Below are 56709 nucleotides of genomic sequence, written 5' to 3' on the forward strand. Positions count from 1 at the left end.
GTCGTCGAGAACGACGTGAACGCGCTCGTCGAGGCCGAGAGCTGGTTCGGCGCGGGACGCGGCCTCGACCGGTTCGCGGTCCTCACCATCGGCGCGGGCCTCGGCTACGGCCTGGTCAGCGGCGGCAAGCGGGTGGTGACCGCCGAGGACGGGCGAGGGGTCGGCCGCTTCTGGATGGTGAACCCGAACGGCCCGCTCACGCCCGAGGGCGGGCGTGGCAGCGCCATCTCCCTGCTGACCATCCCGAACATCCGCTACCAGGTCCGGGCCGCCACCGGCCGCGACGTCACGTACGACGAGGTCCTCGCGCTGGCCGCCGAGGGCGAACCCATGGCTGCCCGGGTCGTCGACGAGGCGGCGCGCGCCCTGGGCACCCTCGTCGCACAGATCGCCAACTTCGCCATGCCGGAGAAGATCCTCCTCGCCGGGGAGGGAGTGGGTCTGGTCGACGTGGCCGGTCCGGTGGTCGAGCGGGCGATCCTGGACAACCGCCATCCCCAGGCCGACCCGGTCAACCTGGAGACCAAGGTGTCCGACTTCCACGACTGGGCGCGGGGCGGCGCCGTACTGGCCATCCAGACGCTGGTCCTTGGCTCCGGATCCGGGCCCGTCTGACTGAGCCGGATGCGGAAGCCGCACGCCGTGGCCCTTGTCACAGCCGCCGAAAGGCGGTAAGGATCACAGTCTCCACTCACATGGTCTTCACGCACAGCCCCGTATGATTCACGCTATGTCCACCACTCACCGTCGTGCGCCGGGAGCCACGCAAAGGTCAGCCGCCGAGGTCAACGAAGAGATCCGGGCCCTGTGGCTCCGGGCCGGCGGAACACTGAGCGGTGAGCAGCGGCGGGACTACCAGCGACTGGTCCTGGAGTGGGCGACCGCCGCCCCCCGGCCCGACTCGCACGCGGACGCCTCGCAGGCGGCCTGACCGTCAGGTCCGCCCCCGAGCCCCGTCAACACCGCTGCACCGCTCAACTTACTTTCACCGCTCGACCCTTCGCGTTCAGCCCTTCATCGCCCCCTGCAGCAGTCCCGCGATGAAGCTGCGCTGGAAGACGACGAAGAGGATCAGGATCGGCAGCATCACGATGATCGTCCCCGCCGCCAGCGTGGGGATGTCCGTGCTGTTCTGACCGACGAAGAACCCCAGACCCGCGGGCGCCGTGTGCTTGGTGGTGTCCTGGATGAGGACCAGCACCAGCAGGAACTGGTTCCACGACCACATGAAGACGAGCAGCCCGAGCGTCATCAGGGACGGCCGGGCCAGCGGCAGCAGGATCCGTACCAGGATCGTCGCCGACGAGGCGCCGTCCATCCGGGCCGCCTCCACCAGTGACGTGGGCGTCGACAGGAAGTGCGTACGCATCCAGAACACGCTGAACGGCATGAACAGCGCGATCTCCACCAGGATCACGCCCAGGTACGAGTTGGTCAGCCCGAGACCGCGCAGGTCGAAGTAGAGGGGCACCACGATCAGTTCCACCGGGATGGTCAGACCGGCGATGAAGAACGCCGCCATCGCGTTGCCGCCGGGCAGTTTCATGGTGCCCAGCGCGTACCCCGCCAGCGCGGACAGGACCAGACAGGCCGGTACGACACCGACGGCGATGACGAGGCTGTGCCGGATCAGGTCGGAGAAGCCGGCCACCGACCACGCCGTCTCGTAGTTGTCCCAGCTCCACCGCTCCGGCCAGGTCAGACCCACCACGGGCGTGCCGGCCGGCTGGAGCGAGGCGAGGAAGACACTGAGGAACGGGATCACGACGACGATCGCCATGACGGTCAGCAGCGCGTAGCCGGACCAGCGTTCCGAGCGCGCGACGGTGTTCATGTCCGATCCCTCGACAGACGGTTGATGAGGTAGACGATCGCGAGTATCAGGACGCCCAGCACGACGGCCAGGGCCGCGGCGAGCCCCACCTTGCCCTCGGAGAACGCCAGCCGGTACACGAGGAGACCGGGGACCGTCGTCTGCTCGCCCGGACCGCCGTTCGTCGTCACGTACACGATGTCGAAGCTGGCCAGCGCGGCCACCGTCGTGACGGTCATGGCGACCGCGAGTTCACCGCGCAGATGCGGCAGCGTCACGGACACGAACTCGCGGACCGGGCCCGCGCCGTCGATCCTGGCCGCCTCGTACAGGCTGGGGTCCACCTTCTGCACGCCGCTGAGGAAGAGCATCATGCACAGACCGCTCAGCACCCAGGTGCCGACGAGTCCCACGGCGATCAGCGCGGCGTCGAAGTCGCCCAGCCACGCCCGGGCCGCACTGTCCAGCCCCACCCCGCGGAACACCTGGTTGACCACCCCGTCGTCCCCGTACAGCCAGCGCCAGGTCACGCCGACCGCGACGAGCGGCACGACCTGCGGCAGCATGAACAGGAAGCGGTACGCGCCCATGCCGGGCCGCCGGTAACGGGCCAGCAGGCCCGCCGACAGCAGTCCGAGCACGATGGGCACGAAGGAGAAGAACACCACGAGGACCAGGGCGTTGACCACCGACCGGCGCAGGATCGGGTCCTGGAAGATCTCCGCGTAGTTGCCGAGCCCGACCCACTCGCCGAGCGTGACGCCGTCCCACTCGAACAGCGACAGATACGCCGTGTGCAGGGCGGGCAGCACCGCGAAGGCGAAGTAGACGGCGAAGGCGGGCAGGACGTACAGGTACCCGCGCCACCGCCTGCGTGCCTCCCGGTTCCGGACGGGCGGCCTACTCCCCATGATGGTCCTCCCACTCGTCCTGCAGAGAGTCGAGGTAGTCCGCGGGCTCCACGCGGTCCGCGATGAGCTTCTGGACGCCGGAGCGCAGCCGGTCGAGCATCGCGGGCGCGGCGAAGTCGGGGAACGTCGTGATGCCGTCGTCGGCCACGGCCCGCCGGTGCCCCTCCGCGATGTCCGCGAGCACACCCGTCGGTTTCTTCACGGCGTCGGGGTTGGGTGGCATGAAGCCGTTGTCGCTGATGATCTGGCCCGCCTCGGGGGAGGTCAGGAAGTCGAGGAACGCGCCTGCCGCCTCGGGGTGTTCGGTCTTGGCCGACACGGCGTACGACACGCTGAACCCCGAGGCCACCGTGGGGGAGCCGGCCTGTTCGCCGGGCATCGGGAAGAACCCGACGTTGTCCCCCATGACGGTGGCCAGCTGCCCGGCCGCCCAGTTGCCGTTGATCAGGAAGACGCTGTCGCCCTTGGCGAACTGGGCGGTCGAGTCGACCTGCGCGGTGCCGTTCGCGGACTCGTTGTAGTACCCCTTGCGGCCCCACTCGATCATGACTTCACTGGCCTCCACCGCCGCCGGGTTCTCCATCGTGGCGCCCTTCCTGCCGTTCACCCAGTCCCAGTACTCGTCCGTGGGCATCAGCTGGTTGAGCAGGGCGGCCCACAGGTGCAGACCACCGGAGTCGAGCGCGCCGACCCCGAGCGGGGTGAGGTCCGCGTCCTCGGCCGCGGCGAGTCGCTTCTCGAACTCGTCCAGCGTCCTCGGGGGAGCGTCCATCCCGGCCTTCTCGGCGAGTTCCTTGTTGTAGTAGATGCCCGTCATGGACAGGCCCGCCGGGACCCCGAACAGGGCGCGCCCGCCGGTCGCCTCGCTGGTCCGTCCCGCCGTGAGCTGGTCGAGACTGACCGGGGGAATGGCCTCGTCCCAGCCGTACGCCTCCCGGTAGGGCGCCAGGTCGAGGATGTGGCCGTCCGCCGCGAGGTCGGTCATGCCGACCGCGTACTGGGCGATGTCGGGGGCGGTGTCCGAGGTCATGGTCAGCTTGAGGTTCTGGACGTAGTCCGAGAACGTCTTGTACTGCGGCTCGACGCCGATGTCGGGATGGTGCTTCTCGAACGCGGCGATCAGCGCGTCGACCATCAGCGGGGCGTCGGCGAACTGCAGACGCAGCGTGACGTCCCCGTCCGGCACGGCGGTCGAGGACGGCACGCCGGTGGGCCCCGGCACCGTCGTCGCGCTGCCCGGGGTGAGCGCGTCGCACGCGGCGAGCGGGAGCACGAGGGCGACGGCGCAGACCGTCGCGGCGATGCGGCGGCGCACCCGGTGTGTGCTGTCCATCATCGGCCTCCTGGCGTTGCCTCGTCGGTCGGATCGGTACGTCAGTCTCTCGGGCAGCGGTCCTTGTACTGCTCCAGCAGTTCGTCGTTGCGGCGCTGGGCGTCGCCGTCCGTGTTCTGACTGACGATCAACGGCGGTGTCCGCCCGTGGTGTTCGACGAGCAGTTGGGCCGCCCGGCAGGTCAGCGCGTTGACGAGGGCCACCCCCAGCACGGTCGACAGGGCACCCACGGCCAGCTCGCCCAGGGGCACCACCGTGTCGCCGGGGCTGCCGTGGGTGTCGATGACGATGTCGGCGACATCGAGCAGCCGCTGTCCGCCGAGGTGCCGCGACTCGGCGGCCAGGGAGTGCGCCCGGCTGGTGACGGCGACGACGGTCGCCCCCAACTCCCGTGCGCCGACGGCGAATTCCACGGGCACGGCGTTGATCCCGGAGTTGGAGACCACGACCACCACTTCACCCGCCCTGATGTCAGCCGTACGGAGGACGGCCGCCGCGTAGCCGCTGACGCGTTCGGCCGCGCCGGCGTGGCGCGGGGCGACGGGGGAGAGCGCCGGGTCGGCGATGACGTTGACCGGCGCGAGTCCGCCGGCACGCTGCAGCGGTTCGACGGCGACGAGTTGCGAGTGGCCGCTGCCGAAGTAGTGGACGACTCCTCCGGCCGCGATGCTGTCCGCGACGGCCCGGGCCGCACGCTCGATCGCGGGCCGCTCGGCGGTGGCCATCGCGGCGAGCTTCTCCTGGAGAGCGGCGAAATAGACGAGATCGGCGTTCATCGTGTCGAGGCCACCTGGTCATCGTGTCGAGACCGTCCGAGGGGTCGGACGGAGCCGCTGACGTGGCTGTGGACCGTACCAAAGGGGTTCGGGCATGCCCAGCCCCGCGACCGACCCGCCTTCTTTCCGGTCGACTTCCTTGACCGCCCCCGAGTGTCACGGCTAGCTTCGAGAGTTCTGTGGTACGTACCACGATGCACAGGAGTGGTCCGGACGATGACACCTCCCGAGGAAGCGGGCGCGGGCACCACGGCCGCCCGGCAGCTGCTGGGACGCCTGCTGGGAGACCGCGCCGCGGAGTTCAGCGCCGAGGTGGTCCCCGGGGGCGCCGGGCCCGACTGGTACGAGGTCGACGCCGGACCGGGCCCGGTCGCGCTGCGCGGGTCCAGCGGGGTCGCGGTCGCCTCGGCGCTGCGCTGGTATCTGCGGACCGCGTGCGGGACGCAGATCACCTGGGACGCCCCCGACCCCCGGCTGCCGGACCGGTTGCCGCGCACCGGCACGGCACCCCGCACGACCTCCCCCCACCTGCACCGCTACCACTTCAACGTCTGCACCTTCGGCTACACCACCGCGTACTGGGACTGGGCGCGCTGGGAGCGCCACATCGACTGGATGGCCCTGCACGGCGTGACCACCCCGCTGGCGATGACCGGACTGGAAGCGGCCTGGCAACGGGCCCTCCTGAGTGCCGGGCTCGACGACGGGACCGCCCGGGGCTTCCTGGGCGGGCCGGCCTACCTGCCGTGGAACTGGCTCGCCTCGCTCGACGGCTGGTCCGGTCCGCTGCCGCAGAGCTGGATCGACGGACACGTCGACCTCGGACGCCGCATCCTCGACCGGGAACGCGCCCTGGGCATGCGGCCGGTCCTCCAGGGCTTCTCCGGGCACGTCCCGCGGGAACTGATCGCGGACCGGGGCGCCCGGTCGACGATCCTTCCCTGGTGGGACTTCGAGGTCGGCATGCTGGACCCCCGCGACCCGCTCTTCGAGGAGTTCGGCACCAGCCTGCTGACCGAGCAGACCCGGCTGTTCGGCACCGACCACCTCTACGCCGCCGACCCGTTCATCGAGACGACACCCCCGGTGACCGACCCCGACGGCCTCGCCCAGGTCGCGCGGGCGGTGCACGGCGTGATGACCGCGGTCGACGACCGGGCCACCTGGGTGCTCCAGGCCTGGCCCTTCTCCTACCGCGCCCGCTACTGGACACCGGAGCGGACCCGCGCCTTCCTCGACGCCATCCCCGACGACGGAATGCTGATCCTCGACCTGTGGGCCGAGCACCGGCCCGTCTGGCAGCGCACCGACGGCTACCGCAAGAAGCCCTGGGTGTGGTGCATGCTCCACAGCCTCGGCGGACGGCCGGGGCTCTACGGCAAACTGGACGAGATCGCCACCGGCCCCGCCCGCGCGCACGCCGACGCACGCGGCGGCTCGCTGTCCGGCATCGGCGCGAGCATGGAGGCCTTCGGCGGCGACCCGGTCCTGTACGAGCTGCTGGCCGACGTCGCCTGGCAGGGCGCCGTCGACGACGTACAGGCATGGCTGGCTACCTGGACGCGGGCCCGGTACGGCCGTGCCACTCCCGGGCTGCTGCGCGCCTGGGACCTGCTGCACGACAGCGTCTACGCGTCCGAGGGGCCGGGGCCGCCCGGCTCGGTGATCATCGGCCGGCCCACGCTGGAGGGGGATCTGCGGCACGAGCTGCCGGTGCACCTGGCCGACCCCCCGTCGCCCGACGTACCACCGGCCCTGGCCGAGGCCTGGCTCCTCCTGGCCGACGAGGCGACACCGCGGGACAGTGCGGGGCCGCTCGGCCGGGACCTGTGCGACGTCACCGCGCAGGTGCTCACCCATGCGGCGTGCGAGCGGCAGTGGCGGGCGGCGGACGCGGCCCTGGCACGGGACGCCGAAGGCTTCCACCGGGCCGCCCGCGAACTGCTCACCACCATCGAGGACCTGGACACGCTGCTGGCCACCCGCCCCGAACACCGGCTGGACACCTGGCTGGCCGACGCCCGCGGCTGGGCCACCACCCCGGCCGAGGCCGACCTGTACGAGACCGACGCGCGCCGCCTGCTCACCCTCTGGGGCCACACCCACAGCAAGCTGCACGACTACTCGGGCCGCCACTGGGCCGGCCTGGTCGGCACGTTCCACCTGCCCCGCTGGCGCGGCTGGTACGAGCACATCGCGCGGGCGCTGCAGACCGGAACCCCATACCGGGCAGAGGAGTTCGAGGCGTCCCTGCTCGCTCAGGAGGAGCGGTGGGTGGCCGACCGGAGCGGGACGACGACACCGGAAGCGGACACCGCCGGAACGACCCTTGACGTGGTGCGTACTCTGATGCCCCGCTACCGCGTCTCCCGAGAACAACGGAGACAGCGGCGATAGCGGACAGGTGCGAACCGCGGAGTGAATGTGACGGTCGAGGACAGGCGCCCAGACGACGGCCCGGCGACGGACTCCTTCAGGACGGACTCCTTCGAGGCGGACTCCTACAAGCACGAGGCGCTGCGGCGGCGGCTCCAGGCCGACATCGCCCGGATGCGCCCCGACGAGGCGCTGCCCACCGAACGACGGCTCGCCGAGCGGTACGACGTCAGCCGGGCGACCGCCCGGCGCGCGCTCCAGGCCCTCCGCGAGGACGGCCTCATCCGCAGTGTGCGGGGCGTGGGAACGTTCGTCTCCCACCCCCACGTCACCAAGACGTCGGCGCTCACCTCGTTCTCCGAGGACCTGCGCTCGCGCGGCTACCGGCCCAGCGCCGAACTCCTCGCCGCGGAGCTGGTGGAGGCCGACCTGCACCACTCCACGGCCCTGGGCGTCGACCCCGGCACCACCCTCCACCGCATCGAACGACTGCGCCTCGGTGACGGTTTCCCCATCTGCCTGGAGACCGTCCACCTCTCGGCGGAGCGCTTCCCCGACCTGGACGAGTCACTGCTCAAGGGCTCACTCTCGGAAGCCCTGCAGAACACCCAGGGCGTCCGGGTCGTGCGGGCCACCCAGCAGATCCGCGCGGTGAACGTCACCGGACGCCAGGCCCGGCTGCTCGGCGTCAAGGAGGGCTCCGCCGCCCTGCTGGTCCGCCGCACGGCGTTCGACGGGACGGGCCACGTCGTCGAGTACGGCGAATCCCTGTGCCGGGGCGACCTGTACGAGTTCTCGCTGGTGGTGACCAAGTAGCGGCCCGCGCTGTGCCGTGTGACGCGGTGCGCTCTGCCGTCGGCGAATCTGCCGAGGGCCGAGATCCCTTCCGGGCCGCCGTCGGCGGCCCGAGGGTGGAGACACCGCGGCTGACCGGGCCGCGCCACCACCAGGAGGAGCGATGGCACGCAGCAGCACCGGATTCCACCCGGGGCCACGGGCCGAGGAGGGGGACACCCCTCCGTCACGGTTCGACGACCACCTCGCCGCCCAACTCCTCAACCAGCGCATCATCTTCCTCGGCACCCAGGTCGACGAGGTCTCCGCGAACCGGGTCTGCGCGCAGCTGCTCCTGCTCTCCGCCGAGGACCCCCGCACCGACATCGGCCTCTACGTCAACAGTCCGGGCGGCTCCGTCCACGCGGGCCTCGCGATCTACGACACGATGCGGCTCATCCCGAACGACGTGTCGACCCTGGCCATGGGATTCGCCGCGAGCATGGGGCAGTTCCTGCTCACCGTCGGCACCCCCGGCAAGCGCTACTCGCTCCCGAACGCGCGGATCATGATGCACCAGCCCTCGGCGGGCATCGGCGGCACCACCGCCGACATCGCCATCCAGGCCGAGAACCTCCAGTTCACCAAGGAGACCATCGAGCGCATCACCGCCGAACACACCGGCCAGAGCGCGGAGACGATCTCCCGCGACGGTGACCGCGACCGCTGGTTCACGGCCGAACAGGCCAGGGAGTACGGCATGGTCGACCGGGTCGTCGAGTCGCTCGACGACGTCCGCCCGGCCTCCTCGAAGCGACGGATGGGACTCTGACATGAGCTCGTACACGATCCCGAACGTCGTCGAGCGCACCCCGCAGGGCGAGCGCGCGTACGACATCTACAGCAAGCTGCTCTCCGAGCGGATCATCTTCCTCGGCACCGAGATCGACGACGGCGTGGCCAACGTCGTCATCGCGCAGCTGCTCCACCTGGAGTCGGCGGCCCCGGAGCGGGAGATCGCCGTCTACCTCAACTCACCGGGTGGCTCGTTCACTTCGCTGATGGCGATCTACGACACGATGAGCTTCGTCAGCGCGCCCATCTCGACGTTCTGCGTCGGCCAGGCCGCCTCGACAGCGGCGGTGCTCCTGGCGGGTGGAGACCCCGGGCGGCGCTTCATCCTGGAGCACGCGCGGGTGCTGCTCGGGCAGCCCGCGAGCGGCGGTACCCGAGGCACCGTCTCCGACCTGGGCCTCCAGGCCAAGGAGATGATCCGGATCCGCTCCCAGGTCGAGGAGGTCCTGTCCCTGCACACCCACCACCCCGTCGAGACCCTGCGCGCCGACATGGACCGCGACAAGGTCTTCACGCCGCGGGAGGCGGTGGCGTACGGACTCGCCGACGAGGTGCTTGGCCGGCGCCTGGCGGCCGCCGCCTGAGGACCGGGACTCCCGGCTCCCCGGGCGGCGCGACGGGCGTCAGGCGGCGAGACGGACCTCGCCGTAGCGGGAAGTGGCCTCCTTGCGCCCGGGCGCGGTCCGGGACCTGAGGGGCCGGGGCTGCTGCTGGCGCACGAGGCGGTGGTGCGACAGGGCGAGCAGATCGGCGAGGCCGAGCCCGAGCGCGTGCGCGGCGGCCGCGAGGACCTCGGACGAGGCCTCCTTGCGGCCGCGCTCCAGCTCGGAGAGGTACGGCATCGAGATACGGGCCGCTTCGGCGACCTCCTTGAGCGTCCGCTCCTGTGCGAGCCGCTCCCGCCGCAGGACCTCACCCACGACGTCCCGCCACAAGGGCTCCCTGGGCGCCGGTTCGGCCGGCTCCGGAGGCGCCGCCGGCTCGGCCGGGACGGGTCGCAGGGGGATGACGCGGGCTCGGTTCGACGCGTGGCTGCTCACGCCTCCACCCTAGGAAACCCGGCCCGTTTGCGGGACCCCACCGCGTTCTGCCCTCGGCGAATCACCTCCCCGCCCTCAGTGCGGGTGCGGCTCGTCCCGGTGCACCGGACCGTGCGCGGCCTCGCAGTGCGCGTCGTCGCTGGGACCGCCGCCGGTGCGTACGTCCAGGACGTTCTCCGGGGCGTGGTCGACCTGGAGGGTGGTGTGGCTGACCTCGTAGTCGCACTGCAGGATCTTCTCCAGGTCCCGGCGCACGGTGTGGCAGTCCGCGACGGGTTCTACCAGGACGTGCGCGGACAGGGCTGGCGTCCCCGACGTGATGGTCCACACGTGCAGGTCGTGCACCTCGGCGACCGAGGAGTGCCCGGCCAGCCGGTCCCCGATGGCGTCCGGGTCGAGATGCGCGGGCGCGGCCTCCAGGAAGATCCGCCCCGACTCCCGTACGAGCGTGTAGCCCGCCTTGAACATGAGAGCCACCACGACCAGCGTGGCGATGGCGTCGGCGCGGGCGAAGCCGGTCAGCAGGACCACGAGGCCGGCGATCGCGGTACCGATGAACGCGAACAGGTCGTTGAGTATGTGCTGGTAGGCGCCCTCGACGTTGAGCGAGGTGCGGTTGGCCTTCGAGATGCACCAGGCCGCCGCCACGTTCACCGCGATACCCGCGAGCGCCGTGTAGAACATCAGCCCGCCCTCGACCGCGGGCGGATCGAACAGCCGCCGCACCGCCTCGTACGCCAGCCAGGCACCGAGCAGCAGCAGCGTCAGCCCGTTCGCCTGGGCGGAGAGGATCTCGGCCCGCTTCAGGCCGTACGTGAAGCCGCCGCGGGCCGGACGCTCGGCGAGCCGCATCGCGATGAGGGCCAGCACGATGGACACGGCGTCGGTGAGCATGTGCGCGGCGTCGGAGATCAGGGCGAGCGACCGGGCGACGACGCCGATGACGACCTCGACCGCCATGAACGTCGCGATCAGCGTCAGCGCGATCGCGAGCCAGCGGCGGTCCGCGTCCGCGGTGACACCGTGCGAGTGCCCCGCGTGCCCGCCCGGCCCCTGCTCGTGGCCGTGGTGCGCGCTCATGGGAGTCCCCCTCGATGCGGTGTCCGACGGGTGTCCGACACCCGCAGTGAAGCGCACCTCGCGGAGATCGGCAAAGGCTGCACCGGTGACCGTTGTCATCATCGTTAGTGCGCCGCTGACCTGTGGTGATGCGAAGCGGATGGGCGGACGGCCGGGCGGTCGGGGTCAGGCGCCGAAGAGCTGTGTCCAGTACGTGCCCGCCGAGCCGCCGCCCGCGAAACCGACGCCCAGGTGGGTGAAGGCGGGCTTGAGGATGTTGGCGCGGTGGCCGGGACTGTCCATCCAGCCCCGGACGACCTCGGCGGGGGAGCGCTGGCCGCAGGCGATGTTCTCGCCGATGGTGCGGCGGGTGCTGCCCGCGGCGGCTGCCCGGTGCCAGGGCTCGCTGCCGTCGGGAGAGGTGTGGGAGTAGAACGCGCGCGCCACCATGTCCGTGCTGTGCGCCTGCGCCGCCCTGGTGAGCAGGGGGTCCCCGGCCAGCGGCGGCAGACCGGCCGCGGCCCGCTCGGCGTTGGTGAGCGCGACGACCTCGGCGGTGGTCCGCGCCAGCCCGCCGGGGGTCAGGGGGCTGGCCCACAACGCCGTCCAGTAGAGCGTGCCGGACCGGTTGTCGGGTACGCAGGCCACACCGGTCTCGGTGAATGCCGGGTCCTGGACCGTCCGCCGGGTCCGCTCGCCCGAGAGGCAGTACTCCACGAACTCCGCCGCGTCCCGGGGCCCGGAGACGAGATGCTCGCCGGCCGTCAGATACGCGTAACCCCCGGCGGTCACGCGCTGGTGCACGGACAGCCCGTCCGCCCCCTGTGACCCGAGGCGCCCGTGCGCCGCCATGTCCGCGGCGTGCGCCCGCGCCGCGGCGCTCAGCCGCCCGTCGAGGACCACGGCCGGGGAGCCGACGGCGGCACGTGCGGCGTTCACGAGCGCGAGGAAGCCGTCCGTCGGGGACCCGGTCCCGGTGGCTCCGGAAGCGGCGGCCGATCCGCGGGTTCCATGAAGGCGGCGCGTGGAGTGGAGGCCGTGGATGCCTCCGGAACCGGAACCGGAAGCGGGACTGGGGCCGGAAGTGGAACCGGAAGCGGAACCGGAAGCGGAACCGGGACCGGGACCGATACCGGGACCCGTGCTGAGGCCCGCGCCCGTGTCGGTGTCCTCGGCCACCTCCACGCCGAAGTCCCGTGCGATCCCGGCCAGCCCGTCGGCGTACCCCTGGCCCAGAGCGCGCAGCTTCCAGGTGGGCCCGCGGCGGTAGATCTCCGCGAGCAGCAGCACGGTCTCCCGCTGCGGACGCGACGGCGTGAACCGGGCGAGGAGGCGGCCGCCGGGTCCGGTGACCCGCAGGGTCGGGGCGGGCAGCCGTCCCAGCGGGGTGCCCGGCTCGGCGGGACTGACGACCACGGTGACGCGGCTCGCCCCGGCCCGCAGCGCGGCCGGATCGACCGTGAGGGTCTGCCCGCTCAGACGCGCGCCGGGGGCGGCGGGCTGGTTGTAGAACACGAAGTCGCCGTCCCCGCGCACCTTGCCGCTGTCGTCGGTGACGAGCGCCGACACGTCGAACGGGCCGGGCACCCCGAGGGTCAGGGCGCCACCGGGCAGGGGCAGATTGCCGCCGGGTACCAACTCGTCCATCGTGCCGCCTGTCCGGGTGCCGGATCACTGTGCGCGCCCCGTGGGGCGTCGACAGGACAACGCCCCACGGGTGTGCGCGGGTTCCTGACACCTGGTACCGGTCAGTCGAGGGCGACTCCGGGAGCGATGTCCTCGTGCCGCTCCACGGGCGCCTGGCCGCGGGCCGTCGAGGTCTTGGCCGGCTTGCCGCAGAAGGCGGATTCCAGGGTGCGGGCCATGGTGTTGAGCACGGTCCCGTTGTTGGACGTGTTGGCGAGCGCCGTGACACTGCGCGTGCCGTCCTTCGACGTGAACGCGTACGTGTAGTAGCCCTGCACGGTGCCCGTGTGGCCGTACACCGAGACCCCGCACGACAGGTCACGCCGGCGCAGACCGAGTCCGTACCCCTGGGTGCTGTTGACGGGCGTCCACTGCTGCATCTGCTCAAGCTGCGCGGCCGACGTCAGTCTGCCGCGCAGCAGGGCCGAGAAGAAGGTGTCCAGGTCCCGGGTGCTGGAGATGACCGCGCCCGCGCTCTGCGCCCACGACACGGTCTGCTCGGTCGAGTCGACGAGCGTCCCGTCGGCCTCGTCGGGCGGCAGATAGCCCTTGGTGTGCCGGCCGGCGATCGCTGTGGCCGGGTGCACGTAGGAGGTGTCCTTCAGACCGAGCGGCTTGATGATGCGGCTCTTGTACGCGGACCGCACGGACTTCCCGGTGAGCTTCTCGATGAGCATGCCCCCGACGACGAAGTTGGTGTTGGAGTACGAGTAGGCGGCGCCCGGCGCGTTGCCGAGGGGCTGCTTCAAGGACAGGTCCACCAGCTCCTGGTAGCTGAAGACCTTGTCGCGTACGGCCTCGAAGCCCGGGACCGTGTTGGCGAACATGTCGTTGGTGTAGTCGTACAGACCGCTGCGGTGGCTCAGCACATGGCGCACCGTGATCCGGTCGTCGGGCAGCAGGCCCGGGAGATACGAGTTGACCGAGGTGTCCAGTGCGAGCACGCCCTCGTCGACCAGCTGCAGCAGGACCACGGCCGTGAAGCTCTTGGTGACGCTGCCGACGCGGAAGCGGTCGGCGTTGTCGATGGCCCGTCCGGTGATCCGGTCCGCGACGCCCTCGGCGACCTTGTGGACCGTGCCGTTGTCGTCGATCCGCGCCATGGCACCCGGCGCCCCCTGCGTCAGCGCTGTCCGCAGCACCTCGCGCAGCCCCGCCACGTCGGGCGCCGCGAGGGTTTCGGTCGCCCCCTGACTGCCGCTCACGGCACGGTCGCCGGCGCCGGCGGGTGCCGCGGTCGCGTCGGTCGCCGGGACCGCCAGCACGGACAGCAGGACGGCTCCCAGTGCCGCCGTACTCCTCGCCGTACCCCTGCCCATCATTCCTGAGACCATCTGTGTGGTTCTCCCCGTAGTCGTCCGCAATGCGGGAAACGTGCGAGCGGCACCGCGGATCACGGTGCCGTCATCATCTCTACGCGCAGGACCCACCCGCGGGTTGCATCGGCGGGAGTGAATTTCCGCCGGTCAGTGTGACGCTCGCGCCAGCAGTCCGGACAGCAGGACTTCGAGCGACTCGCGCAGGGCCGTGGTGAAGTCGATGCGCAGGACCGCCAGTGCGGGTTCGGACTCGTAGACCGCGAGCACGGACTCGTAGACCGCGAGCACGGCGGGCGACGGATGCGCGTGCGGCCAGGCCGCCGTGGCCACCATGAGCGCCCCGGCGACGAACCGCACGGCGGCCCGCTCGGCCAGTTCGGGTACGTGCAGGCGGACCCGGTGCGACAGGGCGAACGCGTGGCCGATGGAGGAGCGTTTGTGCCCGGCGGCGACCTGCGTCGATACGTTCCGCTCCAGGACCGCGGCGAGGGCGTCCGCCAGGAATGCGGCGACCTGGTCCGCGCGCTCGAAGACGGGGGCGTCGGCGTCGACGGCCTCGGGGAGCGCGGTGCCGAGGTGATCGAGCAGCTCCTGCGAGGCGGTGGCGAGCAGTTCCAGCAGGACGGCCTCGCGGGACTCGAAGTAGCGCAGCACGTTCGACTTCGCGAGCCCCACCCGGCGGCTCAGCTCGTTCGGGCTCACCTGCGCCACCGGCATCTCACCGAGCATCGCGGCCGCGGTGTCGAGGATCGCCGCAGCAGGTCGAGGAGAGCACCGAACCGCTCCTGTACGCGGCCACCAGTTCCGAGGCGACGGCCGGGGGCTATTACGCTCCCGGCGGCAGGTTCGGCCTGGTCGGCCCGGCCGCCACCGCCCGTGTCACCCGCCGCGCCCTCGACGCGGACACGAACCGCAGGCTGTGGACCGTGTCCGAACGTCTGACCGGCGTCGCCCTCCCCGCGGCCGTCGCCTGAACGGCCCCGTCGCACGGGGGCGGCGTCCGGCACAGCGCCGGCCGGGTGCCAGACTGACCTCATGGACGAGCGCGAATTCAGCAGGTCAGGACAGCACGCATCGGTCGTCGGACTCGGCACCTGGCAACTCGGTGCCGACTGGGGCGACGTGGACGACAAGGACGCCCTGGCGGTCCTGGAGGCCGCCGCGGAGTCGGGGGTGACGTTCTTCGACACGGCGGACGTGTACGGCGACGGGCGCAGCGAGGAGGCCATCGCCGCGTTCCTGAGCGGCCGGCCCGATCTGCACGTGCTGGTCGCTACGAAGATGGGCCGCCGGGCAGACCAGATCCCGGAGAACTACGTTCTCGACAACTTCCGTGCCTGGAACGACCGTTCGCGTCGCAACCTCGGTGTCGACCGTATCGACCTGGTGCAGCTGCACTGCCCGCCGACGCCGGTGTATTCGTCGGACGAGGTGTTCGACGCGCTCGACACGCTGGTCGAGGAGGAGCGCATCGCGGCGTACGGCGTGAGCGTGGAGACCTGTGACGAGGCGCTGACGGCGATCGCCCGGCCGGGCGTGGCCAGCGTCCAGATCATCCTCAACCCGTTCCGGATGAAGCCGCTGCAGCGGGTGCTGCCGGCGGCGCGGGAGGCCGGGGTCGGGATCATCGCCCGGGTTCCGCTGGCCTCCGGGCTGCTCTCCGGCAAGTACACGAAGGACACGGTCTTCGCGGCGAACGACCACCGGACGTTCAACCGGCACGGGGAGGCGTTCGACCAGGGCGAGACCTTCTCGGGTGTCGACTACGCCACCGGTGTGGAGGCGGCGGCGGAGTTCTCCGCGCTCGCCCCGGAGGGGGTCACCCCGGCGCAGCTTGCGCTGGCGTGGATCGTCCAGCAGCCGGGCGTGACCTCGGTCATCCCCGGCGCCCGTACGCCCGAACAGGCCCGCGCGAACGCGGCGGCGGGCAAGCTCCCGCCGCTGCCGGCGGAGACGCTGTCGGCGATCTCGGCCCTCTACGACCGCCGCATCAAGCCCCAGGTCGAAGCGCGCTGGTAACGACAGCGCCTGCCCCGCGCCGGCCCGCGCCCCTCCGGGCCGTCGCCCGACGGGCTCGTACCCGACCGCGCCCCCGTCGTGCCCGGCCGCGCAGTTCCCCGCGCCCCTGAGGGGGCGGGGGCCAGTCGGTTTGTACCTGGCTGAGTCCTCGTCGTGGTCGGCCGCGCAGTTCCTCGCGCCCCTGAGGGGGTGGGGGGCCAGTCGGTTCGTACCTGGCTGCGGGCCCGTCGTGGTCGGCCGCGCCGTTCCCCGCCGCCCCTGACGGGGCCCACCGGCCCGCATGCCGACCACGCTCCCGCGCCCCGCGCCTTTGCAAGGGGCGCGGGGAACGGCGCGCTCAGCCACAAGGGACCGCGGCCGGGTACGAGCCCGGCCCCCGCCTTTCAGGAGCCGAGGAACGGCGGTCTCATCCACTGCCTCGCCCGGAACAGAGCAGAGCCGAACACGGCTGGTCCGAACGGCACTTCGGGCGCGGGGGGGGGGGGGGGGCGGGGCCCCCCCCCCCCCCCCCCCCCGGCGGCCCCCCCCCCCCCCCCCGGGGGGGGGGGGCGGGGGCCCACACCCCCCCCCCCCCCCCCCCCCCCACGCCCCGCCTCCCGCACCGAGCCGCGGTGCTCGGGACCGTGCCCGGGCAGCAGGATGTCGCCCGACAGCGCCTCGAACGCGTCGAGCGAGGCCAGCGCCCCGCCCCGGTCGTGATGGAACATGACAGGCAGCAACTGCGGACCCGCCACACGTGAGGTGGGGTGGCCGTTGACCAGACCGTCACCCGATATCACCACGCCCGCCTCCGGCAGATGGAAGGCGCAGTGGCCGGCCGTGTGCCCGGGGGTGTGCACGGGAACGGGACGGCCGGGCAGATCGAGCGCTCCCTCGCCCGGAAACGCCCGCGGCCGGGCGACCGGCACGTGGGCGGTGCCGCCGGACCGCAGCGCGTGCACGGCCCACGGCACCACACCGGGCCGCCAGGCGTTCTTCAGCACCTGTCCGACGGTCACCTGGTGGAGGAAGTCCCGGCGCGCGTGCGGGACTTCGGCCTCGTGGGTGTAGACGGGCGTGCCGTAGGTGCTGCTGAGGTACTCGGCCGACCCGAGGTGGTCGTTGTGGGCGTGCGTGACGAGAACGGCCGTGACGGCCTCGGGTGAACTGCCCACGGCGGAAAGGGACGCCAGCACCTTCTCGCGGTCACCGGGATAGCCGGTGTCCACGAGGGTGACGGCGTCCCCCTCCGTGAGGATCACCCAGTTGGTGTTGCTGCCGTGCACGAGATGGATGCCGTCGGCGACTTGACGGATGTCTGCCTGCATGATCGTCCCGACCCTAGAGGTCCTTGTCTGACGGAGCCAGCCAAGCAGACCCGCGGGTGTCCCGGCGCAGCGGGGCGGACGAGGCGCGCATCGACCTCAGAGCCAGCAGCAGTACGGCGATGTCGTCGAAATAGGCCGGGTCGGGCATCAGGTCGGTCGGCAGCACGACATAGGCGATCGCTCCCCAGAAGACCCAGCGGGGGCCGGTCGGCAACCCGGCGCGGCGCAGGCTCCGCCGTGTGCGGACCAGGCGGACGGTCAGGACCACCGCCCCCGCGAGTGCCGCCGCCAGTACGGCCGCGGCGACGATGACCAGAATCCACATGTTGGTGTCCATGAGCCCTTCCCAGGCGCGTCCGGTGCTGCTGTCCGGATGCCCAGGTTCACCCCGTCATCACAGCCGAGCCGGTTCGACACGCGGCGCGGTGCGTCTCGGGGCCGCCCGCCGCACCCCTACGCTTTGCTGTCGATCGACGACCTTGAGCGACACCCGACTGATGAAGATGGGGGACGTGCGTGAGAATCGCCTGCGTCGGCGGTGGGCCCGCCGGCTTGTACCTCTCGATCCTGATGAAGCGTCAGGACCCCGGCCACGAGATCACCGTCCATGAACGGAACCCGGCCGGATCGACCTACGGCTGGGGGGTGACGTACTGGGCGAGCCTGCTCGACAAACTGGAGACGGGGGACCCGGAGTCGGCGCGGGCCGTACGGGAGAACTCGGTCCGCTGGAGCGACGGTGTCGCGCACATCGGCGACCGTACGACCACACACCACGGCGACGAGGGGTTCGGCATCGGGCGTGGACGACTGCTGGACATCCTCGCCGGACGGGCCCGCTCCCTGGGCGTGCGCGTCGCGTTCGACGACGAGGTGGCCGACGGGGCCGCACTGCCCGACGCCGATCTGGTCGTCGCCTGCGACGGCGTGCGCAGCGGGGTGCGTGAGCGCCACGCCGCCCACTTCGGCACCGAGGTCGCACTCGGCCGGAACCGATACATCTGGCTGGGCACCACGAAAGTTTTCGAGGCGTTCACCTTCGCCTTCGTGGAGACACCGCACGGCTGGATCTGGTGCTACGCCTACGGGTTCGGAGACGACCGCAGCACCTGTGTCGTCGAGTGCTCACCCGAGACCTGGACGGGCCTCGGCCTCGACCGGGCCGACGAGGCCGAGGGGCTCGCCCGCCTCGAAGAGCTCTTCGTCAAGCTGCTGGACGGCCACCGGCTCATCGGACGGGCGACCGCGGGCGGCAGCGCGCAGTGGCTGAACTTCCGCACCCTGACCAACCGCACCTGGTCCCACGGGAACGTCGTCCTGCTCGGCGACGCCGCCCACACCACGCACTACTCCATCGGCGCGGGCACCACCCTCGCCCTGGAGGACGCCATCGCCCTGGCCGACGCACTGAGCACACGGACCGGGTCCGGGACCGGGCGGCCCGAACTCGCTCCGGCCCTCGCCGCGTACGAGAAGGCGCGCAAAGCCGAGCTGCTGTCCGTGCAGAGCGCGGCCCGCCACAGCGCCCAGTGGTACGAGAACCTGCCGCGCTACGTCGACCTGCCTCCGGCGCAGATGTTCGCGCTCCTCGGCCAGCGGCACTCGCCGCTGCTGCCGTACGTACCACCGCAGCTCTACTACCGGCTCGACCGGGCGGCCGGGCGGCTCGAATCCCTGCGCAGGCTCAAGCGCTGGCTGGGCCCGAAGCTGGCACGGACCCTGCACGGCAGCACCACCAAGGGCTGACACCTCGTCAACACGGCGCCCCGTTGGCGGGAATGGCGGTGTTGCCCACGGGCCGGGTGATGCGCGAGCGTGCTGAGTCATGGACCGAGACCGGGGCGACGCCGCCCTCTCCCTCTCCCGCCGCCGGCTCCTCGCGGCCGCGGGCGCCGCCGGTACCGTCACCGCCATCGGCCTCGCACCCGCCGCCGCGCAGCCGCCTGCCGGGCTCTCCCTGTCCTTCACCGAGGCCACCAATGGTTCGGCGACCCTCGCACCCGGCGGGGACCGGCTGATCGCCGAGATCCAGAACGTGCTGTGGTCGCTCCCGCGCACCGGCGGCAGAGCCGTCCCCCTCACCCCGGCGGGCCTCGAACCGAACCGGCCCGTGTACGCGCCGGACGGCGGCCTCGTCGCCTTCTGCGCCTACCGGGGCGGTGGCTTCCACCTCTGGACGATGCGGCCCGACGGATCCGACCTGCGCCGACGCACCGACGGGCCCTTCGACGACCGCGGCCCGGTCTGGTCGCCCGACGGCACCCGTATCGCTTTCGCCTCCGAGCGCGGCGGCGACCCGGTGACCGGCTGCCCGTACCGTATCCACGTGCTGGACCTGCGCACCGGCGACATCCGCCGGGTGACGGGTCTGCCCGCTCAGACGGGTCCCGTGCAGGACGGGGCCTGGGAGGACTTCGACCCCACCTGGTCGCCGGACGGCGAGCGCATCCTGTTCGTGCGCGCGAAGGGCGTCGCCACCGCGAACGGCGTGGGACTCGACGCCCGGACCGTCGCCGCCGTCCCCGCCTCCGGCACAGGACCGGTCGTCGTGGAGCACACCGACACCACGACCGCCCAGCTGATGACTCCCTCACTCTCACCGGACGGCCGCCGTCTGGCGTATCTGCGGACCACCGCGGCCCCGAACGGCTCCTGCGCGCTCGTCGTCGACGGCGAACCCGTCACCGTCACCGGGGACCTCGCACCGGTACCGCCCCGCTGGACGGCGGCGGGCGAACTGCTGCTCACCATCGACGGCGACTTCACCCTCGTACGGCCGCAGAAGCCGACGGAGACGGACACGATCGCCTTCGAGGCAAGGCTGTCCGTGGACCGGCCGCGCTACGCGGTGAAGGAGTACGACCTGGGGGAGGGGCGGACCCGTCCGGTACGGGGGATCCATCTTCCCGCGCTCTCGCCCGACGGACGGCACATCGCCTTTGCCGCCCTCAACTCGCTCTGGCTGGCCGGGAGTTCCGGTGGCTCGGCACCCAAGCGGCTGCGCCGGGCGGCGGCCACCGAGTACGTGCTCGGGCCCTCGTGGTCGCGCGACGGACGCGCGCTGCTGTACGCGGACGACCGTGACGGCCTGCTCGGTGTGTACCGGCTGGATCCGGCCACCGGCCAGGAGAGCGCCCTCGCGACCGGCGGACGGGTCCACCCCGCGCTCTCGCCCGACGGGACCCGCCTCGCCTGCCTGGACCTGACCGGACGGCTCGTCGTCCGAGACCTCAGCAGTGCCACGGAGAAGGTACTCGCGACCCCGCTCGGCGCGGGCGGGCTGCCCGGACGGCCCAGCTGGTCGCCCGACGGCCGGTTTCTCGCGTTCTGCGACCGCAACCGCCTCAACCTCCGCTTCCGGGAGGGCTACAACCTGGTCCGGATCGTCGACACCACGACCGGGAAGGACCGGCTGCACGCGGTGGCACCCCATGTGTCGATCGCCGACCGGTACGACTCGGGGCCCGTCTGGTCGCCGGACGGCCGCTGGATGGCGGTGATCGTCGAATCCGCGCTCTGCCTGCTGCCCGTCACGCCCGACGGCACCCCGCGCGGCGCCCTGCGCACCCTCACCACCGAACCGGCCGACCATCCCTCCAGGTCCGGCGACTCACGGACCCTGCTGTACCTCTCCGGAGCCAGGTTGCGGCTGATCGACGTCGGCGGCGGGCCGGCCCGTACCGTCCGGGTGCCGTTGGACCGGCGAAGGCCCGTGCCCGCCGACACCGTGGTGCACGCGGGGCGGCTCTGGGACGGCACGGGCGAGTCCGTACGGGACGACGTCGACATCGTCGTACGCGACGGACGCGTCACCGCCGTCGAACCGCACCGCAGACGCGAGGCGAAGACCGGCATCGACGCCTCGGACAAGACCGTCGTCCCCGGGCTGTGGGACACGCACACCCACCCCTGGCAGGTCACCTACGGAGGCCGTCAGACGGTCGGCCAGCTCACCTACGGCATCACCACCGCCGTGTCCCTCGGCGGCTTCGCCCATGAACAGGCGCGCATCCGCGAGGCCGTGACGGCAGGTCAGCTCGCCGGGCCCCGGCTGCTGACCACCGGCGAACTCCTCGACGGCTCCCGGGTCGCCTACAGCATGGGACGCGCCCACCGTACGAGGGACGGATTGCGGCGCTCGCTGGAGCGGGGCGCCGCACTGGACTGGGACTTCGTCAAGACCTATGTGCGGGCCCCGAGTTGGGTGATGGAGGAAGCGGCCCGGTTCGGGCACGAGCGGCTCGGTGTGCGCTCGGGCAGCCATCTGCTCTCGCCCGGCGTGCAACTCGGCCAGGACCTGACGACCCATCTGCAGGCGACACAGCGCTACGAGTTCGGGCACGCGACCACCTCGACGGGGCGTGCCTACCAGGACGTGCTGGAGATCTACACGGCGCTGGGCGCCGACTTCGGTCTCATCGCCACCCCGTTCACCTCCGCGCCCCTGCTCGGCGCGGATCCAGGGCTCGCGGACGACCCCAGGGTGACCGCCGTGATGCCGCCCTGGGACAGCGCCCTCGTCCGGCAGGGGGCGACCGTGCCGCCGACCGCGGCCCAACTCGCCACCCTGCGCACGGAGACCGACGTCTACCGGCGGATCCTGGCCGCGGGCGGACTCGTCGCCCTCGGTACGGACCAGCCGCTCGTCCCCGTCGGTCTCTCCCTGCACCTCGGCCTGCGCGCCCTGCACCGGGGCGGCCTGTCCCCGGCCGAGGCCCTGCGCACGGTGACCGTGCTGCCCGCCCGGCTGTTCGGCCTCGAAGGCGACCTCGGCACGCTCACGCCGGGCAGGCTCGCGGACCTGACCGTGGTGGACGGCGACCCCTTCACCGACTTCGACACCCTCGTCCGTACGGTCGCCGTGCTCCGGGGCGGGGTCCCGTACAGGACCGACGACCTCGTGGCCGCGTACGAGCCCGTGTCCGCGCCCGCCACCCGTCGCGCGGCGCACGAGGCGGACTGGCTGGAGGTGGGGCGGCTGATGCGGCTGGAGGGGTGCTGCGGCGCGGGCTTCTGAGGCCGCCCCGCACGGTCGGGCCATGGCGAACGTGCAGTGGGCCGGGCAGGCCGAAGCGTTCGAACGAGTTGTGATGCCCGCCCCGAGGGTGGACCGGGTGTGCGCCCCGCCGTCGCGTGCGCCCCAGTGGCGACGTCCGGCCGCGGCGTCCGGGTGATCAGACAACCTGGAGCTGCGGCAAGGCGGTTGGAGCGGGATCGTCCGCAAAACGCACCGAGCGTCACTCGCCTTGACAGCGCCGATCGTGCGCCGGCGCAACTAATGTGACGAAAGAGCGCCACAGTGACCCCACACCGGGATACGCTGCCCCGCGCACCCCACGTTCGAGTCCGCGCACGTGGGGGGCCGGTCATCCCGGCCTGCTCGTGTGCGGGTTCAGCAGAGCCTCAACGCGAGAGACATACCGTCCGGTCTGACGCTCCACCCCTCACCGCAACCCGGTGAACCAAGTCCACCCCCGGAAGGGCTCCACGCAGCCGGGCACCGATCAACCTTGGCGTCCCCCGTTGGTCCGTACACACAGTGCGGTCCCTCAGGCAGGGCGTCCCGAACCCCCGTCAGGGCAGCCTCGGCTCGAACTCGGCACCGAAAAGAACGCACCACGGACTCCGCCAGGAACCGTGCGCCGCGGAGGGCCCCACCAGGACCTTGCCGGTCCACCGGGATCGGGCGCCCTCAGGTGCACAGCCGGCCGCCGAGTTCCGCCGACTGCCTTTCATCCAGTGAGGAACAATGAGCATGCGCGCCCGCACCACCGTAGCTGCGGCCATTTCGACGGTCCTGTCCATTTCTCTCACCGCCTGTGGTGAGGGATCCGACACCGGGAGCGACGGAAAGGCCGCGTCCGTGGGTATCGCCATGCCCACGAAGACGTCCCAGCGGTGGATCAACGACGGCCAGAACATGGTCGACGAGCTCAAGGGGTTCGGCTACACCACCACCCTCAAGTACGCCGACAACGACCCGAAGAACCAGGTCGCGCAGGTCGAGGCCATGATCGACAGCGGTGTCGACGCGCTGGTCATAGCCTCGGTCGACGGCAAGGTGTTCACCGACGTCCTGGAGAAGGCGAACTCGGCCAACGTGCCGGTGATCTCCTACGACCGGCTGATCCTCGGCAGCCCGAACGTCGACTACTACGCGACCTTCGACAACGTGAAGGTCGGCACCCTGCAGGCCGACTACATCTCGGAGGGGCTCGGGCTCGTCAACGGCAGCGGCAAGGGCCCGTTCACCGTCGAGCTCTTCGCGGGTTCCCCCGACGACAACAACACCAAGTACTTCTACGAGGCCGCCATGGAGGTCCTGGAGCCGTACATCCAGAGCGGCGACCTGATCGTCAGATCCGGGGAGACCGAGCTCAAGGAGGTCACCACCCTGCGCTGGGACGGCCCCACGGCGGAGAAGCGCATGAGCAAGCTGCTCGAAGCGGAGTACTCCGACCAGAGCATCGACGCGGTCCTCTCCCCGTACGACGGTATGTCGCTCGGCATCATCAAGGCGCTCAAGGCGCACGGCTACGGCACCACCGCCAAGCCGCTGCCTCTCGTCACGGGCCAGGACGCCGAAGTGCCCTCGGTCAAGTCGATCATGGACAGCCAGCAGTCGCAGACCGTCTACAAGGACACCCGCGAGCTGGCGCTGGTCACCGCGTACATGGTCAACTCCATGGTCCACGGCAAGAAGCCGGCACTCAACGACACCAGGACGTACGACAACGGCAAGAAGGTCGTGCCCGCGTACCTCCTGGAGCCGGTGAGCGTGGACAAGGCCAACTACCAGCAGGTGCTCGTCGATTCGGGCTACATCAAGAAGAGCGACCTGAAGTAGGTCGCGAAAGCGGTTCACGCGCGGGTGCGGGGCAGGGAGATTCGTCTCCCTGCCCCGCACCCGCGCGTGGGGGCCGCGGGTCGGCGTCAGTTGACGAAGACCGCCGGGCCGCCGCTCTGTGTGGTGTCGGTGACCGGGGCGTACTTGGCGGTGAAGTAGCCGTTGCTGAAGCACAGCGACGAGCCCGAGAACTTCGTGAACTGCTGGTTCGTGAACGAGATGCTGTTGTCGGCGTTGTCGGCCGTGCCCGACATGCTGGGCGCCCGGTAGACACAGGTGATCGTGCCGAGCAGCGTACGCAGTACGGCAGTTGTCTGGATGGATGATCCGGCGGCCGGGGTGATGGTGAGGGAGCCCTCGGAGGTCACGGCGGTGGTGTACGGCAGGTTGTCGACCGTGATGCTGGTGACACCGAGGACACCGACCACGTTGCTGGTGCAACTCGCGCTGGCGAAGGTGTGGCTGGTGACCGACTCGGTGGCCGTGCCGGGCGCGGCCGGGTTGTCGAGCACCGTGGCGACGAAGGCCGACGACGAACAGGAGATGCCGCTCGTACCGGTGGCGCTGGAGTAGAGCGTGGCGTTCGTGCCGGTGGCCAGCGAGGCGCTGAGCACGTCGCCGGCGGCGACCGCCGTTCCGCCGGCGCCGCCGGTGGTCAGGACCGAGCCGTCGGCCGCGGAGGCCGGGCCGGCCGCCGAGAGGGCGAGGGTCGTGACAGCGGCGGCCAGGGTGAGGGAAGTCCGAGTACGCATGCGGGTGCCTCGTTTTCGGGAGTGGGGGTGGGAGAGGTGGCCGCCGCCGGCCCGTCGCGCCTTCTCCGAACGCGACGGGCCGACGGCGGCTGCCGGGAGGTCGGCCGGAGGCGTCGAAGGACAACCTCCGGCACATGACCGGCGGAAAGGGCGACCGGGGGCGGCCCAGGGGGGAAGTGGCCGTGCCGGTGCCGTGGAGGAGAGAACGCGGAGCGCACAGGTGGTCGGTCCGCGAAGGGCGCACTTGCGACCCAGTGTTGGTCCGAAGCGCCGTGCGACGGGATGTGGCCCGGGAATCGGCGTACGCCGTCGATCGGATCCGGCGCCACGGATCCATGCGCAGCCAGGGAGAGTTGTAGACCTGAATGTTATTCAACGTCAAGACTCAGTAAGAAAGTTGACGTTCCATCAGGCGGCCTTCATCGCTTCGCCACATTTCCGGCGTCCTTTTCGCACAAGGTGCTTGACCCTCGACACTTACCGCGGGTAACTTCCGTCGCGGCTACTGCTGCGTAACGTGAAAGCCCTTGCGTCCACCGGGAGTCGCGAGGAGACGTGCGCCGTATTCGCTGTCCGCGTCAGGACAACGTGCCGCCCGAAGCCCTACCTAGCGTTGACCATGCCCCTGGGAGCAGAAAATGGCCTCGTCCTCGGACGCCAACTCGTCCGCCGGTTCCACCCCCGAGCCCCGCGAAGCGCCGGAAAGCGGTTCCACGGCGAAGACACCCGCAAGCCCCGCGAGACGTGGGCGCGTCCGTCCACGCCGCGCCGCGGTGATGGCGGTTCCCGCCACCGTGATCGCCGCGGGCCTCATGATCCTCACCGCCCAGGGTGCCCTGGGTGTGCAGTTCTCGATCTCCGGCATGCCGTTCACGGTCACCGCGACCAATCTCGACGGTGAGGGCTTCGCACAGTTCGGCGGCCTCGACCAGATGGCCGAGGGCAGCCCGAACGAGGGCGACACCGGCGGCCAGGTCCTGGTGGTGGTCTCCGCGATCAAGAAGGCGACCTTGGAGAAGCTCTGCCAGAGTGTCGACCTCGGCGGCACCAACCTGCTCATCAGGGCCGGGGAGGGCAAGGACAAGGTGTCCGCGGTCAACCTCACCACCGACTCCACCGAGCTGTCGGGCAACGCGTCCTTCGACAACATCGAGATCGGCAACGACGCCGGCACGCTCGACAAGTCCCACGCGCGGGGCCCGAAGGGCGTCTTCAGCCAGCAGGCCGACACCGTCCACATCGGCAACCTGCGGCAGACCAACTACGCCACCACGGCGGCGGTGTTCAAGCTTCCCGGTCTGAAGCTGAGCTTCAGCGACAAGGGCTGCTGATGGCCGCCTTCAGGCGCTGGCGTGCGGACCGCCCGTTCCTGGGCGGGCTGCTGCTCACCCTGGGCGGAGCGGAGATCCTCCTCACCCAGAAGGCGTCGCTGAAGGTCGTCATGCACATCGGCATGCAGGGCCTGGCCGGCTATCTCCTGCCGGTCCTGATGGTGATCTGCGGACTGCTGATCCTCTTCAACCCCGCGCAGCGCCTGTTCTACTCGATCCTGGGCGTCCTGTTCTCGCTGGGCTCCTGGATCACCTCGAACCTGGGTGGATTCCTCATCGGCCTCCTCCTCGGTGTCGTCGGCAGCTGCCTGGCCTTCGGCTGGCTGCCGGACCAGGAGCCGCGCCGTCCCCGCACGTGGCTCCGCCGCAATCGCAAGCCGGTGAAGCCGGTGCAGCCGATGGAGTCGGCGGGCCGTCCGTGATGCCCCCGGGGCGCCCGCCGAGGCGGCGCCCCCACGGCCGCGCAGTCCCCGCCTTCCGTGCGTCCCCCGCGTTCACTGCACGCCGTGCGGCCGGAACTGGATGCTCACGCGGGGGCCCGCCGCCCGCGCGCTCTTGGGGATCGCGTGCTCCCAGGTGCGCTGGCAGGAACCGCCCATGACGATCAGGTCGCCGTGCCCGAGCGGACGCCGTACGGTGCTGCCGCCGCGCCGGGGCCGCAGAAGCAGATCCCGCGGGGCCCCCACGGAGACGATCGCGACCATCGTGTCCCGGTGCGCGCCGCGCCCCGTCCGGTCCCCGTGCCAGGCCACACTGTCCCGGCCGTCCCGGTAGTAGCAGAGCCCGGCCGTGGTGAACGGTTCCCCCAGCTCGTCCGCGTAGTGGTCGGACAGGGCGTCCCGCGCCTCGTCCAGAACGGGATGCGGCAGCGGGTGCTCCGCACGGTAGAAAGCCAGCAACCGCGGTACGTCCACCACCTGCTCGTACATCTGCCGTCGTTCCGCCCGCCAGGGGACCTCGTCGGCGAGCCGGGTGAAGAGCGGGTCCGCGCCGTGCAGCCAGCCGGGCAGCAGATCGATCCACGCCCCGTCGCCGAGCACGGTCCGGCGCAGCCCGGTGAGCGGGCCGAGGCGGATGGCGTCGCTCTGGTCGAACAGTGATCCCTGAAGGTGCGTGGACATGCCTCCAGGCTACCCGCTTATTCGAATGCGTGTGCTAATCGGTGGAAGGGGCCGGGCCGGCCCTGGCGGACGCGCCCCGCTCAGTGCTCGGCGCCGGGGCGCGCGGCCGGGGAGTGACGGCGGTGGCTGGTGTCGCACCAGGGGAAGATGCGGCTGCGCCGGCACGTGCACAGGGCGACGCAGAAGCGGTCGGAGGACACGGTCGTGCCGTCTTCCAGGACGATCTCGACCGGCCCTTCGACGAGCGTGGGGCCCTGACGGTGGGCGACGATCCGGCGTGGGCGTTCGGCGGGGCTCTCCGGCACGGCCGTTCACCGCCTTTCTCTCGACGACGTGCGCTGTTTCCTGGCGGTCATACGCTGGTGCGCAACGAGGACCGGCCGGACCGCCAGGCCTCCAGCAGGCGGTCCGCGAGCCGGTCCTCAAGCCACCCGGTGGCATCGACGCCGAACGCGATGTCGGCGTCGAGATGCGGTTCCTCCTCCAGCAGGCCGGCGACGACCTCACGGCGTACGACCTGCTCGTGCACCGCGTCCGCCTCGACGTGCTCGGCGTAGAAGTGCTCGGCCGCCGGGCCCGCCCCGTTGCGCCGCATTGCGCTCGCGAGCCGCCTGGAGCCGGGGGAGGAGGTGGTCTCCACCGCGGCGAAGTGGCCCACCAGCGCGCCACGCAGCTCACGGTGCAGACCGAAGAGGGACATCAGGTTGACGACGGCCAGCGCCTCGGCGCCACTCGCGTCGAGATAGCGCCCGTACGACGGGTCCAGGTCGAGGTCGGTCATGAGGTCGGCGAAAAGCTGGGCGTGCACGCGCTCGGCGCGCCCCGCTCCCCACTCGTCGAACTCCACCGCCGCCATGCCCGCCTTCGCGCGTCCCCACAGGCGCGGCAGGACCCAGGCGTGCGGATCGGCCTCCTTGAGGTGGTAGACCGAGCGCTGGGCGGCGTACTCACGCAGTTGCCACAACTCGCCCTTGTCCTGGAGGAAATGGGAGACGCCCTGGCCGTCGACAGGTTCCACGAGCAGCTCGTCCAGCGCCTCGTCCGCGCGGGTGTGCCGGGTCGCCCCGGCGCGCAGAGCCGCCAGGAACGGCTCCTCCAGCGCCGCGCGGACCCGCAGCAGCCCGGGGTCCCACTCGCGGGCGCCGTCGACACCCGCGAAGCCCCGGTAGTGCAGCTCGTAACAGAGGTAGAGCGCCAACTGGAGGTCGTCGCCCAGTGGCTCGGCACCGGCGAGAACGGCGTCGTCGGGGAGCGGTCCCGTGTCGCGGAGATACTCGATGAGCGCCGCGGAGATCTCTCCCCGGCTCGGCGGGAGTTCCGGTTCCGCGTACGGGCGCTTGGCTGCTGGTTCCATGCGTGCCGGGTACCCGTGATCGCGAAGCCCTCACCTGCGCGGACCCACTTCGGGCTCACTCCGGACCCACCCCGGGCGTCATGTCACGGCGGGGGCCACCGGATCACACGCGCCCTGTGTCGATGACGCAGAAGCGGTTCCCGTCGGGGTCCGCGAGCACGACGAAGTCCGGATCCTCGGGATAGAGGTCCCAGTCCACCCGCCGTGCGCCGAGGGACACCAGCCGCTCGACCTCGGCAGCCTGCTCGGCGGCGTCGTCGGCGTACAGGTCGAGGTGGACCCGGGGACGCTCCTGCACCGGTGTGTCACTCAGGCCGAGGGCCACCTGGGGGCCGGTGCCGTCGACGGGGACCAGTACCACCCAGTCGTCCTCGGCCGCCTCGCGCGGCTCGTAGTCGAGCGCCCGCGTCCAGAACGCGGCAGCGCGCCGGACGTCCGACACACCCAACACAACGGACCCGATCTTCAGCATGGGCCGAGTGAAGCAGATGTCCGTGGGATCCGGGTGGTCTTTTCTCGTCGTCCGACGCACTGGCATGCATGCGGCGTCGAGAGCGAGGGCGCGTCAGGTGGTGCGCCCGGGGCCTCCGCTGCCGAAGCCGCCACTGTCGTTGTCGTTCCAGGTCGGGCGTTCCTGGTCGGCCGCGCGGTGCGAGGAGTCGCCGCCCATCTGGTGCGGGCTGAGGCGGTCCTGGTCCTCGGTGATCCCGTCGGGCTCGCGCCGTTCGGTCACCAGGCCGACGGGCCCGGAGTCGGGGAGACGGGGCTGCTCCTCGGGGCGGGGCGGCGCGGGCTGGCGGGCGCGCTGCCGACGCCCCCACACCACGGCCCAGATCAGGCCGCCGACGAGGATGACGCCGATCAGGAACGGCACGATTCCGCCCACGGCGGCGCCGGAAGCGGCCAGGGGTGTCGCGTAGAAGTCCATTTTCCCCGAGTACCCTGTCCCACCAGCCGAAACAAGGTTTTCCCGCGGTGGCCCCTCCGCTGTCCCGGAGCGGCACGGAACGGCTCCCGGGCCGCGTGTGCCCAGGAGCCGTATCGATGAGGCTCTCTCACCATCTGTACCAGCGTGACCTGCCTCCCGTACCCGTCGTGCCGCGCATCAGGAAGCCGAGCAACCAGATGACGAGCACCGCGATCGCGATCCACCAGAGCACTTTCACGGCGAATCCGGCCCCGAAGAGAATCAGGACCAGCAACAGGACCAAGAGAATCGGAACCATGGCCTCCACCTCCTGGAGGCTGGGTTCCCCGATTCCTCGTTCGCTACCGCGTCGCGAAAGTCGGCAGATAGGGGAAAATCATGTTATGAAATGAATAGTTTGGAGATGTCCCGTTCGGGGGAATTTACCCATAGTGCTTCGGACCGGAGGCACGTCCGCGGGAGCTGGGGAGCCAGACCTCGGCTGTGTCCCGGCCGGGCCCGTTCGTGCGCCCTCCCACGGCGACTGTTTCCGTGAGCACCCTCTGAGGGAGATGCGACGCAGCATGCCAATCACCGCCAGGACGAATCAGCATCCCCATGACGACGCCCCCGACACGGCCGCGGCCTTCGAACGGCTCGCCGCCCTGCCCGAAGGCGCCGACCGGCAAGCCCTGCGCGACGACCTGGTGCGGGACTGGCTGCCCATGGCGAACCGCATCGCCATGCGGTACCGGGGAAGGGGCGAGTCCACCGAGGACCTCGCCCAGGTGGCGGCACTCGGCCTCGTCAAAGCCGTCGACCGCTACGACCCCGAGCGCGGCAACGCCTTCGAGAGCTACGCCATCCCGACCATCACCGGTGAGATCAAGCGCCACTTCCGCGACCACATGTGGGTTCTGCACGTACCGCGACGCGTCCAGGACCTGCGCAACCGGGTCCGCGCCGCCGCGAAGGAACTGTCCCAGACCATCCCGGGCCGCCGGCCGACCATCGCCGAGATCGCCGCGCACGCGCAGATGACCGAGGACGACGTACGGGCCGGCTTCGAAGCCCTCGACAGCTTCACCGCCCTGTCCCTCGACGCCGAACTGCCCGGCAGCGACGACGGCTACGCACTCGGAGACGCCATCGGAGAGTCCGACACCGGGTTCGATCTCGTCATCGACCGCGAGGCGGTGAAGCCCTGTATCGCGGCGCTCCCCGAGCGCGAGCGGACCATCCTCTATCTGCGCTTCTTCAGGGGCATGACCCAGGGGCGCATCGCGGAGCACCTGGGTATCTCCCAGATGCATGTCTCGCGACTGCTCAGCGGCTGCTGCGCCAAGGTGCGCGACGAGGCGCTCGCCGATCACGAGCACGACGACGAGTCCGACCAAGGGCGCGGTCGGACAGCCGGGTCCTTTGACGGACCCAGCCGCCCGTCGCGGGGTGCTCCCGAGTCGGGCGGCTGTGTGGCGAGCTCACTGCCGAACCCTCCCGGGAGCGGTTTGCCAGCGGCCTGCCACTCACCGAAGTAACCAAGAGGGCCTGAACGAAACACCCTTGTCATGGTGGGGGGTTGATGCAACTCGGCGTACGGGGTGTCTCCTCCTCGGGCGGGGCGCGGTCCTGTCGGCCGCCGCCGGGCCCGTCGGCGCGCGAACCACCGTCCGGCGTCATTCGTCCCCTCCGGGGTCACGGCACATCACGGTCGCGCTCCATCGTCCCCACTCCACCGGACGCGTGCCGGAGTGCCGACCGTTCGGAGTCACCGTCACCCAGGGTCACGGACTCTCACGGATTGCGAAGGTCGACCGGTGGGCGCAGGGTGAAGACGGCAGTCCAACCCTCGTACGAAGGCGGAACACCATGAGCAAGGCGAAGAGCAAGGCCAAGCAGATGAAGGGCAAGATGAAGGAGGCCACCGGCAAGTCCATGGACGACAGGTCCATGGAGGGTGAGGGCCGGGGTCAGCAGATGACGGGCAAGGCCGAGGAACTCAAGGACAGGGCCGCCGGCCACATGAAGAAGTCCGGACGGTAGAGCGCCGGTCCTCTCGCGCGTACGCCCCCGAACGGTCACCGGTGCCGCCGCGACCGCCGGGGGCGTTCCCGCGTCCGCACGACGGGCGCCACCGGGCGTCACCTAAGAGGCGCCCGTGACGCACGAGGTGTGGAGAAGTGATCCATGGGCACTCGGCTGCTGAAAAGACGTGCCCGACCAGGCGTTCAGCGGCCGTGTGCACTCACCTCCCGCACCCGACAGGGGCGCCCGGACGGAGGATTTCCCTCATGGCTTTTCTCGTCGACCCGACACGCACCCCCGGTCCCTTGCTGGCACCTCCGGGTGTCTACGCGCCGCAGGCCGACACCTTCCTTCTGGCCCGGGCCCTCTACCGCGAGGGCCCCACTCACGGCATGGACGTCCTCGACCTCGGGACCGGCACCGGAACCCTGGCGATCTGTGCCGCCCGCAAGGGGGCCCGCGTCACGGCGGTCGACATCGCCTGGCGGGCCGTGCTCACCGCCCGGCTCAACGCCCTGCGGGCGCGGCAGCGCCTCACAGTCCACCGCGGGGACCTCCTGGAACCCGTACGGGGACGGTCCTTCGACCTGATCATCAGCAATCCGCCGTATGTTCCCACGCCGCCGTCGGAGCCCTCGGTCGGCCGGGGCCGGGAGCGGGCCTGGAACGCCGGGCTCGACGGACGCGCGGTCCTGGACCGCATCTGTACCGACGTGCCGCGCGTCCTGCGGCCCGGTGGTGTCCTGCTCATCGCCCAGTCGGGACTGAGCGGCACCGACGAGACACTGGACCGGCTGGCCGCCTCGGGACTGCGGGCCACGGTCGGCGACCGGGCGTACATCCCGTTCGGGCCCGTACTCCGCTCGCGTCTGCCGTGGCTCAGGGAGTCCGGCCGGATCGCGGCACGCGAGGAGAACGAGGAACTGGTGATCATCCGGGCCGAACGGACCGGCTGACCGCCGGGAGCTGCTTCAAGGGACGGCCGTTCCCGGGCTCCGACTGCCCGGGAACGGCCGCCCCGGCCTTGGAACGGCCCCGCCTCACAGCGCCCTCTCGCGGACGACCTCTCGGGGCGGCTTGTCGTAGCGCAGTCCGAGGAAGCGCGGGTGGCGGAGCATGCCGTCGCGCGTCCACTCCGTGAACGCGATCTGCGCGACCAGTACCGGCTCGGCCCAGTGGGCGCCCGCCTCGCGCACCGGGCCGGTGAACGGCGAGGCGGACAGGCCGAGTTCGTCGAGGGCGCCGCGCAGCGCGAGGAGCGTACGGCGGTCGAACCCCGTACCCACCTTGCCCGCGTACCGCAGGTCCGCACCCTCGAAGTGGCCCAGCAGCAGGGCGCCGAACCCGGCGCGGCTGCCACCCGGTTCGGTGAATCCGCCGATCACGAACTCCTGCTCCAGGGAGCACTTCAGCTTGAGCCAGTCCGGTGAACGGCGGGGCAGATAGGCGCTGTTGGCGCGCTTCGCGATGAGCCCCTCCCAACCACGGGCACAGGCGTCGGCCAGGAGGTCGGCGCCCCCCTCGTTGCGGTGGGTCGTCAGGCGCAGCGGCGCCCGGTAGGCCACGGCACGACGGAGGAGGGACTTGCGGGCGCGCAGCGGCAGCCGTGTCGTGTCCGCGCCCTCCAGCCTGAGCAGGTCGAAGAGGCAGTACGTCACGGCGACCGCGCTCGCCTCGACGTCCCGTCGGCGGGTGAGTCCCATGCGCTGCTGAAGGCGGCCGAAGTCGGTGCGGCCGTGCGTGAACGCGACGATCTCCCCGTCCACGGTGAAGTCCGTGCAGGACTGGGCGGCGAGCGCGTCCACGATCTCCGGGTACGTCTCGTCGAGGCGGTTGCCGGTGCGCGAGAGCAGACGGACCCGGCCGCCCTCGCGCACCGCCAGCGCGCGGACGCCGTCGAGCTTCCGCTCGAAGACCCAGTCGCCGGGGAACTCGCGCTGATCGCTGAGAGTGGCGAGCATGGGCCTGGAGGCCAGCTCGATGCCGGGAACCGCGTCACGAAGCAGCCGTGCCCGGTCCTCGGGCAGGGAACCCAGAAGGTCGGTCATCGCCGCTCACTCCTTCGTCCGGCTCCTTCCCCTGCCCCCTACGCATCGTCGCGCAGGCTCCGGCAGCCCGCTACCGGGGTCGACCCTGTGGGGCGAGCGGCGGGTGGACGCGCCGATCATCGGCAACCCCTTCCTGTCCGGCCGGATCTCAGCATGATGTAGGGACAACCGTGCCCCGCCTGGCACCCGGGGAGGGCCCGGCCTCATCGTGGGAGGATCCGTGGACAGGACAGGGACCGCCGGACACATACCCGACGGCGACGCCCGCGCGATGAACGCCGCAGAAGCTGCGGAACGCGCGGATCCGTCGGAGCCCGCGGATCTCGCGGAACTGAGGAACCAGGAGTTCGGCTACCTCGACGCCGGCGGCCACACGTATCTCGACCACACGGGAGCAGGCCTCGCACCGGCCTCACTCGTCCGGGGGAGCGCCGCCCGGATCACCAACGGTGTCTTCGGGAACCCGCACTCCGAGAGCCCGGCCTCCCGCGCCTCGGGACTCCTGCTGACCCGGGCGCGCCAGGCGGTGCTCCGCCACTTCCACGCCGACCCGGCCGAGTACGCCGTGATCTTCACCGCGAACGCCACGGGTGCCCTGCGCCTGGTCGGCGAGGCGTACCCCTTCAGCCGCCGCAGCAGGCTGGTCATGCCGCTCGACAACCACAACTCGGTCAACGGCCTGCGCGAGTACGCGCGTGCACGCGGCGCGAGCACGACGTACGTACCCGTGGGCGGCCCCGGTCTCCGCGTGGACGAACAGCGGCTGCGGGCCGCTCTGCCCGAGCGCGGACGCGGCGTCGGCCGACGCCCGCCGCGACCGGGCGAGCGCGGACAGGGTCTGCTCGCCTACCCGGCGCAGAGCAACTTCACCGGTGTCCAGCATCCGCTCGCCTGGATCGCGACGGCCCAGGCGCGCGGTTACGACGCCCTGCTCGACGCGGCGGCCTTCGTCCCCGCCAACTCCCTCGATCTGAGCCGGTATCACCCCGACTTCACCGTCGTCAGCTGGTACAAGGTCTTCGGCCATCCCACCGGCGTCGGCAGTCTGATCGCCCGCCGGGACGCGCTCGCCCGGCTGCGCCGGCCCTGGTTCTCCGGCGGCACGATCTACGCGGTCAGCGCACAGGCGCAGTGGCACGTCCTCGCCGACGACGAGGCGGCCTTCGAGGACGGCACGGTCAACTTCCTCTCCATCCCCGACGTGACGGCCGGGCTTGAGTGGATCGACGCCATCGGCATGGCACGGGTGCACGCGCATGTGACCGCGCTGACCGACCAACTCCTCACGGGTCTCTGGGCGTTGCGGCACAGCGACGGCTCCCCGCTGGTCAGGGTGTACGGTCCGCGCGACCTCGTGGCCCGCGGGGCGACCGTCGCGCTCAACCTGCTGGACGCCGACGGCCAGGTCGTCGACGAACGGGTCGTCACCCGCGACAGCGCCTCGCGGGGCATCTCGCTGCGCACGGGCTGTTTCTGCAATCCGGGCGCGGGCGAGGCGGCCTTCGCCCTGCCGCTTCGTCTGCTGCGCTCGGCCGCCCGCCGCCGACCCACGTCCCTGGATGAGTACTTGGAGCTGCTGCACCTGCCGTCGGCGGGCGCGGTCCGTGTCTCGCTCGGCCTGTCGTCACAGCCCAGGGACATCGACACGTTCCTGGGTTTCGTACGGGACACCTACCGGGACCTGGTGCCGGGTGCGACCGGCCTGGAGGCGAGGGCCGGCTGCTGACAGGCGGGCGACGGACGGGGGACAGGGGGCGGGCGGCAGGGGAGGGGCGTCTCAGCCTCCCGCCCGGTCGCGCACCACCCCGCCCCGGCACTTGCGCGCCAGCACCGCCCAGGTCGCGGCCAGGAACACCAGTGTGAACCCCGTCAGGATCAGCCAGCCGCGGCTCGCGGGCCCGGCGAACGAGTCGCCGTACGAGTCGAGGAGCGGCGGGCCCAGCCGGGAGGCGCCGTCGCGCCACAGTCCTTCGAGGCCGATGCCTGCGCCGAGTGCCTCGAACGCCCAGCGGTTCGTCATCGCCCAGCTGATCGCCTCCCCGGCCCCCGTCATCCGGGGAACCGGTACGAAGGCCCCGGAGAAGAGCACCTGCGGGAAGCACAGCAGCGGCAGCATCAGCGTCGCCTGCCGCGGATCGGTCACCACGGCCGAGGCGAGCAGGCCCAGCGCGAGCGCGGCGGCGGAGGCCAGCACGCTCGACGCGAACAGGGAGAGGAAGGTGTCCCAGCCCGCCGCGGGCAGCCGGTCCAGGGCGCGCAGCACGGCGAGCAGCAGCGCGTCGGCGGCGGCCAGCACCGGCAGCATGATCGTGAGCTTCGAGGCGACGTACGGGCCGATCCGCAGACCTGCCAGCCATTCGCGGCGCAGCACGGGAAGTTCCGTGCAGATCTGCAGCAGCCCGTACGTCAACCCGAAGAAGAAGGCGCCGAAGGCCGTCCAGAACATGATCATCGCGGTCGACCCCGGATCCGGGCCCGCCGGGTCGAACGCCCCCGCCCGGAACAGCACCGCGAACATCGCCACGATCATCACGGGCGAGCCCGCCAGCACGGCGACCGAGAGCCGGCTGTGCAGCAGCAGGGCGGTGCCGCGCCGGGTGAGCAGGGACCACTGCCGTACGGCACCGACGCGCCGCCGTGGGGCGGGCCGCGCCACCGGTCCGGTGCGGGGGACGCCCGGCCGGTCCGGTGCCGGTTCGACCCGCACGCCGTCGCAGACAGTGCCATCGGCCAGGGGGCCGGCGGATACGCCACCGGCCGACACGGCGCCGACGGGTACGGCGCCTTCGGCCACCACGCCGTACACCTCCTCCACCGTGTCCACCCCGAACGACCCGCACAGGGCACCCGGTTCACCGGCGTACGCGACCTGCCCGCCGGGGGAGAGGAAGACGACGTGGTCGCCGCGGAGCAGATCGGCGAGGACGTGGGTGGTGAGCACGACGGTGGTGCCGCCCTCGGCCAGCGACCGCAGGGTCCGCAGCAGGGCGGCGCCGGTCACCGGATCGAGCCCGGAGGTCGGTTCGTCGAGGAAGAGCACCCGCGGGCCGGTGAGCAACTCGGCGGCGATACCGGCCCGTTTGCGCTCCCCGCCGCTGAGCGCGCGCACCGGTGTGCCGGCCCGGTGGGACAGCCCCAGGGAGAGAAGGACCCGGTCCACGGCCGCGGTGACCGCCGCGGCTGAGGTTCCCGCGGGCATGCGCAGACCGGCGGCGTACACCAGGGTCCGGCGCAGGGGGAGGTCCCGGTGCAGGATGTCCTCCTGCGGGACGAACCCGAACTCCGGCCCCGGCGCCCCCGGCCGGTCGCCGTCGTGCAGTACCGCCCCCTCGTCGGCGGCGCGAAGTCCCGCCAGTGATTCCAGCAGTACCGTCTTGCCCGCCCCGCTGCTGCCCGCGATCACGACGATCCGTCCGGGAGCGATGTCGACCGACACGTCGTGCAGTACGCGCCCCGCTCCACGCACCCGCTGAGTCAGCCGACGAGCCTGAACGTGGAGTCCTGTCGGTGTCGTCGGCATGGAGGCAGCATGCCAGCAGGACGCCGACGGCGGACCCGTATCGCGGAGTGGAACAATCATCGCCTTCGTTTCACCGGTAACTCGACGGTTTTAGCGCTTACTTGCAAGCCGGATCACCCCTTGAGGCTCACTTGAAACGATCTTTGTTTCTTTCATTGACGACGGAAAAGAATCAACCTAGGTTCCGGGCATGCGCTCGACTCCTCGCACCGGGGCGTTCCCGGCCCACACACCGGCCGCCGCCCAGATCTTCACCACGGTCCTGTCCCACGGCCCGCTGACCCGCTCCGACATGGCCGGCCGGGTGGGGCTGTCGGCCGCCGCCGTCACCAAGGCGGTCCGGCCCCTGATCGAGGCCGGATACCTGGTGGAGGAGGCCGGGGACGAGGCGCGTCCCACGCTGGGACGGCCCGCCAACGCGGTGCGGGTGGACGGCGGCCGTGCCCTGTTCATCGGCGTCAAGGTGACCGGCGACGAGATCATCGCCGTACTGACGGACCTGTGCTGCCGGATCCGGGTCGCCCGCCACGTGCCCCTGCGGGCCCGTGAACCGCAGCCCGTACTGACCGCCCTCGCCGACCTCGTACAGGAACTCCTCGCGGAGGCCGACGGGTTCGGCGTCCAGGTGCGGGGGATCGGCGTCGCCGTCTCCGGGGACGTGGACCGCGCCGCGGGCGAGGTGCGCCTGTCGCCCTTCCTGGAGTGGCGCGATCTGCCCCTCGCGGAGCTGGTGGAGATGACGACCGGACTGCCGGTGACCGTCGACAACGACGTGCGGGCCCTGACCGTCGCCGAGCAGTGGTTCGGCGCGGGCGTCGGCCTGTCCGACTTCGCCGTGGTCACGGTGGGAGCGGGCATCGGCTGCGGCCTGGTCGTGCACGGCAAGGTCGTCTCGGGAGCGCACGGCGTGGCCGGCGAGATCGGGCATGTGGTCATCGACCCCACAGGGCCGCTCTGCCACTGCGGGAACCGGGGCTGCGCGGAGGCGATCGCCGCCGACCCCGCGATCGTCGCCGCGGTACGCGACGCGACCGGCCTCCCCGTGGCCGACGCGGCGCAGGCCGTCGAACTGGCCCGCCGGGGCGACCCCGGCGCACGGGAGGTCTACGCACGGGCCGGTGACGCGATCGGCCGGGCCATCGCGACCGTGGCCAACCTCCTGGGACCCGAACGCGTGATCATCTCCGGTGAGGGCCTGGCGGCGTACGACCTGTTCGCCGAGCAGATCCGCGACGCCTTCGCCGCTTCCGCCTTCGGCACCGCCGCCCGCTGCGACCTGCTGACCCGGCCGTTGCTCTTCGACGAGTGGGCCCGCGGCGCCGCCGCCACCGCGATCCAGTCCTTCATCGGCGGTCCGCCCCACGGCACGGGATGAGCCGCCGCCTCGCACGGCGGAGCCGCACACTCCGTACGCCCCGACGCGGTCGCTGAGCCGCAGCACCACACCCCCGCACAGCCCGACCCCTCACAGGAGGTTCCGACCCATGCGGTCATCCTCGTACGCGCCCACAGCCCCCGCCCGCCGTTCGCTGAGGGCCCTCCTCGTCCTGGCGCTGACCGCCGCGACGGCCGCCGCCCTCCCGTCGGCGCGGGCAGCCACGCCGACCCCCACCTCCACCCCGGCCGCCAGTACCTCGGCCCTCGCGGCCAAGCCGTACATGGGCTGGTCGAGTTGGAGCATGCAGTCCTCGAAGTACCCGGGGCTCAACCCCGACGGCGACTACAGCTACCTCACCGAGAAGAACGTCCTCAAGCAGGCGGACGCCCTGGCGGCCGAGCTCAAGCCGTTCGGCTACGAGTACGTCAACCTCGACGCCGGCTGGTGGATGGACCAGGCATGGAAGCCCGGCTTCGACCGGTACGGCCGCCAGCGGGCGGACCCGGGGCGCTTCCCGCGCGGGATGAAGCCCGTCGCCGACCACATCCACGGCAAGGGCCTCAAGGCGGGCATCTACCTGCCCGTCGGCCTGCAGAAGGAGGCGTACGGCGAGGGCGAGGTCCCGATCTGGAACGCCGGCGACTGTACGACCGCCGACATCGTCCACGACGACCTGCGCACCACCAACGGCTGGGACAGCGCCTACAAGCTCGACTTCTCGAACCCCTGCGCGCAGAAGTACGTCGACTCGCAGGCCCAGCTGTTCGCCGACTGGGGCTACGACTTCCTGAAGCTGGACGGCGTCGGACCGGGTTCCGGCAAGAACGGCGACCAGTACGACAACGTTGCCGACGTCGCCGCCTGGAACAAGGCCATCGCCGCCACCGGCCGGCCCATCCACCTGGAGGTCTCCTGGTCGCTGGACATAGGCAGGGTCGCCGACTGGAAGAAGTACTCCAACGGCTGGCGCATCGACACCGACGTCGAGTGCTACTGCAACACCCTCGTCAGCTGGGAGAACTCGGTCGACGACCGCTGGGACGACCTCCCCGGCTGGACCCGCCACGCGGGCCCCGGCGGCTGGAACGACCTGGACTCCCTGGACGTCGGCAACGGCGCGATGGACGGCCTCACCAAGGCGGAACGCCAGAGCTACGCGACCCTCTGGGCCATCGCCAAATCCCCGCTCTACACCGGTGACGACCTCACCAGGCTCGACTCCTACGGCGTGTCGCTGCTGACCAACCGCGAGGTCATCGCCCTCAACCAGGGCAGCACGCCGCCCGCCCGGCCGGTCACCCCCTCCGACCCGCAGCAGGTGTGGGCCGCCGAGAACGCCGACGGCAGCTACACCGTGGCCCTGTTCAACCTCGCCGACAGGCCCGCCGCCGTCTCCGCCGACTGGGCCGCCCTCGGCTTCACCGGCAAGGCCGCCGTACGGGACCTGTGGAACCGCGAGAACCTCGGCACGCACAAGGACAAGGTGACGCAGGCCCTGCCCGCCCACGGTTCCCGTCTCTTCACCGTGACCCCGCGGGGAACCGCGCTCGCCACGACCGGCTACGAGGCCGAGGCAGCCGCCAACACGCTCGGCGGCAACGCCTCCGTGGCCGACTGCTCCGCCTGCTCGGGCGGCCACAAGGTCGGCAACCTCTACGCCGGCGGCTCACTCCGCTTCAACGACGTCCTCGTGGCCAAGGCCGGTACCTACCAGGTGAAGGTCGCCTACGTCAGCGGTGACCCCCGCTCCGTCGAGGTCTCCGCGAACGGCGACGGTTCGACGCGTCACAAGTTCCCCTCCACCGGGGACTGGGGGACCGCCGAGACCGTCAGCGTGCCCGTCCCCCTCAAGGCCGGCGCCAACACGATCACCTTCGACAGCGGCTCCGGATACGCCCCGGACATCGACCGCATCGACGTACCGAAGCCCTCCTGACCAGTCCTCCAGACAGTCTTCCCGCCAGTCCTTCCGCCCCGTCGTCCTGACCGCCGTTCTCTTCCCCTGGAGCCGCACCGTGGACAAGAGCCGCCCCGCCGAGCCCAGCAGACGAAGACTCCTCTCCCTGACCGCCGCGACCGGCGTCGCCACCGCCCTCGGCGGCCTGCCCGCCTTCACCGCGACCGCCGCACCGCGGCGGCCCACCGATACGGCCTCTCAAAAGGGGAGTCCGCGCGACCGGCTGTGGTGGCAGGCGCCCGCCGACGAGCACTCGATGATCGAGCAGGGCCTGCCCATCGGCAACGGCCGCCTCGGCGCCCTCGCGAGCAACGACCCCGGCCGTGAGCTGCTGCTCATCACCGACGCCACGATGTGGACCGGCGGACTCAACGACACCCTCGACTCCGACGGCCAGTTCCCCTACGACCGCGAGAACTTCGGCTCCTTCACCCTGCTCGGCCGTCTCGCCGTCGACATCCCTGACCACGACCTGTCCGCCGTCTCCGGCTACCGCCGCACGCTGGACCTGGCACAGGGCGTGATCACCACGTCGTACGTCCGCTCCGAAGTCACGTACGAGCGGCAGGTCTTCGCCAGCCGTCCCGACGACGCGATCGTGCTGCACTTCACGCAGAGCGGGGGCGGCCGCTACACCGGCAGCGTCGCCCTGGACGGGACGCACGGAGAGGCCGTCAAGGGCACCTCCTTCGGCGCCGCCTTCCCGAACGGGCTGCGGTACGGGGCGGCCGTGCGGGCGTACGGGTCCGGTGGCAGCGTCCGGGTGAAGGGTGCGCTGATCGAGTTCACCGGGTGCGGGGACCTCACCGTGGTGGTGAGCGGCGGCACCGACTACGCGCCGGACGCCTCCGCCCACTACCGCAATCCGTCCCTCGACCCGGAGAAGCTGGCCCGTACCAAGGTCGACGCCGCGGCGGCCCACCCGGCGGCAACGCTCCTGCGCACCCATGTGGCCGACCACCGGGCACTGTTCGAGCAGATGGACCTCTCGCTCGGCACCTCGTCCGCCGAGCAGCGCTCCCTGGACACCTGGGAGCGGATCAGGGCACGTGCCCGGGACGACGTGCCCGATCCCGAACTGGAGGCCGCCTACCTGCAGTTCGGCCGCTACCTGATGATCTCCGGATCCCGTGGCAGCCTGCCGCTGAACCTCCAGGGACTGTGGCTGGACGGCAACGACCCGGACTGGATGGGCGACTACCACACCGACATCAACATCCAGATGAACTACTGGCTGGCAGACCGGGCAGGCCTGTCGCAGAGCTTCGACGCGCTCACCGACTACTGCCTCGCCCAGTTCCCGTCCTGGCAGAAGCTCACCCATGACCTCTTCAACGACCCGCGCAACCGCTACCGCAACTCCACCGGGAAGGTCGCCGGCTGGGCCGTCGCGTTCTCCACCAACATCCATGGCGGCAACGGCTGGTGGTGGCATCCGGCGGGCAACGCCTGGCTGTGCGCGAGTCTGTGGGAGCACTACGAGTTCACCCGGTCGCGCTCCCACCTGTCCAGGATCTACCCGCTCCTGAAGAGCGCCTGCGAGTTCTGGGAGGCGCGGCTGATCACCACGACACTTCCCGGCACCTCGGAGGAAGTACTCGTCGACGACAGCGACTGGTCGCCCGAGCACGGCCCGCAGGACGCCAAGGGCATCACCTACGCACAGGAACTGGTGTGGGCGCTCTTCGACAACTACCGCACCGCGGCGAAGGAGTTGAAGAAGGACTCCGCCTACGCGGAGACGATCGGCGGCCTCCAGGAGCGGCTGTATCTGCCGAAGGTGAGTGCCAGGACGGGCTGGCTGGAGGAGTGGATGTCCCCCGACAACCTCGGCGAGGCCACCCACCGGCATCTGTCCCCGCTCATCGGTCTCTTCCCCGGCGACCGCATCCGCCCCGACGACTCCACCCCGCCCGAGATCGTCAGGGGCGCGACGGCCCTGCTGACCGCGCGCGGCATGGAGAGCTTCGGCTGGGCGAACGCCTGGCGCGGTCTGTGCTGGGCCCGGCTCAAGAACGCGGAGAACGCCTATCAGCTGATCATCAACAACCTCCGCCCCTCGACCGGTGGCGGCAACGGTTCCGCGCCGAACCTCTTCGACATCTACGAGGTCGACAAGGGCCGCGGCATCTTCCAGATCGACGCCAACTTCGGCACTCCCGCGGCGATGATCGAGATGCTTCTGTACTCCCGCCCGGGGCACCTGGAACTGCTCCCGGCCCTGCCCGACGCATGGGCGAAGTCCGGTTCCGTCACGGGAGTCGGCGCCCGGGGCGGCTTCGTCGTCGACCTGCGCTGGCGTGACGGCAAGCCGACCGAGGCACACATCCGCAGCGTCGGCGGCCGGACGACCACGGTCGCGTACGGCCGCTCGTCCCGCACGGTGACCCTGAAACCCGGCGCCTCCGTCACGCTGCGGGACTTCGCCCGATGACGGCCCCGCTCGCCCGAGCGGGCCGCCTGATGGCACCTCTGGCACTGCTGGTGATCGCAGCCGCCGTCCAGATCACACCCGCGACCGCCGCCCAGGCAGCCCCCGCCGGCCGGCACGACGTGGTCACCTGGGGTGCGAGCGCGGACCGGGTGGGGGACGCCGTCGCCGACCGGAGCTACCGCCTGATCGTGCGCACCAGCGTGGCGGGGGACAACCTGCGCGTCCGGCTCTCCAACGCCTTCGGGGACCGGCCGCTGACCTTCGACAGTGCCTGTGCCGGCCTCCGGCGAACGGGTGCGGAACTGGTGCCGGGCACCAACAAGCGGCTGACCTTCGGCGGCGCTCGCTCGGTCACGATCCCGGCGGGGGCCACCGCGTACAGCGACCCGCTGCCCGGCAAGCTGGCCGCCGCGGCCGACCTCGTCGTCAGCCTGCACACGCAGGCGGCGGGCGGCCCGGCGACCGGCCACGGCATGGCGATGCAGACGTCGTACGCCGCCGACGGCGACCGCACGGGAGAGGACGGGGCGGCCCACTGGACGGAACGCACCGGCTCCTGGTTCTACCTCGACGCGGTCACCGTACGCACGAGCGCCGCCGTCGGCGCGGTAGTCGTGCTCGGGGACTCCATCACGGACGGCTGGCAGTCCAGCGGCGACCTGAACCGCCGCTGGCCCGACTATCTCGCCCGACGACTGGAAGCAACGAACGGGCCCGTCAGGGGAGTCGCCAACGAGGGGGTGTCCGGGAACAAGGTCCTGGCGGACGGCGCCGGACAGAGCGCCCTCAACCGGCTGGACCGTGACGTCCTGTCCCACCCCGGTGTCCGTACCGTGTTCCTCTTCGAGGGTGTCAACGACATCAAGGCGCACACCGGGGTCACGGGCGCCGACCTGGTAGCGGGCTACCGCGAGATCATCGCCCGCGCCCATCAGGCGGGGAAGTGTGTCGTCGGGGCCACCGTCGCGCCCTTCAAGGGGTGGTCCGAGTGGGACGCCGCCGCCGAGTCCGTACGGCAGGAGGTCAATCGATTCATCAGGAGCAGTGGGGAGTTCGACGCGGTCACCGACTTCGACCGCATCCTCCGCAGCCCCTACGACCACGAGCGCGTCCTGCCCGTCTTCGACGGCGGCGACCGGCTGCATCCCAACGACAAGGGGATGCAGGCGATGGCCGACTCGGTCGACCTCGACAGCCTGCGCTGCGACCGGACGTCCAGTCCGCGGTCCGTCGGCGACGCCGCGCACCCGCCGGGAATTCCTGCCGGTGGTGGGGGCCTGGCAGGGCCTGATCACCACGGCCGTCCACCCCTGGCCCGCACCGAACTCGCCCTCCTGGCGGGCTGACGGGAACCGCTCGGCAGGCCCTGGGTAGCGTGGGCACCTCGACCGACGCTACGGAGGCCATCACATGACCCGCCCGATCACCGTGGGAGCAGACGGTACCGCCGAATCCCTGGCCGCCGTGCACTGGGCGGCCAGGGAAGCGGTACGGCGGGACCTTCCGCTGCGCATCGTGCACGCCCGGCCGAAGGCCGACAGCGACGAGCGGACGGCGGACGCCCAGGAGGCGGACGTCCGGGAGGCACTGACGCGGACCGCGGGCGACGTCACCGGACACCACCCCGGCCTGACGGTGACCACCGACCTGCTCGACGGCGTCCCGGTCCAGGCGCTCCTCGTCGCCGGCGCCGAGGCCGAGACACTGGTGCTCGGCTCGCGCGGCCACGGCGCGATCGTCGGCTTCCTGCTCGGTTCCGTCGGCCAGCAGGTCATCGCCGAGTCGACACGGCCCGTCGTCCTCGTACGCGCCACCGACCGGCCCGAGTCGGAGGCGGCGGGCCGCGAGATCGTCGTCGGCCAGCAGGGCGGCCCCGACGACAGCGCCGCCGCCCTGGGGTTCGCCTTCGAGGCGGCGGCGGCACGCGGCGCCGACCTGCGCGTCGTGCGGGCCTGGGCGCTGCCCACCGTCTTCACCTACAGCCCCGGCTCGCTGGCGCTCGCCGACGAGGCCGGCGGCCTGGAACAGTACGAGAGGAAGGCGCTCGCAGAAGCCCTGAGGCCGTGGCTGGAACGGTTCCCCGACGTGAAGGTGACCGAGCACATCGAGATGGGCAGCGCGGGCGAGGTACTGCTCTCCGCGGCGGGCCGGGCCCAGTTGACGGTGGTCGGCCGGCGCGCGCACCGCTCGGCCGTGGGCTCACGGATCGGTTCGGTGGCCCACGCGGTCGTCCATCACGCGCCCTCGCCGGTGGCGGTCGTCCCGCCGGCCTGAGCGTCCGCCCCGCCGCCCGCCGCGGGCGACAGTGTGTCCCGCATCCCGGGCAGGATGTTCGTGACGTAGTCGCGGACGACCGTGTCCAGGTCGATGTCGTGCTGCGCCCGCTCGGACAGGTACCAGCGGTGTTCGAGCAGCTCGTGGTAGAGCTCGGCGGGATCCATGGAGCCGCGCAGGTCGAGCGGTATGGCCCGCACGGTGGGCCGGAAGACGTCCCGGACCCACCGGTGGGCCAGCACCTCGGGCCGGGCGGTGTGGGGGTCCCCCCTGCTCGAACGAAGTGGAGAGCCCGGGGGAGGGTCGCCCGGCGCGTAGTCGTCCTGGGTGGCCATCCAGCTCTCCAGGTCGTTCAGCAGCCGCCGCGCCTGGTTCTCCTCGGTGTCGAGCCCCGTCAGCCGCAGCAGCTGGCGCTGATGGTGGCCGGCGTCGACGACCTTCGGTACGAACGTGACGGTGTCGCCGTTCGAGGAGTGCGCGATCTGCATCTCGGCGACGTCGAAACCGAGTTCGTTCAGGCGCCGGATCCGGCGGTCGATGTAGTGGTGCTTGCCCGCCGGGTACACGGACGTGCGGGTGAGCTCCTGCCACAGCCCGTTGTAGCGCTTGCAGATCTCCATGCCGAACTCGATCGGGTCCACCGAAGGGTGCAGCGCGCCGGAGGCCTCCAGGTCGAGCAGCTCCCCGCTGATGTTGACACGTGCCAGATCGAGGTCGTACTCCCGCTGCCCCGGGCTCAGTTGAGGATGCACCTCGCCGGTCTCGGCGTCGACGAGATACGCGGCGTACGCCCCGGCGTCCCGGCGGAACAGCGTGTTGGACAGCGAGCAGTCGCCCCAGGCGAACCCCGCGAGATGCAGCCGGACCAGCAGCACGGCCAGCGCGTCCATGAGGCGGTGCATGGTGGCGGGCCGCATGGTCGTCTCGAACATCGACCGGTAGGGCATCGAGCCGCCCAGGTGCCGGGTGATGAGGACGGACTCCAGCGGATCGCCCGCTCCGTCGGTGCGGCCCGTGACCACGGCCAGCGGATCCACCGACGGGATGTTCAGCCGGTCCAGACCGCGCAGCAGCTCGTACTCGCGCAGCGCGGGCCGTTCGGCGAGTTCCTTGACCGCCACGATCTCCGCACCGGCGCGTGCGTACCGCACCACGTGCCGCGAGATGCCGCGCGGCAGCGGCACCAGATGGTGCTCGGGCCACTCCTCCAGGGGCAGCTGCCACGGCAGGTCGAGCAGGAGCGCGGGATGCTCCGGGTTGGTGGCGCTGATCTGCAATGCCATCGCTCGCTTGCCCTGCCTCACGGTCGGCCGTCATGTCGCAGGAGCATCTCCGCACCCGGACGGCCCCTTCGTCAACACGACGGTCCGATTTGTCAGCAGGTGGGAGAGGTCCGGCCGTCCGGCACACCGGGCCGGGAGCAGTCCCCGGGCCCGAGGCGCGGGACGTGATGTGCAGCACGTCGGGCGGGTGCCCGGGACGCCTGGGGCGAGGGTTCTGGCTGGGCACGGCTTGATCGGTGATCAAGTAGGGCGAAATCCCCGGCCACCGCCCATTCTGCCCATTTGACACCTCGTCGTCCGCCCGGATAGGAAGCAGCCCTCTGAGGCCGAGAGGTGGACTGTGTACGAGCCGAATGTGGTCGGTGACTGGCAGGAGTACGACGACGGGCATGCCGGCCTGCGCGTTCGCGTTCATGGTCTGGAGAAGGCCGAGCCGCCGCGGGGGCGCGACGACGCGGCCGAGGGCCTGGTCTACTTCCGGTTCCGGGTGACCGTCGAAAACCGTACGACCGTGCACTTCGGCATCCATCTGGAAGACGGCCAACTCGACGTCCGGGCCGGGACCGACGGCGAGAGCGCGTTTCTGGACTGGCGCAACTCCCAGTTCATCGAGGGCTTCGACGTCTACCCGCTGCGCCGGGTCACCTCCGTCCTGTACGCCGCCGCCCCGGAGAGCTGCCTGCCATGGGTCGACATCCAGGTGCAGTTGAAGGTCGACGACGAGTGGACGGAGCGCTACCTGTGGTCGGGCGGCATCGGCCCGCAGGAGTCGGCCGTGGGAGTGGGCGCCCGCACCGACTCCGCGCAGGACAGCCTCGCCGCCCAGGTGACCAGCTACCTGGAGAGGGAAGCGGGGCCCGGCCCGGCCTCCTGAGCCTTTCGACCGGTCACGGCGCCTGGGTGCTCAAGTAGTCGGGCCGCCGTCCAGGGCCTCGGCTGCCTGCGCCGAGACGGCCTCGGCGACGGCCGCCAGTGCCGGGAAGTCGAGTTTCCACTGCTGCCAGAACAGGGGAACGTCGATCCGCCGGTCCGGCGCGAGACGGACGAGCCGCCCCGCGCCGAGCAGGGGCGCCGCCTGCACCTCGGGGACCATGCCCCAGCCCATCCCGGCGGCGACGGCCTCGACGAAGCCCTCAGAGGTCGGCACGAGATGCCGGGCCGCACTCGCGCCGCGACGGCCGTGCGTACCGTCGGGGCCGCCGCCGAGTGTGCGGACGAACGCGTCCTGGAGATCGTCCCGCCGGTCGAAGGCCACCACGGGCGCGGCGGCCACGACCTCCCGCAGCGAAGTGTCTGGCCGGCCGCCGAGCCACCGCGCGGCGAAGGCGGGGCTCGCCGCCGGGACGTAGCGCATCCGCCCCAGGCTGCGGACGGAGCATCCGGTCACCGGCTCCGGTGACGAAGTGACGGCTGCCATCACCAGCCCCTCGCGCAGCAGCGCGGCCGTGTGGTCCTCGTCCTCGCGGTGCAGCTCGTAGCAGACGGGCAACTCCGCGGGTACGCGCGAGAGCGCGGGGAGGAACCAGGTCGCCAGCGAGTCGGCGTTCACCGCGATCGACAACCGGGTCGGCTCGTCGGCGCCGGACATGCCCAGTTCGGCACGCGTGTCGCGCTCCAGCCGGGCCAGTTGCCGTGCGAAGCGCACGACGGCCTCACCGGACTCGGTCGCCCGGACCGGCTTCGTACGCATCAGCAGCACGCGCCCCGTGCGCTGTTCGAGGGCCTTGACCCGCTGGCTCACCGCGGACGGAGTCACATGGAGTACGGCGGCCGCGGCGTCGAAAGTGCCCTCGTCCACTACCGTCAGCAGGGTCCGCACCTGGTCCAGGGGAAGGTCTGTCATCACAAAAGCTAAGGATACGTAAGAATCTTTAGCTGTACTTTTCCTGGGTCGGCTTCCTAGCGTGGACGGTGTGAACAGCGCTCTGACCGCCACGGCCGCCGGGTTCGGCACCGGCCTCTCCCTGATCGTCGCCATCGGCGCCCAGAACGCCTTCGTCCTGCGCCAGGGCGTCCGCCGGGAGGCGGTACTCGCCGTGGTCGCCATCTGCGCCCTCTCCGACGCGGCGCTCATCACGCTGGGCGTCGGCGGCGTCGGCGCGGTGGTGGTGGCCTGGCCCCCGGTACTCACCGCGGTCGGGCTGATCGGCGGCCTCTTCCTGATCGGATACGGCTGCCTCGCCGCGCGACGGGTCCTGAAACCCTCGGCGCTGACGGTGGCTGACGGGTCGGCGGGGTCGGTCGGGGCGGCGGACTCGCGGCGCCGGGCCGTGCTCACCTGTCTGGCGATGACCTGGCTGAACCCGCACGTCTACCTGGACACCGTGTTCCTGCTCGGTTCCATAGCGGCCGACCGCGGGCCCTGGCGCTGGACGTTCGGCCTCGGCGCGGTGATCGCCAGCCTGGTCTGGTTCGCGGCCCTCGGCTTCGGCGCCCGGCTGCTCAGCCCCCTCCTGGCCCGGCCGTCGGCCTGGCGGGTACTGGACGCTCTGATCGCCGCGACGATGATCGTGCTCGGCGCCACGCTGATCACCGGGGTGTGAGGGGGCCGGTAACCGCGGGCCGTGGACGACCGCCCCTCGCGTGCGGACCACCCCGGTCGTTGCGGTCACTCCGGTCGTTCCTCCGGTCACCACGGTCACCACGGTCACCACGGTCACCGCGGTGCACGACGGCGACGGCCAACAGGCCGAGTCCGAGTCCCGCCGCCGTCTGCGCGCCGAAGGGTTCGCCGAACATCAGCGCGCCCCACACGGCCGTGACGGGGGCCATCAGGAACATGAGCGTGTTGACCTTGGTCACCCCGGAGCGCCGCAGGATCAGCCAGTACAGCCCGTAGCCGCCGAACGTGGAGAGCGTCACGAGCCACACCACCGCGGTCCAGAAGGAGCCGTCCGCCGGGGGCGTCAGGCCGCCGCCGAGGGCGGCCAGCGCCGTGAAGACGACGGCACTGGTGACGGCGTGCACCGTCATCGACACCATCGGCGGGACGTCCGCGCGGGACCTCCGGTCCAGGAACGTCGCCGCGACCATGCTGAGCATGCCGAGGAACGGCACGAGATACGCCCACCACGCGACGCCGGTGGCGGCGCCCGCGTCGGCCGTGGTGACGACGGCGACCCCGGCCACGCCCGTCCCGAGACCGAGCCACTGCGTACGCGACACCGCCAAGCCCAGCAGCGGCCCGGCCAGCGCTCCGGCCACCAGCGGCTGCGTACCGTCTATGAGGGCGGTCGTCCCGCTGGAGACACCCAGCTCTATCGCGTAGTACACGGTCAGCAGATAGCCGCTCTGCGACAGCAGTCCGACGCCGGCCTGCCGGAACAGGTCACGGGGTCCGAGGCCGCGCCAGGAGGAGCGGGCGGCGGTCAGGGCGACCAGGCCGAGGACGAGAGCCAGTGGCAGGAAGCGCCACATGAGGAGCGTGACCGTCGAGGCGCTGCCCGACCCGAGCTTCGCCCCGATGAAGCCGGAGCTCCAGGCGCCGACGAACGCGATCGACAGAAGGATGTTCACGGAACCGCACACCTCCAAAAGTAGACCGATCTGTATACACGTTTCGGTCGAGTATACAGATCGGTCTACAATGGTGGGATGAGCAGCACGGACACGCCCCGTCGAGTACCGATGACCCCCGCCGCCCGTCGCGCCCTGGCCGCGGCCGGGCGACTGTTCTACGAGCGGGGGATCCACGCCGTCGGCGTCGATCTGATCGCCGCCGAGGCCGGCGTCACGAAGAAGACGCTCTACGACCGGTTCGGCTCCAAGGAGCAGATCGTCGTCGAGTACCTCGCGGACCGCGACGAGCGCTGGCGCATGTGCCTCGCCGCCCGCCTCGACGCCTGCGAGTCGCCGCGCGACAGTGTCCTGACCGTGTTCGACGTGTCGCGCGAGTGGATGGACGCGAACAGCCCCAGGGGCTGCGGCATGGTCAACGCCCATGCGGAGATCGACGACCCGTCCCACCCGGCGTACGGGATCATCACCGGCCAGAAGCTGTGGATGCTCACCCTGTTCACCGATCTCGTACGCCCGCTCGCGCCCGACTCGGCCGACTCGCTGGGCCGGAGCCTGATGCTGCTCCACGAGGGCGCGCTCGTCGCCTTCGGCCTGCGCATCTTCCCCGGAGCGCTGGAGCACGCCCGCGAGCAGGCGGCGGTCCTCCTGACCCGCTGACCCGCTGGCCGGATGGCCCGCTGACCGGTCGGCTGTCCACGGACCGACCCGCCGCGCGCGGACCGCTCCGCATCGGCGATAGTGAACCCCTGATCGAAAGATGTACCCAGCAATCAAGCGGGCAGAGCGATACAGGATGGTTGTGGACACCAGCAGGAGCAGTGCGGACGACAGCGCGGAGCGGCACACCGAGGACGCCGGACCCGTGGTCGCGCCCGACCCGAAGGGCCCCACGGAGGGGAACGGCTCGACGGAGCGGAACGGCCCGGCGAACGGACCCCGAAGCGGATGGCGCCGCTGGGCCATGGACACCCGGCCGCTGCGCCGCCCCGCCTACCGCCGCCTGTGGTCCTCGACCATCGTCACCGCCGTGGGCAGCCAGCTCACCGCCGTCGCCGTACCCAAGCAGATCTACGACATCACCGGATCCTCGGCCTGGGTCGGCTACGCGAGCTTCGCGGGACTGCTGCCCCTCGTGGTCTTCGCGCTCTGGGGCGGCGCGATCGCGGACACCGTGGACCGGCGCAAGCTCCTCCTCGTCACCAACATCGGCATCGCCGTCACGTCCCTGCTGTTCTGGGTCCAGGCCGTCACCGGACTCGGCTCGGTGGCCGTCCTGATGGTGCTGCTCGCCGTCCAGCAGGCGTTCTTCGGCCTCAACTCCCCGGCCCGCCAGGCCTCGATCGCCCGGCTCGTACCGAAGGAGGAGCTGGCCGCGGCGAACGCGCTCGGCTCGACCGTCATGCAGACCGGCCTGGTCGCGGGACCGCTGCTCGCCGGAGCGCTCATACCCGTCGTGGGCCTCGCCGAGCTCTACCTGATCGACGCCGTGGCCCTGTGCGCCACGGTGTGGGCCGTGTACCGGCTGCCCGCGCTGCCGCCCCTGGCCACCGCCACGGCGGCGGTCGGCCGGGCGGGGCTGAAGGGCATCGCGGAGGGCTTCCGCTACATCTCGCTCAACCAGATCCTGCTGCTGTCCTTCCTCGCCGACATCATCGCGATGGTGTTCGGCATGCCGCGCGCGCTCTTTCCCCAACTCGCCTCGCAGACGTACGCACCGTACGGCGAGGGCCTGGCGCTCGGACTGCTCTTCGCGGCGGTCCCCATCGGCGCGGTGCTCGGCGGACTCATGTCGGGCACCTTCTCGCGGGCGCGCCGGCACGGCCTCATGGTCATCGTCGCGGTGGTCGCCTGGGGAGTGGCCGTCACCGGGTTCGGACTGAGCGCCAACCTCTGGGTGGCCGTGGCGTTCCTCGCCGCCGCCGGAGTCGCCGACATGGTCTCCATGGTCTTCCGCGGCGCCATCCTCCTCTCGGCGGTCACCGACGAACTCCGCGGCCGGATGCAGGGCGTCTTCACGGTCGTCGTCGCGGGCGGCCCGCGACTGGCCGACGTGCTGCACGGCACGGCGGGGTCCGCGGTGGGAGCCCGTACGGCGGTCGCGGGCGGTGGTGTGCTGGTCGTCGTCTCCATGCTGGTACTGGCGGCCACGATGCCGGCGCTGCGCCGCTACAGCGCGAGCGCCTGAGCCACCGAAGAATCGCGTCGCCCCCGTGCGCGAGGCCGACTAGTGCCGCGGCAGGCAACGTTTGCCCGTTGAGGAGCGGCGTCCGGTGCGTGCTCTCGGTGTGCCGGCCGGAAGCCCTCGTACTGGACGTACTTGGGCTTTCGGCCGGTGCAGCGAGAGGGCGTGCCGGGCGTCGCGACGGGGCGAATGTTGCCTGTCGCGGCACTAGCCTCGCCGTTCATGAACACCTTGCGGACGATCCATGACGTGCCCGTCTTCCTGTGCGCCGCCGAAGGCGAGCCGATCGGCGGCGAACGGGACGCCCTGGACGTCATCGGCGAGGCCTCCTACCAGGGCGCGCGGTGGGCCGTCGTCCCCGCCGGGCGGCTGGACGAGACGTTCTTCCGGCTCAGCACGCGCGTAGCCGGGGACATCGTCCAGAAGTTCGCCAACTACCGTCTCGGGCTCGTGGTCCTCGGGGACATCTCCCGTTATACGGCGGACAGTTCCGCGCTGCGCGACTTCGTGCGGGAGTGCAACCGCGGGCGGCAGACGTGGTTCGTCGCCGACGCTGACGAGCTGGACGAGCGGTTGCGGGGCTGAAGACGTGAGCCCCCAGCGCCCCGGACCTGCAGCCTCCGCGCCCCCAACCACTCCGCCCCCAACCGCTCCGCCTTCAGCCCTCTGAGCCCCCTGAGCCCCCTGAGCCCCCTGAGCCTCAGTCCTCGATGCTCGCCGCGGCCTGCGCGATCAGCTCCTGCAGATACAGACCGCGGCGGGCGCTCAGCTCGCCGGACACTCCGGTGCGCACCGCCGAGGCGAAGGCCTGGCGCAGTACCGGCCAGCACTCGTCGTGGTCGAGGTCCGCGTTGTCGTACACGAGCCCGGGCCGGGGGCCGAAGAGCTCGACCCGCATGATCCCGGGCTGCACGGCGACCGACCCGGACAGTGAGGCCTGGCTGACCGCGCCGCTCTCGTGCTCGCAGGTCAACTCCACCCAGCGGCGGGGATCTCCCGCGCCGCGGACCCGCAGGATCGGCCCCATCGAGGCGTCCAGCAGGTCCAGGATGTGGGGCCCGAGATCCAGCAGCGCGCCGTGCTCAAGACGCCAGGGCGTCGCGAAGTCGCCGCCGAGGAAGGCTCCGCTCAGACAGGCCGAACGGGCGCCCGCCACCTCGATGTCCCGCGCGGCCCGCAGGAACTCCTGCGCGACGGGGTGATAGCGGTTGGTCAGGACCACCTGCGAGACGACCCCGGCCTCGTCGATCGCGTCGACGAGCCGCCGCGCGGACGGCACGTCCAGCCCGATCGGCTTCTCCAACAGCAGGGCCTTGCCCGCCTTGGCCGCACGTCCGGCCAGGTCCGCCTGGATGTCCGGCGGCACCGCGAAGGCCACCGCCTCGCACCGGTCGAGCAGCTCCTCGAAACGCGCCACCGCGACGGCCCCGTACGGCTCGGCGGTCTCCTGTGCCGCCTCGGGGCGCCGCGCCCACACCGCCGTCAGCTCCGTCTCGGGTCCGGCGGCGAGCACGGGCGCGTGCACTCCGCGCGCCCAGGGGCCGGCGCCGACCAGGCCGACCTTGACGGGGGAGTGGGGCCAGGAGGAGACGATGTCGGCCACGGGAGTCCAATCTGCGCTGCGGGATCACTGCCGGGAAGCGGCGACCGTAGCAACGAACAGCCTGGCCGAGACGTGCCCCCGGCGGGCTCGGAGGGTTCGTCCGCGGGCCCGGTGGGGGCTGATCGCGCAGTTCCCCGCGCCCCTGGAAGTCGGGGCTGCGCCCCGACACTTTCAGCCCCTGCGGCGTCTGAGGAGCGGGGGTTCGGGGGCGGAGCCCCTGAGCAGGTCGGCCCTACGCCGGCCGCAGCCACACCGTCGCCAGGGGCGGCAGTGTGAGCCGCACGCTTGCCGCCCACCCCTGGCACCCCTCCCCGTCGGCCTGCACCACACCGTCCTGGGTGACGTCACCGCCGCCGAAGCACAGCGCGTCGGTGTTCAGGACCTCCCGCCAGGCAGGCACGTCGTCGGGCACCCCGAGCCGGTACTCGTGCCGTACCACCGGTGAGAAGTTGGAGACCGCGAGCAGCGGCGCCCCGTCCGCCCCGAAGCGCAGGAACGCGAAGACGTTGTCCTCCGCCGCGCCTCCGGCGACCCACGCGAACCCGGCGGCATCGGTGTCCCGCTCCCAGAGAGCGCCGGACGCCCGGTACTGACGGTTCAGCTCGCGGACGAGATCACGCACTCCCCGGTGATCCGCCTCCGCGCCGTACGCCGGATCCAGCAGCCCCCAGTCGGGGCCGTGCGCCTCGGACCACTCGGCGCCCTGCGCGAACTCCTGTCCCATGAAGAGGAGTTGCTTGCCGGGGTGGGCCCACATGAAGCCCAGATAGGCGCGGTGGGTGGCGCGCCGCTGCCACCAGTCGCCCGGCATCTTCGACACCAGCGCCTGCTTGCCGTGGACGACCTCGTCGTGCGAGATGGGCAGGACGTAGTTCTCGCTGTACGCGTACACCATCGAGAACGTCATCTCGTCGTGGTGGTACCTGCGGTGCACGGGCTCGTGCTTGATGTACTCCAGCGAGTCGTGCATCCAGCCCATGTTCCACTTCAGCCCGAAGCCGAGGCCGCCGTCGGTGGTGGGCCGGGTCACACCGTTCCAGGCGGTCGACTCCTCGGCGATGGTCACGATCCCCGGCACCCGTCGGTACAGCGTCGCGTTCATCTCCTGGAGGAACGCCATCGCGTCGAGGTCCTCCCGGCCGCCGAAGACGTTCGGCGTCCACTGACCGGAGTCCCGGGAGTAGTCGAGGTAGAGCATCGAGGCGACCGCGTCGACGCGCAGCCCGTCGATGTGGAACTCCTCGCACCAGTACACGGCGTTGGCGACGAGGAAGTTGCGCACCTCCACGCGGCCGTAGTCGAACTCGTACGTGCCCCAGTCCGGGTGTTCGGCCCGCCGGTCGTCCCCGGGCTCGTAGAGCGGCTCGCCGTCGAAGCGGCCCAGCGCCCAGTCGTCCTTCGGGAAGTGCGCGGGCACCCAGTCCATGATCACGCCGATGCCGGCCCGGTGCAGCGCGTCGACGAGGTACCTGAAGTCGTCGGGGGTGCCCAGTCGGGACGTGGGGGCGTAGAAGCCGGTGACCTGGTAGCCCCACGAGCCGCCGAAGGGATGCTCGGCGACCGGCATCAGCTCGACATGGGTGAAACCGAGGTCGTTGACGTACGCGGGCAGCTCCGCCGCCAGCTGACGGTACGTCAGGCCTGGTCGCCAGGACGCGAGATGGACCTCGTACACGGAGAACGGCGCCTCGTGCACCGGCGTGTCGCCGCGGTGGGCCAGCCACTGCGCGTCGCCCCACTCGTAGTGCGAGGCCGTGACGACGGACGCCGTGTCGGGGGGCACCTCGGCGCGGCGGGCCATCGGGTCCGCCTTGAGGAACCGGTGGCCGTGCCGGGACGTGATCTCGAACTTGTACCGGGCGCCCTCGCCGACACCGGGCAGGAACAGTTCCCACACCCCGGCCGCGCCGAGCGAGCGCATCGGGAACTGCGTGCCGTCCCAGAACGTGAAGTCCCCGGCGACCCGCACCCCTCGGGCGTTCGGCGCCCACACCGTGAAGCGGGTGCCCGCCACACCCTGGTGCTCCATCGGCTCGGCCCCGAGCGCCCGCCACAACTGCTCGTGCCGGCCCTCGCGGACGAGGTGCAGATCCAGCTCGCCGAGCGCGGGCAGGAAACGGTACGGGTCCTCCACCTCCAGCTCGACACCGCCCGCGTATCCGACCACCAACGTGTACTCGGGAACCGCGTCGAGCGGCAGCACCCCGGAGAAGAGGCCGCCGCCCTCGCTGTCCAGCAGCATCCGCAGTCCGTCCGGCAGGGCCACCGCCACGGACTCGGCGAACGGCCGCAGCGCACGGACGACGACACCGTCCGCCACCGGATGCGCCCCGAGCAGCGCGTGCGGATCGTGATGGGTTCCCGACAGCAGCCGCTCCCGGTCCGCCTCCTCCATCGAGGACACCGGCGGTCGCCCGCCGGGTCCCCCCGGCCCCGGCTCGGAAAAACCGGCCTCGACGGGCCGGACGTCCTCGGACGGCGGCGGGGTCAGGGGTACGGGGATATCGCGGGCTGCCACGGTTTTCAGCCTCCTTGAGTGCTGTGGAAAGAGTGGAAGGACGGGACCGGCGCGTGCGGAGCGCCGGAGGGGGCCGGGGCGTGCTCGGCGAGCCGGGCGATCGCCGCCATCGGCACGGGCAGCCAGTCCGGCCGGTGCCGTGCCTCGTACAGGGCCTCGTACACGGCCCGGTCGGTCTCGTGCGCCCGCAGCAACGCGCGCTGCGCACGGGGGTCCCATCGTGCCTGTACGGCGTATCCCGCGCAGTAGGCGTCACGGCAGCGACGGGCCCACTCCGGACGCCACGGGTGGCGGCTGCGGGCGGCGTAGTCGAAGGACCGCAGCATGCCAGCGACATCGCGTACGGGGGACTGCGGCTGCCGGCGTTCGGCGATGGGACGGGCCGGTT

General features: G+C 71.5%; 50 protein-coding genes and 2 pseudogenes (2 of these 52 running past the window's edge). 26 read left to right on the forward strand and 26 right to left on the reverse strand.

The window, feature by feature from the left end:
* Positions 1–615 carry the 3' portion of an ROK family protein gene (locus ACIOKD_RS36940; protein WP_402092440.1) on the forward strand. The gene continues 558 nt to the left of window position 1, outside the view, so the window shows 615 of its 1173 coding nt (coding positions 559–1173); its start codon lies off the left edge, out of view; the stop codon is at positions 613–615.
* 103 nt (positions 616–718) lie between these two features.
* Positions 719–931, forward strand: a complete 213-nt coding sequence (locus ACIOKD_RS36945) for a hypothetical protein (protein WP_402092441.1) — start codon at positions 719–721, stop codon at positions 929–931.
* A gap of 75 nt (positions 932–1006) precedes the next feature.
* On the opposite strand, the gene ACIOKD_RS36950 is transcribed toward ACIOKD_RS36945, so the two are convergent.
* From ACIOKD_RS36950 to ACIOKD_RS36965, 4 genes are read right to left on the reverse strand one after another with little or no spacing between them, the layout of a single operon-like run.
* On the reverse strand, positions 1007–1834 hold the full coding sequence (locus tag ACIOKD_RS36950) for a carbohydrate ABC transporter permease (protein ID WP_402092442.1): 828 nt from the start codon (positions 1832–1834) through the stop codon (positions 1007–1009).
* The gene (locus tag ACIOKD_RS36955; protein WP_402092444.1) at positions 1831–2724 is read right to left on the reverse strand and encodes a carbohydrate ABC transporter permease; all 894 of its coding nucleotides are present in this window, start codon (positions 2722–2724) and stop codon (positions 1831–1833) included. Before ACIOKD_RS36955 ends, ACIOKD_RS36950 begins: the two co-directional genes overlap by 4 nt.
* Positions 2714–4060 carry an ABC transporter substrate-binding protein gene (locus tag ACIOKD_RS36960; RefSeq protein WP_402092446.1) on the reverse strand — a complete coding sequence of 449 codons (1347 nt, stop codon included), beginning with the start codon at positions 4058–4060 and terminating at the stop codon, positions 2714–2716. The genes ACIOKD_RS36955 and ACIOKD_RS36960 overlap by 11 nt, the downstream gene beginning before the upstream one ends.
* A gap of 38 nt (positions 4061–4098) precedes the next feature.
* Positions 4099–4833: a sugar isomerase domain-containing protein gene (locus ACIOKD_RS36965; RefSeq protein ID WP_402092448.1), complete on the reverse strand. Its 735-nt coding sequence runs from the start codon at positions 4831–4833 to the stop codon at positions 4099–4101.
* 216 nt (positions 4834–5049) lie between these two features.
* On the opposite strand from ACIOKD_RS36965, the gene ACIOKD_RS36970 reads away from it, so the two are divergent.
* The 4 genes from ACIOKD_RS36970 (at position 5050) to ACIOKD_RS36985 (ending at position 9422) form a co-directional block, all read left to right on the forward strand.
* On the forward strand, positions 5050–7230 hold the full coding sequence (locus tag ACIOKD_RS36970; RefSeq protein ID WP_402092449.1) for an alpha-N-acetylglucosaminidase: 2181 nt from the start codon (positions 5050–5052) through the stop codon (positions 7228–7230).
* Positions 7231–7257: 27 nt separating this feature from the next.
* Entirely contained in the window at positions 7258–8025 is a 768-nt protein-coding gene (locus tag ACIOKD_RS36975) for a GntR family transcriptional regulator (RefSeq protein ID WP_402092451.1), read from the forward strand.
* 142 nt (positions 8026–8167) lie between these two features.
* Positions 8168–8815 (forward strand): ATP-dependent Clp protease proteolytic subunit, encoded by a 648-nt coding sequence (locus ACIOKD_RS36980; protein ID WP_402092453.1) that lies wholly within the window; start codon positions 8168–8170, stop codon positions 8813–8815.
* A 1-nt stretch (position 8816) separates the two neighbouring features.
* A complete protein-coding gene (locus ACIOKD_RS36985; protein WP_402092455.1) occupies positions 8817–9422 on the forward strand; it encodes a ClpP family protease in 606 nt (201 codons plus the stop codon).
* A 39-nt stretch (positions 9423–9461) separates the two neighbouring features.
* Here ACIOKD_RS36985 and ACIOKD_RS36990 read toward each other — a convergent pair whose 3' ends face one another.
* The 5 genes from ACIOKD_RS36990 to ACIOKD_RS37010 form a co-directional block, all read right to left on the reverse strand.
* Positions 9462–9878, reverse strand: a complete 417-nt coding sequence (locus tag ACIOKD_RS36990; protein ID WP_402092457.1) for a helix-turn-helix domain-containing protein — start codon at positions 9876–9878, stop codon at positions 9462–9464.
* 75 nt (positions 9879–9953) lie between these two features.
* The gene (locus ACIOKD_RS36995) at positions 9954–10958 is read right to left on the reverse strand and encodes a cation diffusion facilitator family transporter (RefSeq protein ID WP_402092458.1); all 1005 of its coding nucleotides are present in this window, start codon (positions 10956–10958) and stop codon (positions 9954–9956) included.
* 165 nt (positions 10959–11123) lie between these two features.
* Positions 11124–12584 carry a CAP domain-containing protein gene (locus tag ACIOKD_RS37000; protein ID WP_402092460.1) on the reverse strand — a complete coding sequence of 487 codons (1461 nt, stop codon included), beginning with the start codon at positions 12582–12584 and terminating at the stop codon, positions 11124–11126.
* Positions 12585–12685: 101 nt separating this feature from the next.
* Complete coding sequence (locus ACIOKD_RS37005; protein WP_402092461.1) at positions 12686–13957, reverse strand: serine hydrolase domain-containing protein; 1272 nt, start codon at positions 13955–13957, stop codon at positions 12686–12688.
* 132 nt (positions 13958–14089) lie between these two features.
* A complete protein-coding gene (locus tag ACIOKD_RS37010) occupies positions 14090–14692 on the reverse strand; it encodes a TetR family transcriptional regulator (protein WP_402092512.1) in 603 nt (200 codons plus the stop codon).
* A 285-nt stretch (positions 14693–14977) separates the two neighbouring features.
* Here ACIOKD_RS37010 and ACIOKD_RS37015 point away from each other — a divergent pair, with 285 nt between their 5' ends.
* Complete coding sequence (locus ACIOKD_RS37015; RefSeq protein WP_402092463.1) at positions 14978–15961, forward strand: aldo/keto reductase; 984 nt, start codon at positions 14978–14980, stop codon at positions 15959–15961.
* Positions 15962–16551: 590 nt separating this feature from the next.
* Here ACIOKD_RS37015 and ACIOKD_RS37020 read toward each other — a convergent pair.
* Together ACIOKD_RS37020 and ACIOKD_RS37025 are read right to left on the reverse strand one after the other, a co-directional pair.
* Positions 16552–17268, reverse strand: a pseudogene (locus ACIOKD_RS37020) (MBL fold metallo-hydrolase); the annotation flags it as partial.
* A 13-nt stretch (positions 17269–17281) separates the two neighbouring features.
* Positions 17282–17605: a hypothetical protein gene (locus tag ACIOKD_RS37025; protein WP_402092464.1), complete on the reverse strand. Its 324-nt coding sequence runs from the start codon at positions 17603–17605 to the stop codon at positions 17282–17284.
* A gap of 179 nt (positions 17606–17784) precedes the next feature.
* Here ACIOKD_RS37025 and ACIOKD_RS37030 point away from each other — a divergent pair, with 179 nt between their 5' ends.
* The 3 genes from ACIOKD_RS37030 (at position 17785) to chvE (ending at position 24115) form a co-directional block, all read left to right on the forward strand.
* The gene (locus ACIOKD_RS37030; RefSeq protein WP_402092465.1) at positions 17785–19014 is read left to right on the forward strand and encodes an FAD-dependent monooxygenase; all 1230 of its coding nucleotides are present in this window, start codon (positions 17785–17787) and stop codon (positions 19012–19014) included.
* Positions 19015–19093: 79 nt separating this feature from the next.
* Positions 19094–22285 carry an amidohydrolase family protein gene (locus ACIOKD_RS37035; protein ID WP_402092467.1) on the forward strand — a complete coding sequence of 1064 codons (3192 nt, stop codon included), beginning with the start codon at positions 19094–19096 and terminating at the stop codon, positions 22283–22285.
* A gap of 732 nt (positions 22286–23017) precedes the next feature.
* Positions 23018–24115, forward strand: coding sequence for a multiple monosaccharide ABC transporter substrate-binding protein (gene chvE, locus ACIOKD_RS37040; protein WP_402092469.1), 1098 nt, complete (start codon positions 23018–23020; stop codon positions 24113–24115).
* A gap of 86 nt (positions 24116–24201) precedes the next feature.
* Here chvE and ACIOKD_RS37045 read toward each other — a convergent pair whose 3' ends face one another.
* Entirely contained in the window at positions 24202–24867 is a 666-nt protein-coding gene (locus ACIOKD_RS37045) for a Tat pathway signal sequence domain protein (RefSeq protein ID WP_402092470.1), read from the reverse strand.
* Between the two features lie 638 nt (positions 24868–25505).
* On the opposite strand from ACIOKD_RS37045, the gene ACIOKD_RS37050 reads away from it, so the two are divergent.
* A complete protein-coding gene (locus ACIOKD_RS37050) occupies positions 25506–26198 on the forward strand; it encodes a DUF6230 family protein (RefSeq protein ID WP_402092471.1) in 693 nt (230 codons plus the stop codon).
* A complete protein-coding gene (locus tag ACIOKD_RS37055; RefSeq protein ID WP_402092472.1) occupies positions 26198–26620 on the forward strand; it encodes a DUF6114 domain-containing protein in 423 nt (140 codons plus the stop codon). Before ACIOKD_RS37050 ends, ACIOKD_RS37055 begins: the two co-directional genes overlap by 1 nt.
* 72 nt (positions 26621–26692) lie before the next feature.
* Here the strand turns inward: ACIOKD_RS37055 and ACIOKD_RS37060 are convergent, their stop codons facing one another.
* The 6 genes from ACIOKD_RS37060 to ACIOKD_RS37085 form a co-directional block, all read right to left on the reverse strand.
* Positions 26693–27319: an alpha-ketoglutarate-dependent dioxygenase AlkB gene (locus tag ACIOKD_RS37060; protein ID WP_402092474.1), complete on the reverse strand. Its 627-nt coding sequence runs from the start codon at positions 27317–27319 to the stop codon at positions 26693–26695.
* Between the two features lie 80 nt (positions 27320–27399).
* Positions 27400–27624, reverse strand: a complete 225-nt coding sequence (locus tag ACIOKD_RS37065; RefSeq protein WP_402092475.1) for a CDGSH iron-sulfur domain-containing protein — start codon at positions 27622–27624, stop codon at positions 27400–27402.
* A gap of 47 nt (positions 27625–27671) precedes the next feature.
* Positions 27672–28673: an iron-containing redox enzyme family protein gene (locus ACIOKD_RS37070; RefSeq protein ID WP_402092476.1), complete on the reverse strand. Its 1002-nt coding sequence runs from the start codon at positions 28671–28673 to the stop codon at positions 27672–27674.
* 103 nt (positions 28674–28776) lie between these two features.
* The gene (locus ACIOKD_RS37075; RefSeq protein WP_402092477.1) at positions 28777–29145 is read right to left on the reverse strand and encodes a VOC family protein; all 369 of its coding nucleotides are present in this window, start codon (positions 29143–29145) and stop codon (positions 28777–28779) included.
* Between the two features lie 93 nt (positions 29146–29238).
* Positions 29239–29601: a DUF6479 family protein gene (locus ACIOKD_RS37080; protein WP_402092478.1), complete on the reverse strand. Its 363-nt coding sequence runs from the start codon at positions 29599–29601 to the stop codon at positions 29239–29241.
* A gap of 127 nt (positions 29602–29728) precedes the next feature.
* Positions 29729–29899: a hydrophobic protein gene (locus ACIOKD_RS37085; RefSeq protein ID WP_398290339.1), complete on the reverse strand. Its 171-nt coding sequence runs from the start codon at positions 29897–29899 to the stop codon at positions 29729–29731.
* Positions 29900–30164: 265 nt separating this feature from the next.
* Between ACIOKD_RS37085 and ACIOKD_RS37090 the strand changes: the two are divergent.
* From ACIOKD_RS37090 to ACIOKD_RS37100, 3 genes and pseudogenes are all read left to right on the forward strand, one after another.
* Positions 30165–30950, forward strand: a pseudogene (locus tag ACIOKD_RS37090) (RNA polymerase sigma factor SigF); the annotation flags it as partial.
* A gap of 499 nt (positions 30951–31449) precedes the next feature.
* Positions 31450–31623: a CsbD family protein gene (locus tag ACIOKD_RS37095; RefSeq protein ID WP_402092480.1), complete on the forward strand. Its 174-nt coding sequence runs from the start codon at positions 31450–31452 to the stop codon at positions 31621–31623.
* A gap of 248 nt (positions 31624–31871) precedes the next feature.
* A complete protein-coding gene (locus tag ACIOKD_RS37100; RefSeq protein WP_402092481.1) occupies positions 31872–32561 on the forward strand; it encodes a HemK2/MTQ2 family protein methyltransferase in 690 nt (229 codons plus the stop codon).
* Positions 32562–32645: 84 nt separating this feature from the next.
* Here ACIOKD_RS37100 and ligD read toward each other — a convergent pair whose 3' ends face one another.
* On the reverse strand, positions 32646–33653 hold the full coding sequence (gene ligD, locus ACIOKD_RS37105; protein WP_402092482.1) for a non-homologous end-joining DNA ligase: 1008 nt from the start codon (positions 33651–33653) through the stop codon (positions 32646–32648).
* A gap of 271 nt (positions 33654–33924) precedes the next feature.
* Here ligD and ACIOKD_RS37110 point away from each other — a divergent pair, with 271 nt between their 5' ends.
* On the forward strand, positions 33925–35379 hold the full coding sequence (locus tag ACIOKD_RS37110) for an aminotransferase class V-fold PLP-dependent enzyme (protein ID WP_402092513.1): 1455 nt from the start codon (positions 33925–33927) through the stop codon (positions 35377–35379).
* 51 nt (positions 35380–35430) lie between these two features.
* On the opposite strand, the gene ACIOKD_RS37115 is transcribed toward ACIOKD_RS37110, so the two are convergent.
* The gene (locus ACIOKD_RS37115) at positions 35431–37173 is read right to left on the reverse strand and encodes an ATP-binding cassette domain-containing protein (protein WP_402092484.1); all 1743 of its coding nucleotides are present in this window, start codon (positions 37171–37173) and stop codon (positions 35431–35433) included.
* 190 nt (positions 37174–37363) lie between these two features.
* Between ACIOKD_RS37115 and ACIOKD_RS37120 the strand changes: the two genes are divergently transcribed.
* The 5 genes from ACIOKD_RS37120 to ACIOKD_RS37140 all read left to right on the forward strand — a co-directional run bounded on the left by ACIOKD_RS37120 (position 37364) and on the right by ACIOKD_RS37140 (position 45216).
* Complete coding sequence (locus ACIOKD_RS37120) at positions 37364–38548, forward strand: ROK family protein (RefSeq protein WP_402092485.1); 1185 nt, start codon at positions 37364–37366, stop codon at positions 38546–38548.
* 109 nt (positions 38549–38657) lie between these two features.
* Entirely contained in the window at positions 38658–40487 is a 1830-nt protein-coding gene (locus ACIOKD_RS37125) for an alpha-galactosidase D (RefSeq protein WP_402092486.1), read from the forward strand.
* A 79-nt stretch (positions 40488–40566) separates the two neighbouring features.
* Positions 40567–42942, forward strand: a complete 2376-nt coding sequence (locus tag ACIOKD_RS37130; protein WP_402092488.1) for a glycosyl hydrolase family 95 catalytic domain-containing protein — start codon at positions 40567–40569, stop codon at positions 42940–42942.
* Entirely contained in the window at positions 42939–44288 is a 1350-nt protein-coding gene (locus ACIOKD_RS37135) for an SGNH/GDSL hydrolase family protein (RefSeq protein WP_402092489.1), read from the forward strand. The genes ACIOKD_RS37130 and ACIOKD_RS37135 overlap by 4 nt, the downstream gene beginning before the upstream one ends.
* Before the next feature lie 64 nt (positions 44289–44352).
* On the forward strand, positions 44353–45216 hold the full coding sequence (locus tag ACIOKD_RS37140; protein WP_402092491.1) for a universal stress protein: 864 nt from the start codon (positions 44353–44355) through the stop codon (positions 45214–45216).
* On the opposite strand, the gene ACIOKD_RS37145 is transcribed toward ACIOKD_RS37140, so the two are convergent.
* The gene (locus tag ACIOKD_RS37145) at positions 45177–46499 is read right to left on the reverse strand and encodes a DUF4032 domain-containing protein (protein WP_402092492.1); all 1323 of its coding nucleotides are present in this window, start codon (positions 46497–46499) and stop codon (positions 45177–45179) included. The two genes, ACIOKD_RS37140 and ACIOKD_RS37145, sit on opposite strands and share 40 nt — an antisense overlap.
* Before the next feature lie 340 nt (positions 46500–46839).
* On the opposite strand from ACIOKD_RS37145, the gene ACIOKD_RS37150 reads away from it, so the two are divergent.
* On the forward strand, positions 46840–47373 hold the full coding sequence (locus ACIOKD_RS37150; protein WP_402092494.1) for a hypothetical protein: 534 nt from the start codon (positions 46840–46842) through the stop codon (positions 47371–47373).
* Positions 47374–47403: 30 nt separating this feature from the next.
* Here ACIOKD_RS37150 and ACIOKD_RS37155 read toward each other — a convergent pair whose 3' ends face one another.
* Positions 47404–48345, reverse strand: coding sequence for a LysR family transcriptional regulator ArgP (locus tag ACIOKD_RS37155; protein WP_402092496.1), 942 nt, complete (start codon positions 48343–48345; stop codon positions 47404–47406).
* A 67-nt stretch (positions 48346–48412) separates the two neighbouring features.
* Between ACIOKD_RS37155 and ACIOKD_RS37160 the strand changes: the two genes are divergently transcribed.
* The gene (locus ACIOKD_RS37160; RefSeq protein ID WP_402092498.1) at positions 48413–49042 is read left to right on the forward strand and encodes a LysE/ArgO family amino acid transporter; all 630 of its coding nucleotides are present in this window, start codon (positions 48413–48415) and stop codon (positions 49040–49042) included.
* Here the strand turns inward: ACIOKD_RS37160 and ACIOKD_RS37165 are convergent.
* Complete coding sequence (locus ACIOKD_RS37165) at positions 49029–50015, reverse strand: DMT family transporter (RefSeq protein ID WP_402092499.1); 987 nt, start codon at positions 50013–50015, stop codon at positions 49029–49031. The genes ACIOKD_RS37160 and ACIOKD_RS37165 overlap by 14 nt on opposite strands.
* A 78-nt stretch (positions 50016–50093) precedes the next feature.
* On the opposite strand from ACIOKD_RS37165, the gene ACIOKD_RS37170 reads away from it, so the two are divergent.
* The 3 genes from ACIOKD_RS37170 (at position 50094) to ACIOKD_RS37180 (ending at position 52785) form a co-directional block, all read left to right on the forward strand.
* On the forward strand, positions 50094–50675 hold the full coding sequence (locus ACIOKD_RS37170; RefSeq protein WP_402092501.1) for a TetR/AcrR family transcriptional regulator: 582 nt from the start codon (positions 50094–50096) through the stop codon (positions 50673–50675).
* A gap of 142 nt (positions 50676–50817) precedes the next feature.
* Positions 50818–52203: an MFS transporter gene (locus tag ACIOKD_RS37175; protein ID WP_402092503.1), complete on the forward strand. Its 1386-nt coding sequence runs from the start codon at positions 50818–50820 to the stop codon at positions 52201–52203.
* 219 nt (positions 52204–52422) lie between these two features.
* Entirely contained in the window at positions 52423–52785 is a 363-nt protein-coding gene (locus ACIOKD_RS37180; protein WP_402092505.1) for a DUF4180 domain-containing protein, read from the forward strand.
* Positions 52786–52900: 115 nt separating this feature from the next.
* Here ACIOKD_RS37180 and ACIOKD_RS37185 read toward each other — a convergent pair whose 3' ends face one another.
* From ACIOKD_RS37185 to ACIOKD_RS37195, 3 genes are all read right to left on the reverse strand, one after another.
* Positions 52901–53803, reverse strand: coding sequence for a Gfo/Idh/MocA family protein (locus tag ACIOKD_RS37185; protein ID WP_402092506.1), 903 nt, complete (start codon positions 53801–53803; stop codon positions 52901–52903).
* Positions 53804–54035: 232 nt separating this feature from the next.
* Complete coding sequence (glgB, locus tag ACIOKD_RS37190; RefSeq protein WP_402092514.1) at positions 54036–56198, reverse strand: 1,4-alpha-glucan branching enzyme; 2163 nt, start codon at positions 56196–56198, stop codon at positions 54036–54038.
* 128 nt (positions 56199–56326) lie between these two features.
* A protein-coding gene (locus ACIOKD_RS37195; RefSeq protein WP_402092508.1) for a phosphotransferase crosses the window boundary here: on the reverse strand, positions 56327–56709 show its 3' end. The gene runs 1036 nt beyond the window's last position; the window shows 383 of its 1419 coding nt (coding positions 1037–1419); the start codon falls outside the window, past its right edge; its stop codon occupies positions 56327–56329.

This window comes from Streptomyces sp. NPDC087844, from assembly GCF_044742785.1.
Classification (GTDB): Bacteria; Actinomycetota; Actinomycetes; order Streptomycetales; family Streptomycetaceae; genus Streptomyces.

What these genes read in the sequence shown, in the direction of transcription:
- ACIOKD_RS36945 (WP_402092441.1), top strand. Translation starts at nt 719, where the DNA reads ATGATTCACGCTATGTCCACCACTCACCGTCGTGCGCCGGGAGCCACG.
- ACIOKD_RS36950 (WP_402092442.1), bottom strand. Translation starts at nt 1,834, where the DNA reads ATGAACACCGTCGCGCGCTCGGAACGCTGGTCCGGCTACGCGCTGCTG.
- ACIOKD_RS36955 (WP_402092444.1), bottom strand. Translation starts at nt 2,724, where the DNA reads ATGGGGAGTAGGCCGCCCGTCCGGAACCGGGAGGCACGCAGGCGGTGG.
- ACIOKD_RS36960 (WP_402092446.1), bottom strand. Translation starts at nt 4,060, where the DNA reads ATGATGGACAGCACACACCGGGTGCGCCGCCGCATCGCCGCGACGGTC.
- ACIOKD_RS36965 (WP_402092448.1), bottom strand. Translation starts at nt 4,833, where the DNA reads ATGAACGCCGATCTCGTCTATTTCGCCGCTCTCCAGGAGAAGCTCGCC.
- ACIOKD_RS36970 (WP_402092449.1), top strand. Translation starts at nt 5,050, where the DNA reads ATGACACCTCCCGAGGAAGCGGGCGCGGGCACCACGGCCGCCCGGCAG.
- ACIOKD_RS36980 (WP_402092453.1), top strand. Translation starts at nt 8,168, where the DNA reads ATGGCACGCAGCAGCACCGGATTCCACCCGGGGCCACGGGCCGAGGAG.
- ACIOKD_RS36985 (WP_402092455.1), top strand. Translation starts at nt 8,817, where the DNA reads ATGAGCTCGTACACGATCCCGAACGTCGTCGAGCGCACCCCGCAGGGC.
- ACIOKD_RS36995 (WP_402092458.1), bottom strand. Translation starts at nt 10,958, where the DNA reads ATGAGCGCGCACCACGGCCACGAGCAGGGGCCGGGCGGGCACGCGGGG.
- ACIOKD_RS37000 (WP_402092460.1), bottom strand. Translation starts at nt 12,584, where the DNA reads ATGGACGAGTTGGTACCCGGCGGCAATCTGCCCCTGCCCGGTGGCGCC.
- ACIOKD_RS37005 (WP_402092461.1), bottom strand. Translation starts at nt 13,957, where the DNA reads ATGGTCTCAGGAATGATGGGCAGGGGTACGGCGAGGAGTACGGCGGCA.
- ACIOKD_RS37015 (WP_402092463.1), top strand. Translation starts at nt 14,978, where the DNA reads ATGGACGAGCGCGAATTCAGCAGGTCAGGACAGCACGCATCGGTCGTC.
- ACIOKD_RS37025 (WP_402092464.1), bottom strand. Translation starts at nt 17,605, where the DNA reads ATGGACACCAACATGTGGATTCTGGTCATCGTCGCCGCGGCCGTACTG.
- ACIOKD_RS37035 (WP_402092467.1), top strand. Translation starts at nt 19,094, where the DNA reads ATGGACCGAGACCGGGGCGACGCCGCCCTCTCCCTCTCCCGCCGCCGG.
- chvE (WP_402092469.1), top strand. Translation starts at nt 23,018, where the DNA reads ATGAGCATGCGCGCCCGCACCACCGTAGCTGCGGCCATTTCGACGGTC.
- ACIOKD_RS37045 (WP_402092470.1), bottom strand. Translation starts at nt 24,867, where the DNA reads ATGCGTACTCGGACTTCCCTCACCCTGGCCGCCGCTGTCACGACCCTC.
- ACIOKD_RS37050 (WP_402092471.1), top strand. Translation starts at nt 25,506, where the DNA reads ATGGCCTCGTCCTCGGACGCCAACTCGTCCGCCGGTTCCACCCCCGAG.
- ACIOKD_RS37055 (WP_402092472.1), top strand. Translation starts at nt 26,198, where the DNA reads ATGGCCGCCTTCAGGCGCTGGCGTGCGGACCGCCCGTTCCTGGGCGGG.
- ACIOKD_RS37060 (WP_402092474.1), bottom strand. Translation starts at nt 27,319, where the DNA reads ATGTCCACGCACCTTCAGGGATCACTGTTCGACCAGAGCGACGCCATC.
- ACIOKD_RS37070 (WP_402092476.1), bottom strand. Translation starts at nt 28,673, where the DNA reads ATGGAACCAGCAGCCAAGCGCCCGTACGCGGAACCGGAACTCCCGCCG.
- ACIOKD_RS37075 (WP_402092477.1), bottom strand. Translation starts at nt 29,145, where the DNA reads ATGCTGAAGATCGGGTCCGTTGTGTTGGGTGTGTCGGACGTCCGGCGC.
- ACIOKD_RS37080 (WP_402092478.1), bottom strand. Translation starts at nt 29,601, where the DNA reads ATGGACTTCTACGCGACACCCCTGGCCGCTTCCGGCGCCGCCGTGGGC.
- ACIOKD_RS37085 (WP_398290339.1), bottom strand. Translation starts at nt 29,899, where the DNA reads ATGGTTCCGATTCTCTTGGTCCTGTTGCTGGTCCTGATTCTCTTCGGG.
- ACIOKD_RS37095 (WP_402092480.1), top strand. Translation starts at nt 31,450, where the DNA reads ATGAGCAAGGCGAAGAGCAAGGCCAAGCAGATGAAGGGCAAGATGAAG.
- ACIOKD_RS37100 (WP_402092481.1), top strand. Translation starts at nt 31,872, where the DNA reads ATGGCTTTTCTCGTCGACCCGACACGCACCCCCGGTCCCTTGCTGGCA.
- ligD (WP_402092482.1), bottom strand. Translation starts at nt 33,653, where the DNA reads ATGACCGACCTTCTGGGTTCCCTGCCCGAGGACCGGGCACGGCTGCTT.
- ACIOKD_RS37110 (WP_402092513.1), top strand. Translation starts at nt 33,925, where the DNA reads ATGAACGCCGCAGAAGCTGCGGAACGCGCGGATCCGTCGGAGCCCGCG.
- ACIOKD_RS37115 (WP_402092484.1), bottom strand. Translation starts at nt 37,173, where the DNA reads ATGCCGACGACACCGACAGGACTCCACGTTCAGGCTCGTCGGCTGACT.
- ACIOKD_RS37120 (WP_402092485.1), top strand. Translation starts at nt 37,364, where the DNA reads ATGCGCTCGACTCCTCGCACCGGGGCGTTCCCGGCCCACACACCGGCC.
- ACIOKD_RS37125 (WP_402092486.1), top strand. Translation starts at nt 38,658, where the DNA reads ATGCGGTCATCCTCGTACGCGCCCACAGCCCCCGCCCGCCGTTCGCTG.
- ACIOKD_RS37135 (WP_402092489.1), top strand. Translation starts at nt 42,939, where the DNA reads ATGACGGCCCCGCTCGCCCGAGCGGGCCGCCTGATGGCACCTCTGGCA.
- ACIOKD_RS37140 (WP_402092491.1), top strand. Translation starts at nt 44,353, where the DNA reads ATGACCCGCCCGATCACCGTGGGAGCAGACGGTACCGCCGAATCCCTG.
- ACIOKD_RS37145 (WP_402092492.1), bottom strand. Translation starts at nt 46,499, where the DNA reads ATGGCATTGCAGATCAGCGCCACCAACCCGGAGCATCCCGCGCTCCTG.
- ACIOKD_RS37170 (WP_402092501.1), top strand. Translation starts at nt 50,094, where the DNA reads ATGAGCAGCACGGACACGCCCCGTCGAGTACCGATGACCCCCGCCGCC.
- ACIOKD_RS37180 (WP_402092505.1), top strand. Translation starts at nt 52,423, where the DNA reads ATGAACACCTTGCGGACGATCCATGACGTGCCCGTCTTCCTGTGCGCC.
- glgB (WP_402092514.1), bottom strand. Translation starts at nt 56,198, where the DNA reads ATGGAGGAGGCGGACCGGGAGCGGCTGCTGTCGGGAACCCATCACGAT.